Below are 54477 nucleotides of genomic sequence, written 5' to 3' on the forward strand. Positions count from 1 at the left end.
CCGATGCGCCCGAAGCCGTTCAGGCCGACGCGGACAGGCTCGTTGTTCATGACGAGTATAAATTGGGTTCAGAGCGAGTAAAGGGTTTTCGAAGTCGGGGACGAATCGCTCGTTCATCAACGTGGAACGGTCGCAACTGAACGATCGTGGGAAAGTCGTCGGGCTGGCTGCCTCTCTCGAACGAGTCAAATGTCCTATGGGTGCCGTGAAAGATCCCGTCAGTCCGCCCGCCATGTGGTGGTCGAACAGTTCGCCGAACTGTAGTGTCTCCAACAGGAGAGGGTCCAGCGCTGTGGACGGCCGAAGCTTTATTCCGTGGGTCGTCATAAGCGTTCACAGGATGAGACGCGACGACCGTGACGACCCCTTCGACGAGTTCTTCCGCGAGCTAGAGCGGATGATGAACGACGTGATGGGTGCCGGTGGGGACGTCCACATCGAACAGAGTGGTGCCGACTACGGGGCGGACCTCCACCTCGACGTTCACGAGACAGACGAGGCTGTCCGGGTCGTGGCCGACGTGCCCGGCGTCGACAAGGACGCCATCGACCTCAAGTGCGACGGCGAGGTCCTCACGATCAAGGCCGCGGCCGACCAGCGCGACTACGGCGAACGGGTGCGACTCCCGGCCCACGTCGACGAGCACTCCGCCAACGCGACGTACAACAACGGTATTCTCGAAGTAAGCTTCACGCGGAGCGAAGACGCCAGCGACATCAGCCTCGACTAGCGGTCCCGTCGTCGCGCTGGCTCTCCGCCGGTTTTCGTCTCTCGTCGAGAGTTCTCAGTTCCACCGCCAGCCTGCCAGCCCCTCGTGGCTCGCGTATGCACCTGAACACGACGAATACGCTCTCGTGGCGCTGCTCGGTCTGTACGTTCGCCCCGACGGAGCCGAACGGCTTCGTGGCGTCCGTCGGCTCCTCGTCTGGCGATTCAGTCGATACGGCGGGCCAATCCGCCAGACACCATGGTTTAATGATGCGCTGCCGTACGGACTGGCATGGTAGATGTCGCACTCTCGCTCGGCCGGCTGCTGGCCGCGTTCTTCCTCGTCTTCCTGAACGGCTTCTTCGTCGCGGCGGAGTTCGCGTACGTGCGCATCCGCTCGACGGCGGTGGACCAGATGGTCGAGGAAGGGAAACCCGGAGCGGAGACCCTGCAGGGGACGCTCCAGCACCTCGACGACTATCTCGCAGTCACGCAACTGGGGATCACCATCGCCTCCCTCGGCCTGGGGTGGATCGGCGAACCGGCCGTCGCCGAGCTCATTCATCCCGTACTGGAGTCAGTTCTCCCCGAAAGCGCCGTTTCCCTCGTCGCCTTCGCCATCGGTTTCGGCTTCATCACGTTCCTCCACGTCGTCTTCGGGGAACTCGCCCCCAAGACCATCGCCATCGCGCAGGCCGAACGGATCGCGCTGTTCGTCGCGCCGCCGATGAAGTTCTTCTACTACGTCTTCTACCCCGGCCTCGTCGTCTTCAACGGGACGGCGAACGCCTTCACGAGCCTGATCGGCATCCCGCCGGCCTCCGAGACCGAGGAGACCCTCTCCGAGGAGGAGATCCTGATGATACTGACCCGCTCGGGCACCGAGGGTCACGTCGACAAGCGGGAGGTCGAGATGATCGAGCAGGTGTTCGACCTCGACGACGTCAGCGTCCGGGAGGTCATGGTCCCCCGCCCCGACGTCGTGAGCGCGTCCGCCGACGCCACCGTCGCCGACCTCCGTGCACTCGTCGTCGAGGAGGGCCACACGCGCTACCCGGTCCTCGACGCAGACGACGGCGACCAGGTCGTCGGGTTCGTCGACGTCAAGGACCTCATCCGCGTCACCGAGTCAAGCGACGGCGAGCCCACCGCCACCGCGGGAGACCTGGTGCGTGACCTGCCCGTCATCCCCGAGACTGGCCAGGTCGACCAGCTCCTCCGCCAGTTCCAGGACGAGCAGAGCCAGATGGCCGCCGTCATCGACGAGTGGGGCTCCTTCGAGGGGATCGTCACCGTCGAGGACCTCGTCGAGGTCGTCGTCGGCGACATCAGGGACCAGTTCGACGTGGACGCGCGCGAACCGTCGATCGAGGGGAACGGCGATGGCACGTACACCGTCGACGGTGCCGTCCCCATCGGGAAGGTCAACAACGAACTGGAGACGGCCTTCGAGACCGACGAGTTCGGCACCATCGGCGGCCTCGTCCTCGACCGCCTCGGCCGCGCCCCCGAGGTCGGCGACCGCGTCACCGCCGACGGCCACCACCTCGACGTCGATGCGGTCGACGGCGCACGGGTCGCCCGCGTGCGGATTTTACCGGACGAGTCGACGGCCGACGAGAGCGAGGATCGACCGGAAGACGGCTCCGGGACTCTGGACGACTCCGAGGAGTGATGAGGAGCGTGGGGCCACGTGAGTAACTCTCCACTCCCTCCTGGGTGTAGCGCGTCCGCGCCACGACACGCTTCCCGACTGTACCCCCGCCAGAACGAAGTTCTGACGAGCATCGCCTCGCAGTGCTTGGCTCAACGCAACCGGTCGGGAGTGCGTTTCATCGCGCGACCCACCGAAAGACTTGGCACACCTCGTCTTTCGAGCCCACACTCGCTTCGCTCGCGTGGAAGGGGAAGGGCAGGGCTGCGGTGCTGTGCGGTCCTCGGAGGACTGAAAGGGCGAGGCGGGGTCCGGGAACCTCGGCCCCGTAAGCGACCGCGAGAGCGTAGCTCTCGCGTAGTCCTCAGCTTTCGCTGAGGGCACCGGAACGAAGTGAGGAGCGAAGCGGGGCCGCGGGACTGGAGCGCGCCGAGGGCTTTCTGGGTGTTGGCGGTCTCAGTTCCGATTCTTGAGAGCGCGCCGATGGCTTTCTGGGCGTTCGCTGTCACCGTTTCACCAATAACTAATCCCCCAAAACCATCCACGCAGAACTCAATCAGTTCAACGAGAAAACGGCAGAAAGCGGCGGCAGATCAGCCTTCCATCCCGGAGAAGGAGAGCCCACCCTCGATGTAGCGCTGGGCGAACAGATACACCAGCATGATGGGCGTCGCGAAGGTGAGCGCGAACGCGGAGAAGCGCGCCCACGGGATGGAGTACTCCGAGACGAGTCCGAACAGCCCGACCGGCAGCGTGTAGTTCTCGGTGCCCAGCAGCGTCTGGGCGACGACGAACTCCGTCCAGCCGGTGAGGAAGGTGAAGATGAACACCGTCGCCAGCCCGGCGGCCGACAGCGGCAGGATGACCTCGGTGACGACCCGCCACGGCGGCGCGCCGTCGACGACGGCGGCCTCCTCGTAGGAGACGGGGATGCCGTCCATGTACGTCTTGAGCAGCCACGTGTTGAACGGCACTGCAGTCGCGGCGTAGTACACCGCCAGCGCCAGCTTGTTGTCGTTGAAGCCGAACTGGACGTAGACGGCGTAGAGGCCGATCAGCAGGGCGATGCCGAGGCCGCCGCCGACCTGCGTCATCAGCACGTAGACGAACAGGATCTTCCGGCGGAAGATGAACTCCCGGCGCGAGAGTGCGTAGGATGCCGGGACGATCAGGCACATCGAGATGATCACCGTCGGGATGGCGACGGTGAGGCTGTTCCACAGGAACTGCTTGAAGTCCGAGGGATTGTCGACGCCGTGTGCGGAGGCGTCGAGCACGGTAAGCTGGGGCGTGTCGAACACCACGGCCAGATCCGTCAGCGGCACGTTGACCGTGACGCTGTAGGCCGGCAGTATCAGGTCGCCGACGACCCAGACGAACGGCTGGAGCGTCGGGTCTTCGGGGAACAGTGAGATGCCGCCGGAGGTGTACAGCGACGCGCCAGACCCGGAGAGCGCGGCCTGGAGGATCCAGTAGATGGGGAACATGAGCGCCATAACGAGCAGGAGCGCGCCCAGTGTGGCCCCGACGGTCTTCAGTGGTTCGGTGGCCGGGACATCCCCGTCACGGACCTGCCGTGCGGTGTAGACGGCGGCCCGGCCGCTCTCGACGGGCGCGTACGCGACGCGTTTCGCGTCCTCGGCGACCTTGCGGGCGATAGCACCGACGAAGCTCATGCGTCGTCCACCCCGTCGGCGAGCCTGCCGCGTTTGACGTTCAGCCACATGAACGCGCCGATGAACGCAACCGCGACGATGCTGATGGCGGCGCCGCGGCCGTACTCGGAGAACTGGAACGCCTCGCGGTAGCCGTAGACGATCAGCAGTTCGTTGGCCCGCGCCGGGCCGCCCTGGTTGAACACGAAGGGGATCAGGAACTGCTGGAACGAGGCGGCCGAGGTGAGGATGGTGGCGAACAGCACGGGCCGCTTGATCGACGGCAGCGTCACGTGGATAAGCCGGGCGAACCACCCGGCACCGTCGACGACGGCGGCCTCGTGGAGTTCCTCAGGGACGTCCTGGAGCGCGCTCACGGTGATGATGACCATGAACGGGTACGCGAGCCACATCTCGGTGACGTTGTACGCCACGAAGGCGGTCCAGCGACCCGAGAGCCAGGCGACGGAACTGGCGCCGACCGTCGACAGCAACTGGTTCACCAGGCCGAAGTCGGCCGAACTGAAGATACCGCGCCACACCGTGATGGTGAAGATGGCGGGCAGGCCCATCGGGAGGATGATGAACGAGCGCATCAGGCGCTTGCCCCTGACGCGGTCGTTGGTGACGACGAGCGCGACGCCGATGCTCAGGAACAGCTTCAGCGTCACGCTCGTGGCGACGAACAGCCAGGTGACGCCGAAGGAGTTCCAGAACTGCGGGTCGGTGACGACGTCGACGTAGTTCGCCAGGCCGACGAACGTCGCCTCACCGAACGTCAGCACCGAGAACGCGCCCTCGCCGGCGTAGAGGTTCGCCGGTGCCGCGTCGGTAAACGAGATTCCGAGCAGGTACAGCACCGGGAACAGCATGAACGCCGAGAAGATGAACAGTCCCGGCAGGACGAACAGGAGTCCCAGGTCACGCTTGTCGAGGAACGGCACTGCCTCGACGCGGCGGGCGACGCGTGATGCCGTGCTCATTGGTGTGTCCTTACTCCCAGTTCTCGCGGATATCGGTTGCGGCCGTGGTCAGCGCCTCCTCGGCCGTGGCGTCGCCGTTGAACGCGTCGATGAGCGCCGTCTCCATCGGGCCCCACACCTTGTTCATCTTGGGGTCGGTGGGCATCGGGATGCCCTGCCCGACCGTCTCGGAGTACGCCTGGACGTTCGCCGGCAGGTCGTCGCTGCCGACGAGGCTGTCGAGGACGGGGATGGCGCCGTGTTCTTCGGCGTTCTGGAGGTGTATCTCCTCGTTGGTGGCGTACCACTCGACGAACTCGCGGCCGGCGGTGGCGTCGGCGCCGCCCGATTCCATCGCCTTCGCGAAGTACCACATGGAGATGCCGGTGTACGGGCGGAGTTCGCCGCCGTCGACGGCCGGCAGCGACGTCACCTCGTAGTTGACGCCCTTGTCGTTGAGCGTCGCGAGGTACCAGGGGCCGTTGATCGCGAAGGCGGCGTTGCCCTCCGCGAACGCTGCGGCCTGGGGCTCGTAGGTCGGGTCGTTCGGCATGTACGGCGTGAGGTTCTCCAGGGCGAACTCCAGGCCCTGGATGGTCTCGTCGCGGTCGACGCCCAGCTGTGGGTCGGCCGCAGGGTCGAAGTAGTAGCCGCCGAAGCCCTGGAGGAACGCGCTCGTGAAGTACGGGTCGAACGGGTAGCTCAGGCCGTACTGGCCGGCGTCGGGGTCGTGGTACTCGTCCATGACCGCGACCATATCCGAGACCGACTCGGGGGCCTCGTCGACGACGTCCGTGTTGTAGACGAGCGTCACCGTCTCGGCCGAGTACGGGAGGCCGACGACGTTGCCCTCGTACTGGACGGCGTCGGCCGCCGCGTCGGTGAAGACGTCCAGGTCGACGGTCAGGTCGTCGCTCTGGTCGGTGAGGAAGCCGCGCTGGTAGTAGTCGCCGACCCAGTCGTGGGCCCAGTCGAACACCTGCGGCCCCTGGCCGGCCGGGACGGCACTGGTCGTCTTCTGTTCGAGGTCGGAGATGTCCGACCCCTCGACGGTGTGGCGGGTCTCGCTGGTGAACGTCTCGATGGCCTTCTCGCGGCCGGGGAGTTCCGGCTCCGGGAGCGAGTACCACGCCGTGGCCTCGCCCGCGGGACCGGCCGTCTCGGTGTCCTGGTCCGCGCTACCGTCGTCGCTGCCGTCACCGCCGTCGTCGTTCGTAGCGGTCTCCGTGTCCTGTTCCTGTACGCCGACGCAACCCGCGAGCGAGCCGAACGCCGTCGCGGCGCCGAGCTGCTTGAGGACGGTTCTGCGGTCCATGTGTGGATATTGGATGAAATAGTCGTTCACGACTTAAATCATTCGGAAAACTCACGAACGTTCATCACATTTCCCGCGCGCAGCGGCGCTCTCCGACCGAAAAGTGACGGGGTGGACCTGGCAGCGCATCCGGACCGCCACTCGGTACCACACGCCCCGGTGTAAAAAGTGCTACGAAATTGTACATCACAAATTACGAAATTTGAGAAAGACCTATGGTGGGCTAGACCGACACTCGACCACATGGCAACAGTCACGCTCGACCACCTCACGAAGGAGTTCGACAGCGGGCGGATCCTCGCCGTCGACGACGTCTCGCTGGACGTGGCCGACGGCGAGTTCGTCACCGTCGTCGGCCCCTCGGGCTGTGGGAAGTCGACGACGCTGCGGATGCTCGCCGGCCTCGAACAACCCACCTCCGGTCGCATCGTCATCGACGGCGAGGACGTGACGGACGTCCACGCGCGCAAGCGCGACGTCGCGATGGTGTTCCAGAACTACGCGCTGTACCCCCACAAGACCGTCCGCCAGAACATGGCCTTCGGCCTCCGGATGAGCACGGACCTCTCGAAGGACGAGCGCCAGGCGAAGGTCGAAGAGACGGCCGAGATGATGGGCATCGCGGACTTACTCGAGGACAAGCCCAGCGAACTCTCCGGCGGGCAGAAACAGCGCGTCGCCCTCGGGCGCGCCATCGTCCGCGAACCCGACGTCTTCCTCTTCGACGAACCACTCAGCAACCTCGACGCGAAGCTCCGGACGTCGATGCGGACCGAAATCCAGCGCCTGCAGGAGGAACTGGACATCACCGCCATCTACGTCACCCACGACCAGGAGGAGGCGATGACGATGGGCGACCGGCTGGCCATCCTCGACGGCGGTGAACTCCAGCAGACCGGCCGGCCGAAAGACGTCTACGAGAACCCCCGCAACGAGTTCGTCGGCGGCTTCGTCGGCTCCCCCTCGATGAACTTCATGGACCTCGACGTCTCCATCGCGAGTGACGGCGACGCGGTGACGCTCACCGGCGAGGACTTCTCCTACACGCTCCGCGGCGAGCGCGCCCGACGGATCGCCGACAGCGGCGCCCAGTCGGTCCGCCTCGGCGTCCGCCCCGAGAACGTCACCGTCGGAACGGGCGAGGCCCGCGAGAACGGGAACGAGGCCGTCGTCGAGGTCGTCGAACCCATCGGCAGCGACAACTACCTCTACCTGGACCTGGGCAGCGAGGAGTTCGTCGCCCGCGTCGCGTCGGACGTCGAGCCCTCCTGGGGCGACACCGTGACGGTCGCGTTCGACGAGGCGGCAGTCCACGTCTTCGACGCCAGGACCGGCGATTCACTGCTGTTCGAGGAAGGGGAAGACGAGCGCGACGCCGTCGCCGCGGCCTGACAACCGCTGCGTTTCGGCTCGCGAGGGATGGAAAACTGTGCGGCGTTACTCCGAGACGATTCGGGTCTCGAGGGGCACTTCGTTCGTTATCGCGTCCACGAGCGGCGAGGTTTTCTCGACGCGCTCGCGCAAGGCCGCGAGGTCCTCTTCGGAGGCGTCCGACGCCACGTGCGCCGTACAGGTCATCGACTCGTAACCCGGACGGACGTCCTCGGAGATGCCGAGGAACCCCCGCAGGTCGAGGTCGCCCTCCATCTCGAAGCTGAGGTCGTCGAGTTCGATGCCCATCGCCGCGGCGTTGGCCGCGTACCCGACGCTCAGACAGGATCCGAGCGCGCCGAGTAAGAGTTCGACGGCGTTGGGGCCCGCTCGTTCGCCCAGGATCTGTTCGGGTTCGTCGCCCTGGAGCGTGAACTCGCGGGTGTGGACGGTCTCCCCTGCGTGATCGAACTCGTCGATCGTCGTCACGGACTTGAGCGCGTCCTCCCACTCGGTTTCGGCCCGGAAGGTGAACGCACCGCCCGCGGGGTCCTCAGTGATCGATTCTATCGCGCCTTCCAGAGCGGAGACGTCGACGCCGTTTACGACCGTTCGTTCTGCTGTTGCCATGGTGAGCCCTCGTCGTCTAGTAGGGTCGCTGAGTCGATAAAATCGTGTTAGAATGTACCACTCGGTTGCGCACGGGACCGTGACAGATACGCGTCCCGTAGTCGGCAGATGCCTGTCGTCAGCTGCCGGTTCCCGCCGATTTCACCCGGTCGCGCCGCCTCGCGAGGTCGCGACGGGACGGACTAGTCGTCGGCCGCCACTGCCTGTGCTTCGAGCAGGTCGTACTCGTCCATCAGCGCCACCGTCGCCAGCCTGAGCGCGTGGGGCCACCCGAGCGGCGTCGCGCTGTCGGCCGTCCCGTCGTCGAACACCTGCTCGGGCAGGTAGCCCGTGGGCTCGCAGAGCGCTCCGCCGGGGAGCACGAGCGCCAGCAGGTCGCGGGCCGTCCCCGCCACGTCCTCGGCCCGCTCGTCGTCGCGGTCGACGAGCAACGCGGCGGTCGTCGCCGCGGCGTGGGCGCCCCACGCGGTCGAGACGGTCCAGATCTTCTCGCGACCCTGGTCCCGCTGGCGCCAGGCGTCGCCCTCGTACCGGACCAGGCCGGCGACGTCGTCGGTCTCGTGGAACAGGTCCTCGACCACGCCCTCGACGTGTGAGACGAGCCTGTCCATTCGCTCGTCGTCGACGTCACCCACCTCGGCGTAGGCGCGGTGGGCGTTGGCCAGCGCGAGCGTCCCGGAGTCGGCCCGCGCGTCCAGCCCGGTCTCCTCGTTCTCGGGGCCGTACTCTCTGAGCGCGTACGTCTCCCGCTCCGGGACCCAAAGGTCGTCCAGGGCCTCGTACACTTCGTCGGCGCGCTCGGCGGCCCGGTCGCTGACGCCGTCGACGTCCGTCCCCGCGAGCGTCGCGTAGGCCTCCAGGAACGTCGCGGCGGTGTGGGTGAACCGGCCGACCATGTCCTCCCAGGCGTTCTGGCAGGTGACCGGGCGGCCGTCGTCGGCCAGCGACGCGTCGAGGGCGTCGAGGGCGCGGGCGAGCAGTTCGCGGTCGTCGCCGCCGGCGCGGGCGAGGAACGCCGCGACGCTGCCGGTCTGGTCGGCCTGGTAGTTGACGTCGTCGCCGGCCTCCAGCCGGCCGTTGGCCCACCCCGGCGCCAGCGAGCCGTCGAAGGCCCAGACGCGGTGGGGCCAGGAGCCGTCCTCGAGCTGGGTGTCACGGTACGCCCTCGCGCTCCGGTCGTGCCAGTCGTCGATGCCCAGGTCGAAGCGGTCGTCGGCCTCCAGCAGGAACCGCGAAATCTCCGAGTCGTCGCGGAACCACGAGTAGCCGTAGCCGCCGGAGTAGGCGTACCAGGGGTCGAAGTCGGGCGCGGCGATGCGGAGCCCGCTCGCGCCGGTGAGCAGGGAGACGACGCGGAGATCGGCCGCGACGGCGTCGGCGTGGGGCAGGTCGTCGTCGACGGTCACCTCGACCTGGGCCTTCGCCACGCGTTCGAGGGCGTCCCGGTCGTACTCGGCCGCGGCCGCCCGGACGCGTTCGAGGGCGTCGCTGCGGGACGACTCGCCCCGGGTCGTGAGCAACGTCGCCACCGTCGCGGTGCCGTCCTCGGTGGGTGCGACCCCGATCACGTCGCCGCTGAGCAGGTCCTCGTCGTAGGGGTTCTCCGGCCCCTCGCGCGGGTAGTCGCTGGGGTCGGCGGCGAGCAGCGACTCGAATCCCTCGAAGGCGTCGCCGCGGACCGTCTCGAAGCCAGTCGCGCTGGCGAGATAGTCAGTCTCGTCGGCGTGGTACACCTCCACGGCGTCGCCGTGGTGGAGCTGGGCGATTCGATTCTCGCGGCCGTCCGGCGCGAAGCCGACGCAGGCGACGACGTCGAGCGGCTCCGACGCTCTACTGGCGTCGACGTGCGTGACGTGGCGGTCGTCGAGGGTGAGGTCGTACTCGGTGACGGCGCCGAAGGGCGTCTCGTGGTCGGTGACGACCAGCGCCGTGTCGGCGTGGTAGCGCTGCTCGCTCGCGGCGGCGTCGAACCACGCCGTCTCGGCGGCGGGTTCGCCGGCGGGCCTGACGCCGAAGCGAGACCGGGCGACACCGGTCAGGCCGACGAGCGGGTAGCTGAAGTCCCGGACGGCGCCGTCCGCGCCGACGTGGACGAGCCGCCCGTCGCGGCCGGAGAACCGTCCGGCCGTCGTGCGTCGTTCGCCAGGGAACCGGGAGTCGGCTCCACGATGGCGCTTGAAGTCGTTCAGCGCGTCCCGTAAGTTCATTGCCTCCCTATCGCAGTCGCCGGGTAATAACTTTGGTGTAATTCTATTTCACAGATTTTCCGAGACCGTAACACCCAAGCGACGCCCGGCGCTCCGTGCGGGTATGCACCACCCCGGCCCACCCCGGTTCGTCCACGTCGGCGAGTCGGTCGAACTCGCCCCGCGCACGCCGGATCCGGACGCATCCTTCGCCTGGCGACTCGTCGACGCGCCCGGAGACAGCGACATCACCGTCGGCGACGGCCCGGTTGTCCACCTGGCGCCCGACGTCCCGGGCACCTACCGCCTCGAACTCGACGCGCCGGACGGGACCCACCACCAGACGGTCCGCGCGTTCCCGGACCCCCGGAAACCCGCCCGGTTCCGCGTGGACCCGGCCGACGTCGACGGGGACGTCTCCGGGGCCGAGACGGCGAGCGTCATCGGCCAGTTCAACGACTTCACGATGGGCGTCGACCGAGCGCAGTTCGAAGACGGCGCCTGGGTCCTCGACGCCGACCTGCCGCCGGGCGACCACGAGGGCCTCTTCGCCTTCGACGACGCGTTCGATCCGTTCGCCAGTTCCGAGGTGACGGTCGAGGGTCCGGGCCGACCGAGAGTCCGACTCGACGGGCGACAGGAGGGCGACGAGGTCGTCGTAACCGTCACCGCGGACGCCGCCCCCGACGGGAGCGACCCCGACGTCGAATTCCACCTCGACGATCGGGACGAACTGGACGAGGACGACGTCGCCATCGAGGACGCAGAACTGCGAGTCCCCGCCGACGCGCTGCCCGAACTGGCCCGGGTGCACGCCGTCGCGGTCGCCGAACGTCATAGCATCGCCGACACGCTCGAACTCTCGCTCGGCGGAGAGTCCCTCACCGTCGACCGGCCCGCCGACCCGCCGGCCTGGCTCCGGGAGACGTCGATGTACGAGATATTCGTTCGCGAGTTCGCGGGCGAGACGGTCGACACGACCTTCGAGGAGATCGAGCGCCGGGTGCCGTACCTCGAACACCTCGGCATCGACGTCGTGTGGCTGACGCCGGTCCTGGAGAGCCCCACCCGCCACGGCTACCACATCACGGACATGTTCGACACCGCCGACGACCTCGGGTCCCGCGCCGCGTTCGAGTCCCTCGTCGACCGCCTGCACGAGGCCGACATCCGCGTCGTCTTCGACCTGGTGATCAACCACACCTCGCGGGACCACCCCGCCTTCCAGCTCCACCGCGCCGGCGTCCCCGAGTACGCCGACCACTACGAGCGCATCCCCACGGAACAGGACACCAGCGACGTGGACTGGGCGGGCGACGACGCGCCGGGCCACTACTTCACCTGGACCAGGATTCCCAACGTGAACTTCGACTCGCTGGCGGTCCGCGAGTGGATGCTCGACGTGGTCGCCGAGTGGGCACCCGTCGTCGACGGCTTCCGCTGTGACGTCGCCTGGGGCGTCCCCCACGGCTTCTGGAAGGAGGTCCGCGAGCGCGTGAAGGATGAGGACGACGAGTTCCTCCTGCTGGACGAGACGGTCCCCAAGCGGGACGCCGCCTTCCACGAGAACGAGTTCGACTTCCACTACGACGCCGACCTCTACTTCGCCCTGCGCGATATCGGCCAGGGAGACGCCGCCGCCGACGTCATCTTCGACGCGCTGACCGACACCCAGCGCCACGGCTACCCCGACGAAGCGGTGCACATGCGCTACGTCGAGAACCACGACGAGGACCGCTACCTCGAGGAGTGCGGCAGGGCGGCGCTCCCGGCGGCCGCCGCCGCGACGTTCACCCTCCCCGGCGTCCCGATGATCTACTACGGCCAGGAGCGCGGCGTCGAGGACTCCCGCGGGACGATGCGCTGGCACGACGGCGACCAGGAACTGACCGACTTCCACCGCCGCCTCGTCTCGCTCCGGGACGACCACCCCGCGCTCCGCGCCGACGGGGTGGACCCGGTCGACGTCGACGTGACGGACGGCGACCCCGACCGCGTCGTCGCCTACGAGCGCGCCAGCGACGACGAGCGACTCGTGGTCGTCCTGAACTTCGGCGACGAGCCCGCGACGGTCACGCCCGGCGTCGACGTCACGGACACGGACCTGCTCTCCGAAACCGACGTCGGAGCCGGCGACTCGCTCCGCGTTTCGGACGCCGTCGTCGTTCGGCGCACGGAGTGACGAACGAGTAGAGTCGGCGAGGAACCGGCCGCCACGGGTCTGCCCATTGTGCCTCCACGGGGTGGGACTGAAAGGGGCCGGGCGGTCGACGACGGCGGACCCGATAAGCACTGGAGGCCGCAGGCCGAAGCGCGCAGTCCGGGTCCCCCGAGTCGAGCGCCCGGGGGCTTTCTGGTTGTTCTCGGCTGTGTTGTCCGTTTCGATGGTACCAACCGATGCTCCTGGCGAATCCACCGGGGCATGTAAGTAGCCGCCTCGTACAACTACTCGCCATGGACGACGCGTCGCTCGAGGACCTGCTCCAGCGGTTCGGGTTCTCGGACAAGGAAGTGGACACGTATCTCACGATACTGGCGCTGGGGGAGGCGAAGGCGAGCACCATCGCCGACGACGCGGGGGTGTCGAAGCGGTACGTCTACAGCATCGCCGAGACGCTCGAAGACCGTGGATTCGTCGAGGTCAACGACCACGTCGTGCCGACGACCATCCGGGCCAACGAGCCGGAGGACGTCGTCGAGGCGCTGACGGGCGACCTCCAGGAGATGCGCCCAGCGCTGGAGTCGCGCTTCTCGCGGACGGCGCCGCGCTCGGAGAGCTTCGAGGTGGTCAAGTCCCGGGTCACCGTCCTCAAGCGCGTCGCGGAACTGGTCGACCGCGCCGAGGTGGAGGTGACGCTGGCCATCCCGTACCGGCTGCTCGACGAGGTGGCCGAGGAGTTGCGCGCGGCCGTCGACCGGGGCGTGCTGGTCGTCCTGATCGTCACCGACGTCGACCCGGCTGCGGACCTCGAACTCGACGGGCTGGCGTCGGTCGCCCGCGCCTGGGAACAGCCGATGCCGACGATGCTCACCGTCGACCAGCAGGCGGGTATCGTCGCCCCCGGCGAGATGCTCTCCCGCTCGGACAGCACCGCCCAGGCCATCGTCTTCGCCCAGGAGCAACTCGGCCCGGTCATCGTCGGCTCGTTCCTGGGGAACTACCTCCCGATGGCGGCGGAGGTGTACACCGCCGACCCGACCGGCCTCCCCGCCACGTTCCAGGACTTCCGCCACGCGGTGCTGGAGGCGACGCTGCACCTCCGGGCCAACGACGCGGTCCGCGCCCGCGTCACGGGCCGGTCGGTCAGCGACGACCTCGACGTCGCGGAACTGGAGGGCCAGGTCGTCGAGATTCGACAGGGGCTGCTCGAACCCGCGACCAACGACTTCCCCGTCGAGAACACGCTCTTCGTCGAGACCGACGAGGGCACCTTCAGCGTCGGCGGCCAGGGCGCCTTCGTCGAGGATTTCGAGGCCGACGCGGTCGAACTGCTGCCCAGCGAATAGGGCCTGGTCCCCACGGTGTCGGCGACCGCATCGCATAATTTCTTGGCAGTTGCTTTCGAAGCGTCGATGATGGAACCAATCGAGTGGGACCGCTCGTTCGAGGACAGCCGCGGCGCGCGGCTGTTCGCCTACGTCTTCCTCGGGTCGTTCTTCGGACTGGGTCTCCTCATCGCCATCTCGCTTGTCGTCGCACTCCCGCTCCTTGTCGGATCGCTGCTCGACGAGCCGGCGATGCTTGCGGTGGTCGCCCTGTTCGCGCTCGTCGGCGGACCGATGTCGCTGCTGTACCTCTGGCCGTTGTTGACCGACCCGGAGCAGCGTCAGGGGATTTGGGTATCCTCGTGGCCCGCTGCGCTCTCCAGGACTGGTGCGATAGCGGCCGCCATCCTCGGCGCGGCCGCTCACGTAATCACGGCCTGGGTGACCGGAATGGGCCCGGCACTCCTGCTCGCCGTCGGCGGACTGGTCGGAAGCCTGGGGATGAGCCTCTTCCTCAGCTCGGGCCGGATCGATCCCAACGCTCGGACGCTCACTATCCGACCGAACCACTGGGCCGAGCGGAGCGCGACGCGGACCGTCGACCTCGACGGGTGGACGAACCTTCGCCAGTATCGTATCGGCCCGGTCGTCGTCCTGTGGCCCTCCTACGCCAGCGGAAGCAGCGGACCGCGACCGCGCCTCCTGACGGTGCCGCCCCGGGTCGCCGACGCCGCAGCGCCGGTGTTCGAGGCGGCCATCGACGTTCCAGCCCCGGAGCGCGAGCGCGCCACCAACCCGACGGTGGGGGCCGTGCTCGTCGTCTTCGGGCTGGGAACCTTCGCGGTCGGCGCAGCGCTCTGGACGCTCGACGCCGTTCCCGCGGCGTTCCGGGCGTGGTTCGCTGCTTTCGCCGGCGTGTTCGGCTTCCTCTTCCTGGCCGCGGCGTGGCGTGAGCGGTGACGATCAGCGCCGCGATTCGTCGGCTGCCTCCCGGATCAACTCCGCCAACGTATCCCAGAACCCGTCCTCGTACTTCGTCGCCGCGTCGATGGTCGGCCGGGCATTGGTTTCGTTAACCACGGCGCGGTCGTCGGTGACGAGCAGGTCGACGCCGAGGTAGTCGATATCGAGGACGTCGGCGGTCCGTTCGGCCAGCCTCCGCAACTCGCCGTCGAGTGAGATGCCCTCGGCCGCGGCGCCGCGGTGGACGTTGTGCTTCCACTGGCCGTCGGCGACGGATTCCTCGGGCAGGCGACGCTCCACCGCCCCGACCACCTCGCCGTCGACGACCATCGCCCGGACGTCGCGGGCGTCGGGGAGGAACTCCTGGACGAGGAACGACCGATCCGCCGTCGCGCGGTAGTCGTGCACCAGGTCGAGGTAGTCGACGACGCCGAGAAAGGAGTCGAGGTCGTGGGCCTTGGCGATGCCCGTCCCCCGCGTCGTCGAGTTGGGCTTGACGACGACGGGCTCGTCGAAGCACCGGTAGGCCTCGGCTAACTTCCCCTCGCCGACGGGGTTCGACGCCATCACCGTCTCGGGAACCGGCACCTCTGCCGCGGAGAGTCGGGCGAGCACGTCGGCCTTGTTCCGCGACCGCAACACCGCCTCGCGGTCGTTGACCCACGGGACGTCGAGGTGAGCGTCGAGCACGCCGCCCTCCATAATCCGCGGCGGGAAGACGAACCCGACGTCGACGTCGGGGTAGGGCGAGTCGGTGAGATCGACCGTCCGCTCCGACGGCTGGACCGGGACCACCTCGATGCCCCGGTCGGCGAGTGGCTCGCCCATCCGCTCGTACGTCTCCTCCTGCGTCGCCACGGCGAGCCTGCGCATAACAGGTGGTTCGGCGCTTTCGACCTTAAACTGGCGCTCGGAGATGCGATTGTTCTCTGTCTGGGAGTCGACTTCGACACGGCCAACAACTCGAAAGCCCTCGGCGGGTTCTCTGGAGTCGGAATCGAGACCGCCAACAACCAGAAAGCCCTCGGCGGGCTCCGGTCCCGGGGCTTGCTGCGCGCCTCACTCCGTTCGGTGCTTGCTGCGCCCGGGTTCCCGGAGCCCGCCTCGCCCTTTCAGTCCGCCAGGAGAGCAAGCTCTCCTGAGCCTTGCGCTCACTCCGTTCGCGCAAGACACCAGGGACCGCACCGCAGCCCTGCCCTTCCCCTTCCACGCGAGCGAAGCGAGTGTGGGCTCGAAAGACGAGGTGTGCCGAGTCTTTCGGTGGGTCGCGCGATGAAACGCGCTCCCGGCCGTTCGGTGCGGTCAGGAAGCGTGTCGCGCCGCGAGGGTGGCGCGTCAGCGCCACCTCACCGCGAACGGCGCCAGCCGTGAGCAAGGCGCGACCGGGGAGGGGTGGTGGAGGCATTCGCGAGCGCGTGCCGAAGGCTGCGCGAGCAAGGCTGTGCCTGGTGGACTGAAAGGGCGAGGCTCGGTGAACGAAGCACGGACCCGCAAGCACCGGAACGTAGTGAGGAGCGCAGTGCGGTCCGCGCGAGTTCAGCGCGCCGAGGGCTTTCTGGATGTTGTAGGCGCCGGTACCGATTCAAGAGAGCGCGCCGAGGGCTTTCGAAGTGTTGGCGGTCTCGATTCGGACTCCAGAGAGCGCGCCGAGAACTCTCTACGCGGTTACAGTCTGTCTCACATCTCGTGGGCCCACCACTTACAGTTCTAACAATCCACATGACAACCATGGGCTACCACGTCGTCGACCCGGCCGAGTTAGACCCGGAACCGGACCGGCCCTCGGAGATGAAGTACGTCAGCGAGGCCGCCGACATGGACAACATCGGCCTGCGGACCTACCGCGTCGACCCCGGCGAGGAGATTCCCCTCTCCGGGCTGCACTACCACGACGAGCAGGAAGAGGTCTTCTACGTCGTCGAGGGGACCCTGTCCGTCGAGACGCCCGACGACCTGTACACGGTCGAGGCCGGGCAGTTCTTCGTCGCCGAGCCGGGGAGCGCCCACCGGGCGCACAACGCCGACGACGCGAGCGAGGCCGTTCGGGTCATCGGGATGGGCGCGCCGCCGGTCAGCGACGGGCACGCGTACGGGGAGTGACGTCGACGCCGCCACGACAGCGGCGCACCCGGCCACTTGTCACGCGCGAGCCCCAACGGCCGGCATGGGAAGCGACGGCCTCATCGAACTCGACCAGGAGTGCTGGCTGGCGTTCGCGAAGTACAACCTGTTGCTCACGACGGCCTTCGGCGTGCTCGCCGTCGTCGCGCGGGCGACGCAACCGGCCAACGGACTGCTGGTCGTCGAGAACGCCGCGTTCGCGCTCCTGTTCGGCGCCGTCCAGACCTATGCGTGGCTCTCGGCTTGAGTAGACGAACGGATCGGCATCGGCGGCGAACCGCCGCCTCAGTTTCGCTTCTGCCGAACTTCGGCCTGCTCGCGGATCTTGTCTTCACAGTTCGGGCACACGCGCGGGTGGTCCATTCCCTCGGGTGCGAACACTCGCACGTACGCCGACGTCACGGACGCCTCGCAGTTCTTGCAATTCGGCACACTGGATCAAGCAGGTAGAGGGGGATAATACTTCGTCCCGAATCGGGGCGCTCGACGGTAACCTATCGGACTCGAAGTACCGGAGTCCACACCACGGCTGGTGTGGAGAGAAGTTGACTCGGTTCGCCTACGCGATCAGCAGTTCCTCACCGCGTTCTGCGAACGCGGAGACGAATTTGCTGATTGACTTACGCAATCAGCAGTTCTTCTCCCCGTTCGACCTTGATCCGGCACGGGGGCGTGATCTTGTTGTAGGCGCGGCGGAAGGCCTCCTTGACCTCGTCGGCCTGGTCGACCTCGCAGTAGGCCGTGAAGAGGCGCTCGCCCTTGTCGATTCGGGCGGCGGTGCCGACGATCTTCCCGAAGGCCTGGCGCATGCCGTCGGAGACACGGTCCGCACCCGCACCGGTCGCCTGCTTGTTCTCGCGCAGGACCTGGTGGGGGAACTTCCGCAGCGTCATCTTGTAGTTGCCCTCGCCGAAGCTCTTGATGAGGTGGCGGTTGGCCGAGAGGCGCGAGGCCTCCAGCGAACCGTGGCGGAGCTGACACTCCTCCTCGACGACGAGGCTGATCTGGACCGGGTAGTCCTCGGCGTCGGCCTCCTTGTCTCCCATCTTGTGCTGTGCGATCTTGGAACCGGGGATCCCCGTGATGTACTCCCGTCGGGTGTACGCGGGCTTGTCGATCTCCCGGTACATCGAGGCTGGCTTGTCCGACATAGATACTCTTGGGAAGTACGAAGCCGAGCGAGCCTATTAACCCTTCGAACCCACCCAGCCGATGCGACGCTGTGACGCACCCCGGTCGCGCGTGACGCCGTGCCCCCTCACGGTCGTGGACGCGAATGCTAATGCGTCTGCGTGCGTACGTGTCACATGGATCTCTCGATCGACGACACCGGTGGGTCTGGCGGTACCGAAAACGACGGGACCTCCGTCGAGGCGGCGATCGGCGACGTCGCGTTCCTCACGCGGGCGGGACACCGCGTCAGCGCGCTCGTGGCACTGGCCGACCGCCCGCGAAGCAGGGCGGCCCTCCAGGAGTTGACCGGCGTCTCGGCGTCGACGATCGGACGAACGCTGGGCGAGTTCGAGCGACGACACTGGATCCAGCGGGACGGACACGAGTACGAGGCGACACAGCTGGGCGCGTTCGTCGCGGCGGCGATGCGGGAGGTGACGCGACAGCTAGCGACCGAGCGGAAGCTCCGGGACGCCTGGCAGTGGCTTCCGACGGCGGCCGACGGGTTCTCCGTCGAGATGTGTGCCGACGCGGTGGTGTCGGTCGCGGAAACAGCCGACCCGTATCGACCGGTGCGGCGGTTCGTTTCGTTGCTCGCCGAGACCGACCGCTTTCGGTTCGTCGGGTCCGACCTGGCTCTGATCGAGCCCTGCAAGGACGAGTTCCGACAGCGGGTCCTCGACGGCGTCCGGACGGAGATTATCGACCCACCGAGCGTCGCTCGACGGGTGCTCTCCGCCTACCCGGAGCACTGCGAAGCCCCCCTGAAGAGCGGTAATCTCACGGTTCGCGTGCACGACGACGTGCCGCCCTACGGACTCGCTCTCTTCGACGACCGGGTCGGAATCGTCGGATACAGTACCGACTCCGGGACGGTACAGGTACTGCTCGACACCGACGCGGCGCCGGCGCGAGAGTGGGCAGAAGCGACGTACGCGAGCTACCGGAGCGAGGCACGGCCGCTCCCGGTCACGCTGTCCGCGTAGCGGCAGTGGAGCCGTTTCGGCCGGGTCGCGGCCGTGAATCGCTTCCGGCACCGTCGGGCTGGTGTCGTCGTCTCGCCGTCGTCGCAGACGGCCCCTCCGCTCGCAATTCCTGCTCCCCTTTCACCGGCTGCAAGGCGACCAGCGACTGACAGAGTATCACTAGCTGCCTACATATCTGGGCCGAGTCGTACTCTCTCTTGCGGAGGGACGAACCCATGTCTGAGAATCCACAATCGGAAGCCGGCAGAACTGCCCTGCAAGTAGCGTGCGACACGGAGGTCTCCGGCTGTGTCTTCCGCATGCGGACCGAGGAAGACGACAGGGACCGGCTGCTCCAGATCACCCGCGATCACGTCGCCGAACAGCACGGGAAGGAGTACAGCCTCGAGGAGATCGACGAGCGACACGTGACCGAAGTCCCGGTGGAGACCGGCGGCGGGAGCTGAGCGTGAGCCTCGACCGGGCGACGGCTGACGGTCACGTCGTCGACCACGAGTATGGACGCGGGACGCGACTCGGCTCGCTCCTGATGGCGCTCGCCGGCGTCGCGTTCGTCGGCTACGGCGTCGTCTTCCTCGCCAGGACCTTCGTCGGCTCGGGCTTCGAACTCGGCGTCGCGACACTGAACGGAGTCACGCGGGCGGATCTGAACGCGATCGATCCGGCGATCGTCCACTACATCGACCACCTCCACGTCGCCACCGCGGCGTTCATCATCGCCACCGGCATCGCCGTCACGGGACTGGCGTGGTACGGCGTGCGGCGCGGGATGCTGTGGGCGTGGGCGACCGCCCTCCTCGCGGCAGTCGCGGGACTCGTCATCGCGCTCCCGATGCACTACATGGACCTGTTTGCCCACGACTGGGTATCACATCTCGGGCCCATCTACCTCGCGACCGTCGTGTTCGTCGTCGGGGCCGTCGCCGCCTATCGAGGTGTCCGAACCGACTCCCGTACCGCGGCGATCGACGGGGACGGCGAAGTGGAGTGACCACCGCGGTAAACTCCACGTTACTACCCTCCTTTTCCGTCCCGGGCCCGTACTGAGTTACATGAACATGCTCGTTGACGGCGAGTGGCGCACGGACGCCGGAGCGTACACCAACGAGGACGGCGAGTTCGAGCGCCAGGAGACGTCGTTCCGCGATTTCGTCGAGGACGACCCCGACGCACGGTTCCAGCCGGAGGCCGGCCGATACCACCTCTACGTCTCCTACGCGTGCCCGTGGGCCCACCGGACGCTCGTGACGCGCGCGCTGAAGGGGCTGGAGGAGGCTATCTCCGTCGACGTCGTCGACCCCTATCGGGACGAGGACGGCTGGCAGTTCACGCCCGAAAAGGAGGGATGCACCGAGGACACCATCCACGGGAGTGACTACCTCCGCGAGGTGTACCAGCAGGCCGATCCCGAGATGACCGGGCGCGTCACCGTCCCGGTCCTCTGGGACAAAGCGGAGGAGACCATCGTCAACAACGAGTCCGCGGAGATCATGCGGATGCTCGATACTGCGTTCGGCGACATCGCGACGCAGGACGTCGACCTGTATCCCGAAGGTTACCAGGACGACGTCGACCACATCATCGACGATATCTACGGGCCGATCAACAACGGCGTCTACCGCACCGGCTTCGCGAACTCCCAGGAAGCCTACGACGAGGCGGTCCACGAGCTGTTCGACGCGCTCGACCACTGGGACGACGTGCTCGACGACCAGCGCTACCTCGCCGGCGACCGCCTGACGGAGGCCGACGTCGCGATGTTCACCACGCTGGTGCGCTTCGACGAGGTGTACCACACCCACTTCATGTGCAATCACCAGCTGATCCGCGAGTACGACAACCTCTGGCCGTACCTGCGTGACCTCTACCAGACCCAGGGCGTCGCCGACACCGTCGACATGGACCACATCAAAGAACACTACTACACCACGCACCCGGACGTCAGCCCCAAGCGCATCGTCCCGATGGGGCCCGACCCGGATTTCACCCAACCCCACGAACGCAACGAACTCCCCGGCGGTCCGCCGGAGGACCTGCTGCCGCTTGCCTGATCGGCAGGAGGCCCCCTGCGGTTGGTTCGATAGCACACCGCACACGGTCACGGATCGATTCTCGCTCAGTCTTTATGCCGGGCCCTGACAAGTAGTGGCCAATCAGATGGTGCGAGGACGCCTTCGTCGGGAAAACCGGGGAGTCAGCCCCGTCATCAGTGTCGTGTTGCTCGTCGCGATAACCGTGATACTCGCGGCGACGGCGGGCTACGTGGTGTTCGGGCTGGCCGACGAGACGAAGGCAGTGGCGCCCCAGCCCGCTATCACTGCCACGTACGACCGAACCACGGACGGCGACGGGCAGGCCCTGGAACTCGTGTTCGAGGGAGGCGACACACTCGAAGAGAAGAACGTCTACTTCGTGCTGCAAGATGCGGTGGCAGTCAATCCTTCGGGGTCGGACTCGGCAGCCGAGATCGATGGTAATCAGATCGACGCTCAGATCGGGTCGGAGATCGCTGCGGGAGCCACGATGACGATCGATGCGGACGCGACGACGGTGGATACAACTTCGTCCCCGAGCGAGAAACTCGACCTGAGCGACGCCACGCTCCGCCTCGTCTGGGACCCCGCGTCCGCCGACATCCAGGAGACCGAAACGATCTGGCGCTGGTCGGATAGCTGATCCACGGAGCGCCCCTGCCGTGGGCGGTCCGCCAGGCTGACGTGACCCGGCATCGACGGGAGGACAACGAAGCGATGTCTCCCGACCAGAATCGCCGACCCGTCCGGGCCGCACTCGCCGCGGGCGTCTGCTTCGGGCTGGCCTACCTCGTCGCCGTCCCACTGTTGCGTCCCGAGCAGGTCGGCCTGGCGACGGACGTCTACTTCCTCGCCGCCGAGCGGGCCCTCGCTGGCGACAGTCCGTACCTCGTCGCGCCGCCGGGCCGCCCGGGCTACGAGTTCGTCTACCAGCCCGTCGTGGTGCTGGCGTTCGTCCCACACGCGCTCACCGGCAGTCCACTCGGCGCATACCTCTTCCAGACCGCGCTGAACCTCCTGTCGGCCGGCGCCATCGCGGTCCTGCTGGTACGATACGTCGAGCGCTCGGGGGCCGATTTCGACCGCCTCGACCGCGCCCTCGTCGCGGGCTTCGTTCTCGCCTCGGTCCACTCGATTTCGGTCTTCGTCATGGGCCAGGTGAACCTCCAGCTGGCGCTCGCCGTCGCCGCTGGTGGGATCTTGCTCGACCGCGACAGCCAGGCGTGGGCCGGCGCCGCCTTCGCCGCCGCGGCGACGGTGAAGCTGTTCCCCGCCGCCGTCGGGCTGTGGCTCCTCCGGCGTCGGGCCTGGCGCGCGGTCGCGGCCGCCGTCGTCACCGGTACGGCGCTCCTCCTCGCCGGCGTCCTCGTCTTCGGCCCGTCGCTGTTCCAGACCTACCTCACCGAGGTGCTCGCCGGCGAATCGCACACTGCGGAGTTCGCCGGGGGGCTGGACCCGTCGACGATGTACGTCACGGTCCGCCGCCCGCTCGCCGCGCTGTTCCCCGCGACAGACCCGGCGCTCCTCACCCTGGCCGCACTTGCCCTGCTCGTTCCAGTGGTCGTCGCCGCGTCGTGGGACGTCTCCACCCGCCGCGGGCGCCTGGTCGCTCTCCTGGCGACGCTACTGGGTGCCATGCTCCTCCTCCCGCTGGAGCCCTTTTACTTCTCGCTGCTGTACTATCCACTCGTCCCGCTGCTGTACCTCCTGGACCCTGGCCGCGTTCGCGGCGTGTTCGCCGCCGGGACGGTCCTGCTGTCGGCGGTGATAAGCTACCCGGCCGTCGAGGGACTGCTCGCTCTCGCGCCGGTGTCTCGAGGGCTTTCGACGACGCTCGCGGCTATCACCCGGGAGATCTTCCGATTCGCGCAACCGCCACTGGTCGGTTCGCTGCTGTTACTCGCCGGCTGCGTGCTCTTGCAGTACCAGTGGGCGACGGAGGACGTCTCGATGGAGCAGGCCGACCCCCGCGTCGAGTAGGCCACCTGTATCGTCTCTCCACTAGCGAGTCTGCGGAATGGAACTACTGTGTCGCTCAGTCAGAGCTACGACTGCCACTAGAGCGCTCAACAACAGCCCGAAAGCCCCCTCCTGCTCGGGTCGGGGGCCCACGACTGCGCTCCTCGCCTCCGGCTGCGGTGCCCTCAGCGGAGCTGAGGACTACGCGAGAGCGAAGCTCTCGCGGTCGCTTGTCGGGGCCGCCTTCCCCGAGCAGTCGGCCCCTTTCATTCCCACCCACTTCGGCTGGCTCGCGAGGAGAAACGGGTGGGAATGAAAGGGGCGGCTGGCTCCGGGAACCCCGGCGAAGCGAGCACGCGAACGAAGTGAGCGCGCAGCGAGCCGCGGGACCGGAGCCAGCCGGGGCTTTCCTTTCTCGGTGGCTGTATCGATAGCTGTCCAGTATCCAGTGAGGAACACAGTCGTTCTATCCGTCACGAAGGGACAACGCAGCAACAATATCCAGGACGACGTCGCCACTGCTCGGGCGGGTCAGAAAAATCCGAAAATCAGTCTATGCCGATACGCCTGCGGAAATCACCGACTTACAGTCGAGTCAGGTTCGTGGCACGCGGACCCTTGTCCGCCTGCTCGATGTCGAACTCGACTTCCGTCCCTTCCTCGAGATCCGGGCCGCCCACGTCTTCCATGTGGAAGAAAACGTCGTCGTCCGCGTCCTCAGTATCGATGAAACCGTAACCGCCTGTGTCGTTGAAGAAGTCAACCTTGCCTTCTGCCATTGCGAATCAACTGAGGAGGGCATCACGGATAACCCTTCCGAGAGAGGCGGTACCACGGCGGTAGGTGGTCACTACGGCCCTGTCTCACCAGTGTACGGCCCCGTCTCCCACCGATTCGCCCCCGCGTCGGCCGGTCCCGTCCGGCGATCAGTCGGGGCCGTAGGTTTTTGGTCGCTGGCTGCCACGTCGAGACGATGACCGACGACGCGGCGTGGGTAGGCGCTCACTACTGCGGCGACGAGTGGCTGGCGGTGGCCTTCGACGCCGACGGCTACGACCACGCCGACGTCTTCGACGGCGTCGGCGACTGCTGGCTCCGGTACCAGGAGGTGGCCGACTTGCTGCTCGTCGACGTCCCCGTGGGCCTCCCCGAGGAGGGGGGCCGGGAGTGCGACCGACTCGCTCGACGCGCGCTGGGCCCGCTGGCGTCGGCCGTCGTCTCGCCGCCGGTCCCCGACGCGGTCCGCAAGCGCCGCCACGGCGTCGCCAGTAGCGTCCACGAGCGCCAGACGGGCGAGCCCCTCTCCGAGCGGGCCTTCGCGATGAGCGACGAGATTGCGGTGCTCCGGGACGTGCTGCGGGAGTTTCCGAGCGCCCCCGACGTGATCGCCGAGTCGAACCCGGAGCTGTGCTACCGCGCCATCGCCGGCGCGCCGCTGGAACGCGACCCGCCCACTGCGGGGGGCTACGCGGAACGGATGCGGACGCTCGCGTCGCTCGACCGGGACGCCCCGCCGGCCATCCAGGCCGCCGCCGAGGCGGTCGCCGGCCACGACGTCGCCGTGAGAGACGTCCTCGACGCGATGGCGCTCGCGTACTCGGCCTGGCCGGGCAGCGGCGATAGCTACTCGCTCCCCCCGGACCCGCCCAGCGACGCCGAGGGATATCCCGTGCGCCTGGTCTACCGCACCGACGGGCCGCTCGACGTCGCCTGAGCGAGACGGACGCGGCTATCTGCCCCTCCTTGGTCCGTTCCCGTTGCCACCGGGTCGGTTCCCGTTGCCACCGGGCCCGTTTCCGTTCGCGTGGTCGGGAGGGCCCCGTTGCTCGCCCCGGCCGGCACCGTTGCCGTTACCGCGGCCGAGGCCCCGGCCTGGGCGGTCGTCGCGCTCGAAGAAACTTCCGCGGTCGTCCTCGAGTTCCTCGCGTATCTCCTCGATCCGTTCGCGGAGTTCCTCGATCTCCTCCCGGAGTTCCGCCGGTCCATCGCCGGCCGCGTCGGCGATCGCCGCCTGACGCTCCTGTATCTCTTCGCGTAACGCCTGGATCTGCTCGCGTTTCTCCTCGAGAAGCTCTTGGGCTTCCTCGTCGTCTACGTCGTCGTCATCATCGTCGTCTTCGTCGTCGCGCTCGTCGTCTACGTCGTCGTCGCGCTCGTCGTTGTCGCCGTCGCGTTCCTCGGTTTCCTCCGGTTCTTCCGTCTCCTCTGTCTCTTCCGTCTGTTCGGTCTCCTCGGTCTCGTCTGGCTCCTCGGTCTCGTCCGTGTCTCGCTCGGGGGATTCAGTCTCCGTGTCGGTCCTCGTGGACTCCGTCTCTGTCGCCCCGTCGCCGTCGTCCTGCTGTGCGTCGTCGACGCTGACGCCGGAGAGGTCGCCGTCCGGGCCGGCGACCCCGAGGGGTTCGTCGAGGGCGAGCGCGAACCGGTCCAGGTCGTCGTCGTCGCCGCTGAGGAACTGCCAGTCGGCGACGTCGCCCGCATAGTGTTCCTCGTAGAGCGTCGCCTGCTCGTTGTACGAGGGATCGATCACGAGCGCGCTCGCGTCGTCGAGGTAACCCAGGACCCCGCCGTCGGTCGCCTCGCCGGACCAAGTCCAGTCGATCCGGTGGTGGTCGCCGTCGACGTCCCAGTTGTCGAAGTTGGAGGCCGCGCGCTCGCCGGTCTCGCGGTCCCAGTACTGGTCGTCCCGGACCAGCCAGTCGGCGTCCGCCGCGTCGACGGCGACGTCCCAGGTCACCGATCCGCCGCCGCCCGACTCACCGTCGGCCGATCCGCCGTTGCCCGACTCGCTGCCGTCCGACGTCGTCGTGGCCTTGCCGTGGACGGTCACGAGGCTCAGGCCCTCGGAGCCGTCGTAGAGAAACGTGATGGTCGTCGACTCCTGCTGGATCCCCCGGGTGCCGGCGGACTCGTAGTACGGACCGCCCGCGACGTCGTGGACGCCCACGCCCTCGTACTGGTCCGGCAGCCGGTAGCTGTACAGTTCCTCGACCGGCCGGTCGCCGGTCAGCGGCTCGACGGCGACCGTCTGGTCGGCCTGGCTGATCCGGTACGATCCGTCGTCCTCCTGGGCGGCGACGGCGCCCGTCACGCCGCCGGCCGCGAGGAGCGTGCCGAGCGCCTGGAGCGTCGAGCGGCGCGACGGCGACTGCGAGTCGTCTGACCGCTGGTCTGCTGGCATAGCTGCCCGGACAATGCCGTCACGTCTGTTTTGTTATGGTGAGGAAATTCGGGGTAAGTCGCCGTTTCGACGGGAACGGTACTCGGTCGAGTCGTGGGCCCGCCATCGAGTCGATGCCTTCGGGCGGTTCGTCCCGCTGCAGACACTTGCCAGTGGTCGGGGATGGACGACGGTGGGAGTGCGTCGGTGAGAAGCGCTGGAGGGGTAGCGATGTGACGTGCCAGCGTCGACAGAACAGCGTCGTTACGCTCGGGTTCGCAACTCGATGACGCCGTCGTCCGTGACGACGACGTCGTAACAGAGGTACTCGAAGGACAGCGCCTTCGCGGACTCACCGCCTGCCTGGAAGAAGCTGTTCAGGACGTCGGGGTCGATACTGTCTCGTAGCGGCGGCAGCGAGGCTGGGTCGGTCCCGAGCTCGTCCGCGATGGTGGTCAGGACCAGCGTCCCGAACTCGTCGTCGTCAGACGCGGAGGCGTCGATGACGACGTCGATACCACGGTCGGTGTGTGAGTTGTCCATGGGCGTGCTCATCTGTCGGGGTGTTCGCGTCGACGCCGGCACGCGAGACGCCGCCCGGGGTCGCGTCGCCACTCTCGCTGGGCAACGCTTATTGACTCCGGGGGAGAAGGACAGCATGTCCTACCAGGCGTCCTTCTCCGCGCACTTGTCTCTCTAGCACTGCGCCTATCCCGTCACTCGGTTATTAGTCTTATTCTGTAAACATGACACCAGTTCTGACTGTAAACGGATAGATCCGACTCCCTCGCTCGATTTCGGCGACTCGTATAACGTCTCCAGAATGTGTAATACGGGATGAACGATTTGCAGTCGCCGGGGCAACGCTCCGACGGTTGAAACCGGTATACAGGGTCGGAAAGCGGGCAGATTGCCGGAATCGGTGTTCCCCAGCCGACGAGCGCTCGCGCCGACCTTCGACGGCGAAACGCTCGCGCGCGCTCAGGAGAGGTGCGGGATAATCTCCCGCTGGAGGTACGCGAGGTACTCCTCGGCGCTCAGGTCGCGGGGTCGGTACAGTTCGACGTAGCCGCTCCGGGCGGCCGTGACCTTGACCTCGTCGCCGTCGTCGGTGTAGGTCAGCCCGAGCTGGTTCAGGCTGGATCCCGCCAGCAGGTCCTCGAGGTCGTGGCTCTCCCGGAGGTCGGTGCCGTGGAGGACGCCGCTGACGCCGTCTGCCTCGGTCCCCGAGAACCCTGCCTTCCAGGGCGCGGCGTCCCCGTGGCGCTCGAAGAAGGCGTCGAGGTCGAGTTCGCCCCGACCGATGGACGTGTTCGTGTCCTGGCCGATGAGGTCGAAAGCGAACGTCCCCTTGCTCGACCCGGCGACGACGAACTCGCCAGGGACGCCCACGAACTGCGTGTGACGAGTAGCTGTCTGGGGTTCGGCGACGACGCTGACGCCGTCGTCGGCGATGCGGGCCGACTCGCGTTCGCGGCGGTACTCGCGGGCCGCCCGTCCCGCGAAGGCCGTGTCGCCGGAGGGGAGCGAGAAGACGCGCTCGACGTCGAGCGCCCGGCGCAGTTCCTGACCGCCCTCCTCGACCGTCTCCGAGAACGAATCGACTACGTTGAACGAACCGTCGACGACCCCGATGACGCCTGCTTGCATGTAGCCGCCCATATCACCAGGCCCCGTTTGAGGGTTTCGCGTTCCGGCGGCGGGTCCGACGCCAACCGGACGCTAACCGGACTAGCGACGACGCCGTCGCTCTCGACGAAGCTCTCGTTCCTGAGTGGTCCTGGCTCAGCCGGGCCGCGACCCGCTCGCTACAGGTCACGCGGCACGCGTATCTCCTCGTCGGTGACGGTACTGACGGCCTCGAAGGGAACGCGGATGTCGTCCTCGCCGGCGTCGCCGTACCCGAACCCCTCGAGCCACGCCTCGCCGATGTCGGGCTCGGGGTCGACGTAGGCGACGTTCGCGTCCGCGTCGACTTCGGTGACGATGCCGATCTGTTCGTCATCGGCGTCGACGAGGAACTTCCCTTCGTCGTCGCTCGACAGTGTTGCCATTGCACCACCGACTAGTCGTTCGAGCGACAAAACCCCTCGTCCGAACCGGGGGCGGGAGCGTCTCCTTCGAGGGTCCGCGAGTTGATTCCCTCGACTGCGGGCGTCACGTCGACGAGTTCCCTCGTGGAAACCCGTCTGGGAGCGCTGACCGATGGGGAGAGTGAACCGGTTTCGTCGGTACGCCGGGCTTACGTTCGGCGCCAGTCAGTTGCCGGGTCGTCGCCGTTCCGGTCTATCGGCCTGGGTGCGTGCGCGGAGGACGAACGATCGCCAGGAAATCGGGGTTTCAGCGGTGTGAACGCCGTCCCTGGACGGCGCTGCGTCGGCGAGCGGAGGGGCCAGCCGTTCACAGTTGCCTACCGTGAAATAGCGACTCGTTAGCTCTGCGTCCCGGCCTCGCTGCCAAAGTTATACGAAATAGTACATTTACTGGTGCCGACCCTGAATAGTCAAACACCGGACTCAAAAGCCGGACGGCAGGTACTTCCGGCTTTCCCGAGGGAGGATGCTACTAACAAAAGCAATCGAGTTCCTGTCAGTATCTGCGATGGTAGAATCCAACGTGACACGACGGCGAGTGCTACAGGGAGCCGGCGCGATCGGCGTCGCGAGCCTCGGGAGTACGGTCATCTCGGCACAGGAAGGCGGCGGAGGCGGCGACCAGGGCGCCGCCATCCGGGTCGCGCACCTCTCTCCCGACGCACCGAACGTCGACGTCCGGCTGACCAGCCAGGACGGCGGCGCCGCGGCGGGCGTCGGGAACGAGACGGCGGGCAACGACACCGGCATGGGCGGCGAGAACGAGACCAACGAGACCGGTGGCGGGGCCGGCGACGGCGAGACCGAAATCAGCGGCCTCGGGTTCCGGGACGTGAGCAGTTACACCGAGGTCGATCCGGGGACCTACCAGGTCGAGATCGTCCCCGCCTCCGGTGGTATCCAGGGGTTCATCGAGGACATCTTCGGCGGCGGCGACGGCGAGGAGACGGTGCTGTTCGAGGGCGAAGTCGACGTCGAGGAGGGGACGACCTACACCGTCGTCGCCTTCGGGGAAGTCGCCCGCGGCCCCATCCCGGCGGAAGCCGGTGGTATGGAGGGCGCCGCGGCCGGGAACGAGACCGGCGGGGTCGGTGGCACCGAGACAGACGGCGTGGGGACGAACGAGACCGACGCCACCGGCCTGAACGAGACCGGCGGCAACGAAACGGGCGGCGCCGGCACGAACGAGACGGACGGTACCGGGGCCGGCGGTGCGACAGCCGGTGGCGAGGCGCTGGTCGAGGAACTCGCCTTCGGCCAGTCGCAGACGCTCGAACTGGATGCAGGCGAATACACGCTCGCGTTCGAGGCGGTGAGCGCTGGCGGGGCCGAGGACGTTCTCGGCGGGACCGAAGACGACACCGGCGGCGTCAACGAGACGGACGGCGTGGGTCTGAACGAGACGGACGGGACCGAAACCGACGGCGTCGCCGGCGACACCGAAACCGGTCAGGAGTCGAACCGCGGCTTCCAGGTCCAGGTCCTCGAAGACGACGTCAGCGACCCGGGCGAGGGGACCGCCCGCGTGCGCGTCTTCCACGCCGTTCCCGACGTCGACGCGGTGAGCATCTCCCAGGTGTCCGACGGCGGGACTCCCACCGGTGGCGGTGCCGGCGGGAACGAGACCGACGGCGGCGTCGCCGGCACCGAAACAGGCGCTGGCAACGAGTCCGACGGCATGGGTGGCGCCGGCGCGGGCCAGAACGAGACCGGCGGTGCTGGCGCGAACGAGACCGACGTCGGTGCCGGTGGCGGCGCGGCCCAGCAACCGGGCGTTCGTCGTGCTACCGTCTCGCTCGATGGCAACACGGTCTACAGTGGCTTCGCGACGGGGTACTTCGACACGCAGGCCGCCGCCACCGCCGGCGGCCAGGGCGCGGGCAACGAGACGGTCGGCGACAACGAGACCGTCGGGGACAACGCCACCGGCGTCGGAAACGAGACCGGCGTCGGGAACGAGACCGGCAACGCGACCGCCGGTGGCGACGGCGAACAGGTCGCCGAAGACGCCTCCGACGCGGAGTTCGAACTCGTCACCGTCGAGACGGCACAGGACGGCGAACGCGCCGACGGCGGCACGGACGGCATCTTCGACCTGGCGCCGCCGGCCGGCGACTAGACGGCCCGGCGAGCCCGAAGCGAGGCGGCGTCGCGCTCCCGTATTTTTGCGCGACGGATACCGCGCTGGACGGTGCTGCGTTCGACGGCGAGAGGCGACCGCGCTCTCCCGGCGGAAACTGCGCTCCCTCGCGGAAACCGCTATCCCTGTCCGACCATCCGGTCCTCGTCCTCCCACAGCTCGGCGCGGAGTTCGTACTTCTGGACCTTCCCCGTCGCCGTCGTCGGGAGCGCCTCGACGAACGTGACGCTCCTGACGGCCTTGTAGCTCGCGAGCGCCTCGCGCGTGTACTCTACCAGGTCCGACTCGAGGGCGTCCGGGTCGTCGACGTCGTCGTCGGGGACGACGAAGGCCTGCGGCGTCTCGCCCCACTCGTCGCTCGGGGCGGGGACGACTGCGACGTCGGAGACGGCCTCGTGGTCGAACAGCGCGTCCTCCAGTTCGATGGAGGAGATGTTCTCGCCGCCGGAGATGATGATGTCCTTCTTCCGGTCCTGGATGGCGATCATCCCGTGCTCGTCGACCGTAGCCAGGTCGCCCGTGTGGTAGTACCCCTCGATCCGTTCAGAGAACGCCGCCTCGGTCGCCTCGGGCTTGTTCCAGTACCCCTCCATCACCTGGTTGCCGCGGACGACCACCTCGCCGATGGTCGCGTCGTCCCGCGGGACGTCCTCGCCGTCCTCGTCGACGACGCGGACGTCCGTGCCGAGGTAGCCCAGCCCCTGTCGTTTCTTGATCGCGAACCGGTCGGCGCTGTCGTCGTCGAAGTGTCGCCGGGCGTCGGAGGTGGTGATGAGCGGCCCCGTCTCCGTGGCGCCGTAGACGTGCGTGAGGTACCAGCCGAACTCCTCCTCGACCGTCCGGATGGTCGCCTCGGGGGGCGCGCTACCGGCCGTCGCGATGCGCACGTCGTTGGCGCCGGTCGTCGCGGGGTCCTCCGTATCGTAGTGGTCGACCAGCCTGTTCAGCACCGTCGGCGCGCCACAGAGGTACGAGACGTCCTCTTCGACGACGGTGTCGAAGATCCACCCCGCGTCGACGCCGCGGCTACAGACGTGGGTCGCGCCCATCCCGGTGACGGCGTAGATGTGGCCCCACCCGTTGACGTGGAACATCGGCAGCGTCCACAGGTAGACGTCGTCGTCGGCGATCTCCTGGTGGATCGAGACCAGGTAGGCGTGGAGCGTCTCGGTCCGGTGGGTCCGCATCACTCCCTTCGGGTCGCCGGTCGTCCCCGAGGTGTAGTTGATCGTGATGACGTCGTCCTCGGACATCTCCGGCCGTTCGACGTCGGGGTCGACGCCCTCGATGATCTCGTCGAACGCCTCCCACTCACCGTCGACCGCGTCGGCGTCGTTCGTTACGAACGTCGACGTCGGGACGTCCTCGCGGATCGCCTCGATCTTCTCGGCGTACGCGTGGTCGGCGTAGATGGCGTCCACGCCGGCGTCCTCGAGGATGTACGCGAAGTCCTCCGACGTCAGTCGGTAGTTGAGCGGCGTGTGGACCGCGCCGAGCTGCATCGACCCGTAGGCGGCCTCCAGGTGGTAGTGGGTGTTGGGGTCGAGCACGGCCACCCGATCCCCCTTCTCGACGCCGCGGTCGCGTAGCACCGCCGAGAACCGGTCGACCCGGTCGCCGAACTCGTCGTAGGTGAACCGTTCCCCCGTCGTCGCGACGACGGCCTCCTCCTCGCCGTAGTGGCGCCGGGCCCGGTCCAGGAAGTCCGTTACGAGCAGTGGTTTGTGCATAGGTAGCTCGTCACGTGAAAACTAACTCGCCCGGATCACATAAATCGGATGTTCGATGATGAACGTTTTCGCGACGGTCGGCGCCGGCCGGCCGGGGTGGGATACAAGGCCCTGTAGCCCGACGATCAGGTATGGAACTCGAAGAGGACGCGACTGGCCGAGACCGCCTCGCTCGCATGCTCGCCGCCGCCGGCCTGACTGTCGCCGCCGCCGCGCTGTTCCGCCGCGGCAAGCGGATCACGGGCGCCCTCGCGGGCATCGGCGCGCTCGCGCTGGGGTACCAGGCGACGACCGACACGCTGGAGACGGAGCCGACGGCGAGTCCGTCGAGGCCCGCCACGAGCAGTGCCCTGGTGTGTGCGATCTGTGGCGAACCGATCGTCCCCGGTCAGGCCCGCGGCCCCGACGAGAACGACGACATCGTCCACGTCGAGTGTCGCGAAGCGACCGCGGAGACCGCCGACTGACGCTCGACTTTCGGTTCACGATTGTTCTGGACGCCCGGGTGGGCGCGTACTCCCGATGTGCACGGCTGTCCGACCTGGCCCGGCCCGAGTCACCTCGGTCGCTCGGACCATTCCGTCGCCGAGACCACGAAACGGGACGCGAGCCGTCCGATACGCGTCAGGTGGGTGAACACGATGCGGCGCGGGCTTCCGGGACGACACGGACTGGTATCCGGTGAACTGTGGCGCTCCCGCCGAATGCGAGCCACATCCGCTCCGGCGCAGTGATCAGGAGACCTGTTTCTGCTCCCTGTACGTCGCTTCCCCTCCGTCCCAGTGGACCACGGTCTCGATGGTCACGGTGCCGCCGTTCCGCTCGATCTTCGCACCGCCCACGTACCCGACGTCTATCTGCTCGGTCCGCCTCGTCGACTCGTCCGACGCGAGCGTCCCGATCGCCGCCTCACCCTGCCAGACGCTGTCCTGACCCGCGTACACGGTCGTCGTGACCGAGATGTTCTCCCGTGGATTCCCGCCGTTGTTCGTGAGCGAGACAGTCACGTCACGACAGGTCTTCCCGCAGTTCTCGATCTTCTGTACGTCGATCGTGAACGGTCGCTCGCCCCCGCCTGACGAGTCATCGTCGCTTGCTGCCGCCTCGCCGTGTTCCGTCGTCTGCGCCGGCGTCGTCTGAGCGTCACCTGCCCCCCCGAGCGGTCCCTGGCCGAGCGCGAGCATTCCCCCGATGACCAGGACGGTGACGACGAGGCCCAGCGCCACGAGCGTCGTACTCGCTCTGCGTGACGTCTCCCGACCCGGTTTCGATCCTGTCATGACCGCCCGTTCTCGGCTGTGAAGGATGCCTATTGGCCACCTAAAGGCAGGGACTGGACGCCCGGCAGAACAGTTTATCCTCTCACATCGACAACTAGTCGTATGGTTCGAACAGCAGCCGTCGCGCTGGGTGTCGCCGGCGGAGTCGTCGCTGCCGCCGCCACCTGGACGCTCTACCAGCGGTTCACGACCGAAACGGTTCCGTACACGGTCGTCGGCCGCGTCGACGACGTCGAACTCCGGCGCTACCCGCCCGCTGTCGTCGCCGAAACGGTGGCTGACACCAGGAACGACGCGTTCCGCCGCCTGTTCCGGTACATCACCGGTGCCAACGAGGGCAGTTCGACCGTCGCGATGACGGCACCGGTCGCCGTTTCGGACCGGGGCACGCAGGTCGAGATGACCAGTCCCGTTCAGGTGGCAGAACGGGGGCGGGAGGTCCCGACGACGACGCCCGTCGAAACCGATGCGAACCGGGACCGGGACGAGGTCCGAATGGCGTTCTACCTTCCCCCCGAGTACGACCTCGACACCGCACCGAGGCCGACCGACGACGACGTCGATCTTCGTCCCGTTCCGGAGCGAACGCTCGCTGTCCGTCGATTCTCCTGGCGGCCAACCGACCGCCGCGTCGCTGCCCAGCGCCGACGCCTCCTCGAAACACTCGACCACGCACGGATCCCCACCACGGGCGACCCGTTTTCGATGGGATACGACGCTCCCTGGACGCTTCCGTTCCTCCGGCGCAACGAGGTCGCCGTCGCGATCGAAGCGAACGGGGGGTGACGATCCCTTTCAGAGATGACCTGCCGGTCGGAGTCAGAAGAATGCCGCCTCCCCGATTTGAACGCCGGAAGACATTCCTGCTCGCTTCGCTGCGCGGGCTGTGACTTCCGAGCTCAAATCGGGTCGGTTAGATTTCTCCGACGACGGGCTCCTCGCTGTCGCTCGTCGCGTTGTCGTCGGAGAAATGCCGCCTCCCCGATTTGAACAGATGCCAGACGTTCCGGGCGTGCGGCTCACTTCGTTCGCCGTTCCGGGGCTGCGACTGGCGTGTTCAAATCGGCTCGGGAGCATTTTCACTGCTCACGGACTCGGTCGCTCCGCTCCCTCGTTAGTTCGCAGGAAAATGCCGCCTCCCCGATTTGAACGGGGGACAGCTCGATCTTCAGTCGAGTGCTCTCCCAGTCTGAGCTAAGGCGGCTCGCATACGGGACGAGGCCGAGGGTATCAAAAAGGATTTCGAAAGCCGGCAGGCGGTCCACGATCAGAGCGTTCCCGCGTAGACGACCTCTGCGACGGGCTCGCCGGCGATGGTGCCGGTGTCCTCTTCGACCGGGGGGAAGCCCTGGGCCTCGTAGAATGCGCGGCCGACGTCGTTGGCTTCGAGGACGCAGATGCGGACGGCGTCGAACTCGCGCTGTCGGAGGCGGCCGAGGACCGTGTCGAACAGTCGGCTCCCGATCCCGTCGCGCCAGTAGTCGGGCGCGACGTAGATGGTGTACAGCTGTGCGACGTCCTCCTCGGCGTCGTCGGATACCTGTTCGCTCGGGCCGGCTGAGGTGAACCCGACCACGTCTCCGTCCTCGCTCGCGACCAGGTAGACCACGTCGTCGCTCTGGACGGCGTCGGCGACGACGCCGTCGCGGTACCACTCGTCGACCTGCTCGTCGATGGCCGGGGCGCTGAGCACGTCGCCGTAGGCCGCGTGCCACGTGGCGCGGGCGACGTGCTGGATGGCGGTCACGTCGTTCGCCGACGCCTCGCGGACTGTGACGTTCCGGGGCATACACGGGATTCTCGTGCCAGTGAAAAATCACTTTCTCCCCTGCTGTCGGCGGCCCGCTACGGCAAAAACAGGTCGGCGCTATCGAACTCGGTGCCGCAGTCGTCGCACTCGTAGTCGGTGCCGTTGGCCGTCGAGACGTGCCCCCCGCAGTCGGGGCACTTCGATCCGTCGATCATCGTCCGTGGTATCCCGTAACAGCCTATAGCTGTTTCGGGCGATGCGGCAGGTCACTCGTCGCCGTCGGCCGGCACCACGTCGGTTACGACGCCTCGGTCGTCCGACGCAGGGTTAGCTGCGTCGAACACTGCCCGGAACGACATCATCGCTCACAATTTTGCCCGCCGAACTAAACAGGGGTAACTAGGCGGGCGATACAGTCAGCCTTTGGTAGTTCATAACCAATGCTACCCGGGCCGACGTGTCGACCGATGTGGCTCCACTACGCGCTCGCGCTCTGGGCTGTCGGCGCGAGCGTCGTGTTGCTCGTCCTGTACGCTTACGGCGAACAGGACGCCGAGACGTCGGTCGACGGGTGATGCGGACGCCGAACGTCGACTCGTGGTTCGCGACCACCTACGGGCCGTTTCACAGTCGGTCTGGCCGCCCACGGCCGACGTCTCGCTATTCCGGGAGACCGGCCGCCTCTTTTGGTTCGGCGGGGAAATAATTTATTTAACTCGCACGGATGGAATGTTACCTGTATGACGCGACTTACCAGGCGAACGGCACTGAAGGGGGTCGGAGCGGGACTCGCGCTCTCGGTCACGGCCGGCACGGCGACGGCGACGTTCGATCGCGACGACGCGGGTTCGAGCGCCGTCGAGACGGTCGTCGAGATTCCCGGCGACCCGGTTCCGGAGAACCTCGCTATCGCCCGGGACGGGACGCTGTACTTCGGTCTCACCCGCGGCGAGGTCCGGAAAATCACCCCGGAACAGACCCAGGCGACCGGCCTCGGGCTCGACGACACCGAACGGGTCGCGAGGCTCCCCGGGAGCGCCGTCGGCGTCGAACTCGTCGCCGGCGACGCGCTCTACGTGGCCTCGCAGGCCGACGCGGGTGACGGCGTCTGGCGGGTACCGGTCGACGGCGGCGATCCGGAGCTGTTCGCCGCCGTCGGCGGGTTCCCCAACGACGTCCTCCACGACCCGTTCCACGACCGACTTCTCGTCACCGACTCGTTCGGCGGCGCGGTGTACGAGATTCCGCTGGACGCTGACGACCCCGAGACGGCGGCCTCGCTGTGGAGCGACGACGACCGGCTGGCCACCGACAGTTTCGGCGCGAACGGCCTCACCTTCGGGAGGGGAGCCGTCTACGTCGCCGTGACGCGCGGGACGAACGACGCCGGGGACGACGTTGGCCGCGTCGTTCGCCTCCCACTCACCCGCGGCGGCGATGCCGGGGAGGCGTCCACCTACCTGGAGAGCGAGACCATCTACGGCGCCGACGGCGTCACCAGCTTCGGCCCACACCTGTACCTCGCCGCAAACGGTCGCAACGAGGTCGTTCGAATCGACCCGGGCAGGAACGTCACCGTCCTCGCCGACGGGGACGACGGCCTCGTCTTCCCGTCCGACGTCGTCCTCGGCCGGACGCGCCGGCAGCGGGGCGACCTGTTCATCTGTAACTTCGCCAACGAGACGCCCGAAGAGGGCGCCATCCTCCGGACGCGACTCCAGCCGGGGAACCGTTAGCCGGCAACAGATCCATCTGCGAAGCGGACGGCCGACACCGACGACACGATATTTCCACCGATAGGAGTTACCGAAAAATTATTGCCGACGTTCGATACATTTGGGGCATGGGTTTTGGGGGCAAAGCAGCGGTCGCCGTCCTGATCGTGGTCGTACTGGGCGGGGCCGTCTGGGCGATGGGGCCACAGGCTGGGACACCATCCGACGCGCCGGATCAGCACACCGACCTAACGCCGTCACCGGCGACCGACGATGCTGGGGAGTCGTCCACCGACGCCACGGAACGACAGGATACTGACGCGGACAGCGGTTCTGGCGCGGCACCACCCACGGAGGACGACGGTACTGACGACGAGGGGTCCTCCGGCAGTGGCGGTGACGCCGACGCAGGTGGTGGCGACAGTAGCGACTCTGGTGGCGACGGCGGGTCGGGCGACGAGTCCGCCAGCAGCGGCGGCGCCAGCGGGAGCGGTGACGGTTCCGACGACGGCACGAGCGGCAGTGGCGCGGCGGACGAGACCAGCCTCGCCGTCGGCTCGACGTCGGTCGCCGCGGACGGGACGGCCCAGGTTCGGCTCACGCTCGAAGTGGCGCCAGAGGGGATGGCCGGCTTCCGGGCGCGTATCGCGCTCGACACCGACGTCGCGACGGTCGAGGACGCCGCGCCAGCCGACGCGTTCGACCAGATTTCGAGCGTCGACGTGGCCGCTGACGGGTCAGCGGTGACGGTCGAAGCGGTCGACGACGAGCGACTGGCCGAGCCGGGGGCCACGGACGTCCACCTCGCGACGATCACCGTCGGCGGCGTCGACGCGGGCACCACGCCGCTCGACCTGACTGCGGAGCGGCTGGACGACGACGACGGAACCACGATCGCCGTCGCGACGACCAGCGGCGAGGTCGACGTGGAAGCGAACGAGTCGAGTGGCCAATGACGACTCGGCACACCGCCGACCGGAGGGCTCACCGGTCGTCGGGGACGCCCACGGTGCCCTGTCCCGGACCGTCTTCGCCGCCTTCCCGACCGACTCGCCCCCGCTCGCCCCCGCTCGCCTGCGTGACGCGGGCGGCGAGTGGCACGGGCCGAAGCCGATCACCCTGACCGAGCGCCGGTGACTGCCACGAGGAGTCGGCGAACGCCGGTCTGGGTTCGGTACCGTCCCGCCGATGGCTGTGGAGTTCGTGTCTCCGACGGCGTTCAGCGTCACCGCTCACGACCACTGGTGGACCCTGGCTGTGGTCGCCTCTCCGGCTTTCGACGCGGGTTCGTTCCAGTCGCCCACCGACAGACATAATGCCGGTTGCGGCAAATCGGGCGGCTAATGCCCTCCAGCAGACGTCGCTTCCTCGAACGCTCCGGGCTCGTCCTCTCCGGACTCGCCCTTGCCGGGGCGTCAGCGGAATCTATCGTCGCCGACACCGGCAGGTTCGACGCCGACACCGATGAGTCCGGTGCCGGTTCCACACACGACTGGCCCATGGCCAGATACGACCCGGCGGGCACCGGCCACCAGCCGGCGGCGACCGGGCCGAAAGACGGCGTCGAGATCGCCTGGGCCCACGACCCACCGGAGTGGTTCCGCGGGACGACGTCACCGGTCCTGCTGGACGGGACCATCTACGCCGTCGGCGACGGGTTGCTCGCCCTCGACGCCGAGACGGGCGCGAAGCGATTCGGGGTTCCAGGCCCCTATCGCTCCACCCCGGCGCGAGCGCGCGCGTCCGTCTACACGACGGAGACGCTGGCGACGACGGCCCCGACCGGTGTCTTCGGGCTCAACGCCGGCGGCGGCGTCGACGTGCCCCTCCGGGAACGCAACGTCGGTATCGAACGCTGGGGCGGGCCACGGGGTCCCGGCGGTGGGCTCCTCGGTCCCGGCGAACCGACCACGCCCGTGGCGGCCGGCGGGACGGTGTACGTCCCGATCCCGGGGACGAACTCCGTGGCGGCGGTCGATCCGAACGACGGGTCGGTCCGCTGGCGCCAGACCCACCACGCGGACAGCCCGATAAGCGGCCCGTACAACAGGCCCGCCGTCGCCGACGGGGCAGTGTTCGTCACCGCCTGGCCCCACCAGGCCACCGCCTACGACGCCGAGACCGGCAGCCAGCGCTGGCACCGCGAGATCGACGACCAGATGGTCCTGCCACCGGTCGCGACGGACGAAGGGATCGTCGTCCCGACCCGCGAATCGGTCCACCTGCTCGACGCCGGTGATGGCCACACGATCTGGAAGCGAAATCTGGACGCGAACGTCACCGAGAGCGCGCCGGCGGTCGCCGACGGGACCGTCTTCGTCGTCGACGAACTGGCTTCGATCTACGCGCTCGACCTGGCGACCGGCGAGACGCTGTGGACGGCGCCGTTCGACGGGAAGACGTCGCCGGTCGTCGCCGACGGGGTCGTGTACGCGGTCCGGTCGCAGTTCGAACTGGTCGCCGTCGACGCCGCGACCGGTGAGAAGCGCTTCGCGTACGAACCCGATCAGATACCGCTCTCGACCCTGGTTGTCGGGGACGGCGTTCTCTACGCCGCCAACCGTGAGCGAGTAATTGCGCTGCGGGAGGAAGGATGACGACCGACGACGGCGACGCGGTGGCGGATAGCCGCCGTCCGACCACCTCCCCCCGCGAGACGCCGACAGACTCCCGGACTGTCCTGGGTGCCGTGTGGGCCCGCGTCCGTCGCGACCCGCCACTCCTGATCCCGTTCGCGGTCACTGGAGTACTCCTCGCACTGGCCGACGGTATCCGAACGCGCGATCCGATTCCGACCGAGCCCACCGCGGCCCTGGACCAGACGGTTTCCGTCCAGTTCTCGCTCTACCCCAGTGGCACGGCGCGAACAGCCAGGGGGGTCGGCGCACTGGTCGACCTCGAGACTCCGTATCTCCTCTGGGGCGTCGGGATCGAACTGGCCGTGCCGCTCGCGGTCGGCGTCGCGGGCTGGCTGACGATCACGCGGGTGCTGGACGGCCAGCGGCGTCCCGACGCCCTCGCCAGGTATCTCTGCCTCCTGGTCGCGCTGAGTCTCGTCCCCCGACTGCTGGGTTCTCCGACGGCCGACGTCGGCTTGTCTGTCGGTCTCGTGGCCCTGCTGGCCGTCTCGTTCGTCTCCGTTCGGCTGTTTCTCGTCCCCGCCTTCCTCGCGACCGGCCAGGGCTTCGGTGCGGCCATCCGGAACAGCGCCAGTCGGTCTCGCGGCCAGGGCTGGACTCTGTTGGGGCTCGTCCTGGTGCTCGGCATCGGGTCGTGGGGACTGGCCACCGTTCCGATTGCCGGGGCCTTCCTGAGCACCGCTATCGTCGCGCCGGGACACGCCGTCGCGATGGCCGTCGTGCTGGACAGACGCTTCCCGTCGATGAACGGCGCGACCGGTCGCGATCGCCGCTGAGGCGCCGACCGGCACTTCTCACTCTCTCACTCTCTCACCCGCTCATGCCGCCCTCCCGGAGCGAAATCGTGTGCTCGTTCCCGTAGGGAGAGCAGCTATCGACGTGCGTCCACTCGTGGCTCTCGTTGCCATCGAGCGCTTCGAAGATCATGATGGTGACGGCACCTGACCCGCAACCGTTCATCGTCACCGTCTCGTTCTCGCCGGGGGCGACCTGGAGCCGAGTCGTCGGGACGCCGTCGTCGGCGAGCGTCACGTTCCGGAACTCGCCGGCCCAGTACAGCTGTTCGCCCGTCGCGAGCCGACGGTCACCGTCCCTCGTCGTCACCTCGAAGTTCATCAGCATCGCCGACTGCCTGTCCTCTGCGGCGTAGGCCGTCACGTCGTAGGGAACCGCGTCCCCGTTTTCGACCGTCAGCGTCGGCGGCGAGTCGTTCCCGGGACCGAAGTACCACGCGGGCCCGGCGACGAGAGCGACGACTGCGAGGAGGGCGAGGACCTGTCGGGAGACCATAGCCGTGCTTCCAGGAGCCAGCGACAAATAGTTCGCGGGTATCCGCCCGGAAGGAACCGGCCACCGCACCCGGGCAGCGCGACGACCCGGACGCCGAACGGCCATCGAGACGGAGCCACTGTCCTCATTCGTGACCATCGCGAATCAAGCATGAACTTTTATTATGGTTGCTGTCTTCGGTCGACGTAGAACTCCGATGTCCCGGACGACGCCCCTCGTAGTAGCCGTACGCTGATTCTCTCCCCAGACCGCGTCGTCCCGTTCGCCGACCGTCCACCACACATCGGAAATGAGCACCCACACTGACACAGCGCCCCGACACGCATCGCCCACTGAACCGACTCTCGAGTCCGACGCCGAAGCCACACCGACCAGCGACGACGAACCGTCGCCGAACCCGTCCTACGATGCCCACGACGCGGCGGCGACGTTCGACACCGGGAGCACCGTCCGACTGCCCAACACCGTCGACTGCGAGAACAAGCGCGTCGGGTAATCCCGCGTACCGAGTTCCGACTGATCGAGGCTCGTCCCGTCTCGCGTCGTTCACTCCAGTACGTCAGTCCGAGAAAGGTGACTGGTGGGCGCGAGTGGCATCGAACGCCCCATTCGATGGGGTTCCATACCACCGAGTAACGGGCGGATTCTAATTGACCTCGCCGAACGTCGGTCTGCTACCATGCGGAGTGCGGCGAAAACGACCGTCTCGGTGTTCGGGGTGATCGTGTCGATCGCGGGCTTCGAGCACGGTGTCGGCGCCGTGCTTCAGGGGAACTCTGCGCCCGGTGGCGTCGTGTTCGAATCCTGGCCGGACGCGCCGGCCTACGAGATACTGAGCGGCGAGCCGGCGATGACGGTCGTTCCGAACTTGCTTGTCTCCGGCGTTCTGACCGTTCTCGTCTCGGTCGCGTTCGCGGTCTGGTCGGTCCGGTTCGTCGGGATCCGTCGCGGTGGAGTCGGACTGATCGTCCTCTCGGTAATTCTGTTACTCGTCGGCGGCGGGTTCGGTCCGCCCATACTCGGGTTCGTCATCGGCCTCGCCGCCACGCGCCTCGAATCCGGATGGTCGTGGCTGGAACACAACGCCTCCGAGACGACGAGACGGCGTCTCGGCGCGCTCTGGATACCATCTCTGGCCGTCGGTGTCGCAGGCTACGTGGGTCTCTGGCCCGGCGTGCCGCTTCTCGCGTACTCGTTCGGTATCGCTGAGGCCGGCCTGGTGATCGCGTTGACGATACTCGGCTTCGTCGGCCTCTTCTCGTCACTTCTCACCGCCTTCGCCCGCGACAGCGCACATCGGTCCAAACACCGTTCGTGAGCCCGGGACCGATCGATGGACCGTGTCATACCCACGCGGACGTTCACGTGTCGACCGGCCCCCCGCCGGAGCCCTCACTTTCGTCGTCGACGGAGGCCTGTATACCGAGCCGGTAGAGTCGGATGCCGACCACGGTCACGCCGTCACGTCACCGCGGAGAAGGTCAGGATGGCGGAGCCGAGGTGGGTGTACCGGACGACGGTGCTCGAACTCGCGTCCGGCGCCGACGCTTCGTCGACGGCGATGGTCACTCGGCCGGCGGCCAGGTGCAGGTTCGCTCGGCCACGGTCGCCACCGTCGCGTACTGCGAGCGATTCCGGACGGCGCGGACCCGGGACTGGTCACTGGTTGGAATACCAGATTATCTGGCCGGGGGCAACCCTCGAAAAACGCTGATTTCACGGCGCTCGATGCGTCTACGCGGTGATTGGTTTCGGACAGGAAACAGGCGCTTCCTGCATGGGCCCTGCCGGATTTGAACCGCCTGAACTTCGCTCACGTCGTTCGCTCGTTCCGTGCTTCAAATCCTCTGGCAACACCGTTCGCTCGTCGCGTCCGCTCCTCGCAGAACGATGGGCCCTGCCGGATTTGAACCAGCGCTCAACCGGTCACCCATTCCACCTCGGAACCGAGCGTGGAAATATGAGCCGGTCGCTTTAACCAGGCTAAGCTAAGGGCCCGTCTACCCGTGGTTTCTCGATACCTCTTCTTTAGCCTGTCGGCATCAGAGCAGGTGACGTGACTCGTCCAGTAGACCCCTGTCTGGGTACGTATTCGCCGCCAGGGCTCGAACACTGTGAGACGTTCCGGGCGTGCGGCCTCACTTCGTTCGGCCGTTCCGGGGCTGCGACTCACAAGCTCGAGCCCTGTCTGGGTACGTATTCGCCGGCGACGATGCTCGGAGCAGCAGCTCCTCGCGTTGTGGTCCCCAAGTACTCGCGGCTCACTTCGTTCGCCGCTCGTGAAAACGCTGGTTCCTCACTTCGTTCGGAACCAGCCAACACGCCGCCGCCAGGGCTCGAACACTGTGAGACGTTCCGGGCATGCGGCCTCACTCCGTTCGGCCGTTCCGGGGCTGCGACTCACAAGCTCGAGCCCTGTCGGATCGCGCTTCCACCGCTCACGGAGACGAGCACACGCTACGCGGTGCTCGTCGGTGAAGTTCGCGGAAGGAAGCGCCGCCGCCAGGGCTCGAACACCGAAAGACGGTCCTGCTCGTTCACTCCGTTCACTGCGCAGGCGTGCGACTTTCGAGCCCGACCCCTGCCGGGTAGCGTCTTTCGGAGTGCTGACCGCTCGCTCCGCTCGCGGTTTTGCACTCCGAAAATGACGCCGCCGCCAGGGCTCGAACCTGGGACAACCTGGGTAACAACCAGGTGCTCTACCAACTGAGCTACGGCGGCTCGCATTCACGGATAGCCCGAGTTGTTGTATAGGACTTTCGCTTTCCGTCCTGCATCGACACGCTTTCACGCACGCCGGGGAAATTCCGGGCCATGAGCGAGGAGTTCGACGCCGTCGTCGAGCGGGTCCGCGAGCGGGTGACGCCCGACGCCGGAGAGCGGGCCAAGCTCGAAGCCGTCGCCGACGAGGTCGTCCGGCGGGCCGAGGCCGCCATCGCGGATCTCGACGTCGACGCAGCTGTCGTCAGGGTCGGATCCACGGCACGGGGGACCTGGACGGCCGGCGACCGGGACGTCGACGTGTTCGTCTGTTTTTCACCGGATCTCGACCGCGAGCGGCTGGAGCGCTGCGGGCTCGACGTCGGTCACACTGTCCTCCCCGAGGGCCACGAGGAGTACGCCGAGCATCCGTACGTCAAGGGCCCCGTCGACGGGTACGACGTCGACCTGGTGCCCTGCTACGCCGTCGACGACGCCACCGAGGCCCAGTCGGCCGTCGACCGGACGCCGTTCCACACCCGCTACGTCGAGGAGCGGATCGACGACGACCTGGCCGCGGACGTCCGGGTCGCAAAGCAGTTCGGCAAGGCCATCGGCGTGTACGGCAGTAACCTGAAGACGCGGGGGTTCTCGGGCTACTTGACCGAGTTGCTGGTTCTCGAGTACGGCGGCTTCCGGCCGCTCGTCGAGGCCGCCGCAGACGACTGGCATCCCCCAGTCCACTTCGACCCGGAAGACCACGGCCAGCAGTCCTTCGACGACCCGCTGGTCTTCGTCGACCCGACGGACCCCGAACGCAACGTCGCGGCCGTCGTCGCTTCCGACGCCGTCGCCCGGTTCCAGCACTACGCCCGCGAGCTGCTGGCAGATCCGCGGGAGTCGCTGTTCGAGCCGTCCGATCCCGACCCCATCGACGCGGCAGCAGTCCGCGCGGCCATCGATCGACGGGGGACGACGCCCGTCGCGATTTGCTTCGACGCGCCGGACCTGGTCGACGACCAGCTCTGGCCCCAGCTCTACCGCTCGGTCGACGGTGTAACGAGTGAACTCGACCGTCGTGGGTTCGACGTGCTCCGGGCCGCGGCGTTCGCCGACGAGTCGGCCACACTGTTCGTCGAACTGGAAGTCGCCGAGCGACCGGCCGTCGAGCGCCACGACGGCCCGCCGGTCCACGTCGGCGAGCACGCCCGCGGCTTCTACGAGAAGTACGCCGACACCGACGCCGCCGGCCCCTTCATCGACGGCGACCGGTACGTGGTCGAACGGGAGCGGGCGCACCCGAGCGCTCCCGACCTCCTCAGGAGCGACGCCCTCCTGGACGTCGCACTGGGCGCTCACGTCGAGTCGGCCCTGGAGGAAGGCTACGAGGTACTCGTCGGTGAAAACGTCGCCACACTCGCAGAATCGTTCGGCGTCGAACTGGCGCGTTACTTCGACCCGAAGCCCTGATCGAGGAGGTCGTCGATGACCTCGCGGGCACCCTCGCTCACGTCGCCCTCCGGCGGCTGCGGGTCGTAGCTCGCGATCGTCTTGTTGACCGTCGCGATGCTGTCGGCGAGCGTGTCGAGGCTGTACCCGCCTTCGAGGACGAACCCGAGGCCCGCGTCGCACTCCGCGACCAGCTCGGTCAGTCGCTCGGTCATGAGCCCGTACCCTTCGGTAGAGACCCGCATCCTGGATATCGGGTCGTGCTGGTGGGCGTCGAACCCGGCGCTCACGAGGACGAGGTCGGGGTCGTACTCCCGCAGCGTGGGGAGGATGACCTCGTCGAAGGCGGCGAGATAGCCGACGGTGTTCGTCCCCGGCGGGAACGGGACGTTGAGGTTCCGCATGTCGCCGTCCCCCTCGCCGGTCTCGTCGATTTCGCCGGTCCCCGGGTAGAGGCCAGACTCGTGCAGGGAGACGTTGAAGATGTCACCACGGTCGTAGCAGATGTCCTGGCCGCCGTTGCCGTGGTGGACGTCCCAGTCGACGATGGCGACGCGGTTGGCGCCAGCCTCCAGGGCCGCCTGCGCGCCGACGACGACGTTGTTGACGAAACAAAAGCCCATGGCGTCGTCCTCGACGGCGTGGTGGCCCGGCGGCCGTCCGAGGGCGAACGGCGTCTCGCGCCCGTCGGCACCGTCGAGGGCCTCGGTGGCCGCCCAGGCGGCGATGCCGGCGCTCGCGATGGCGGCGTCCCAGGTTGCCTCGACGGCGACGGTGTCGGCGTCCCAGTCACCGCCGCCGTCGGCGCAGAAGCGCTCGAACTCGTCGACGTAGTCGGCGTCGTGGACGCGCTTGACGAGGTCGGCGTCGGCGTCGGGCGGCGCGACGTAGTCGACGTCGTGACACTCCGCGAGGCGACGCCTGATCGCCCGGAGCCGGTCGGCACTCTCCGGATGGCGTGGGCCGGTGTCGTGGTCCAGGCAGACTTCGCGGTAGCCGAAGTTCATTCAGTAGTACTGCTGCAGTTCGTAGTAGGTCTCGACGTCCTCGGCCTTGACGGTCCGCCGGTCGGCGTGACGGGCCAGGGTGGCCGCCGCGGCCGCCACGTCGTCGGCGTACGCTTCGAGGATGTCGGCCAGCGCCACGCGTGCGTCCATCGCGACCCGGTAGCGGTCGTCGATGTCGATGCGGGCGATGCGGTCGACCGGCGCGATGGGGAGTTCGATGTCGTCCTTGTCGCGCCCGCCTGCCACGCCGAAGTCCTGTGGCATCAGCGTCTTTCGCCCGTCCGCGGTCGCCTCGTCGGCCGCCGCCTCGGCGAGGGTCGCCCCGTGCTCCTGGATGCGACGGGACAGTTCCTCGACCGCTTCGGCGCTCACCCGCAAGCCCTCGGCGTTCCGGCGGATGACAGCGTCCACCGGGGCAGACGGTAACTCGACGCTCATACCACAACGCGGGGCTGTTGCCGCCTTAAGGGTTTCCGTAGCGCCGCTTGGCCGATTAGAACACGTCTTCGGCGTCGACCCGGCCGTCCCGCAGCTCGCCCCGGACCGTCACTTCCTGCCCGAGCGTCACTGTCTCGCCGGTTTCCACCGTCATCGTCTCCGTTCCGTCGTCGAGGACGACGGGGTCACCGGTCTGGACGACCGTGCCCGTGAACTCGACGTGTTCGCCGTCGGCCGGGCCGTCGTCGCCGGTGGCACCACCGGATCCGTTGTCGGCAACGGCACCGTCGTCGGCACCAGTGCCACCACTGCCGTCATCACCACCGGCGTCGCCAGCCACTGCTGCGGCCTCCGCCGCGGCGTGGTCGCCGCTCTCGTCACTATCGCTCCCGTTCGATCCGCCGCTCCCGCCCGAGCCGCCGCCGCCGGCGAAGTCGTCGAGTCCGGTCGAACTGCCGCCCGACCCGCCGGCGCTTCCCCCGGAGCCACCGGAACTCTCGGCGTTCCCACCGGACGGCGCCGTCGCACCGCTCTCGAGAACGGTGACGGTCGAGGCCCAGTTCGCGGAGGCCTCCACGTCGTCCTGCCAGCCGTCCTGGATCTCGACGTCGGCGACGAGCACCTCGTCGCCCGGGCCGATGTCCTTGTCCGCCTTGTCGCCCCAGAGCGCGACCCGGATGTCGCCCGTGTCGTCCTGGACGCGGATGTTGCGGACCTGGCCCTCGCTGCCGTCGTCGCGGTCGAAGGTCCGCTTGGGGTCGGCCGACCGGACGACGCCGGCGATGTCGACGGTGTCGTCGATTTCCACGTCGCCGATGGAATCGGCCTCGGGTTCGAAGGCGACCTCCTCGTCGACCTCGTCGACGGCGCCCTGGTCGCCGACGTGGAGTTCGATGCTGCCGTCGCGCTCGCGGACGTAGCCGTCGACGACCTCGACGGCGTCGCCGGGTTCCAGTTCGTCGGCGCGGTCGGCCCGCTCGTCCCACAGGGTCACCCGGATGCGGCCCGTCTCGTCGCCGAGCGTCAGGTTGGCCACGCGCCCTTCGCTGCCGTCGTCGCGGTCGAACGTCCGGATGGAATCGGTGTCGAGCACGAGCCCGCGGACGTCGACGTCCGACTGCCCCATTGTCAGCGCGTCGATGGAGGAGCCGTCGCCCGGTTCGACGTCGATTTCCACGTCCGGGTCGGGTTCCGCTTTGTCGACCGACACTTCCAGCCCGTTGTACCCCTCTTTCGGGCGGCCCTTGACCCGGAGGACCTCCCCGACCTCCAGCTGGCCGTCGTCGATGGAGGCCGCCTGTTCGTCCCAGAAGGTGAGCCGGATGGCGCCGCTCTCGTCGGCGGCCTCGACGTTGAGGACCCGGCCCTCCTCGTCCTCGCCGTCGCGCTCGAAGGTTCGCAGGTCGCCGATGGCCATCACCTTCGCGAGGAACTTCACCTCCTCCATCCCCGGTTCGACGTCGGCCACCGCGTTCACCTCGTTCTCCGACAGTTCGTGGGCGAGCAACATCGCCGCCGTCTCCTCGTCGGCGAGCCCGCCCATCTGCTCGACCTTCTCCTCGACGGCCTCCCGGAACGTCTCCTCGTCCACGTCAGTATCGAGATCCGCGTAGATGTCCTCTATCGCACCCATTTATCGTGTACTAGGCAGTGTAGGGCCGCGCTTAAGCGTTGTCGTTGCGCGAACGGCCGCTCGCTGTCCGGTGGTTTCCCGATCCGTCGCCGAGTGTCTCATAGGCGGACCTGTGCCGTCCTGCGGGATAAACCGTCGGACCGCCGGACGGAGAGAACGGAGACGTGACTGGCGCCGTCAGTCCCGGGTCGCCGTCGACACCGTCGTCGGGTCGTCACCGTGGCTGTGCCTGACCGTCACCTTGCCGGGCAGTCCGCCGTCGAAGGCGGCCGTCACCTCGTAGTCGAGTTCGGTGATGCACTCGGCACACATCTCCTCCTCGTCGCTCCGGTCCTCCGTGGCCACGAGCACCACCAGTTCGTCGGCGTCGGCGTGGTAGCTCGCGTCCGCGAGGCGCGCGGTCTTGCACGCGTCCGACCCCCAGATGGTGCCGGTGACGACCACCTCGCCCGCGTCGGCTTCGAACGCGACGGCGGCCTCGTCGGTCTGCTGGCCACAGCCGGCGTGGACGAGGGAGAGCGACGCGTCGGCGAGCGACACGGCTGTCCCGTTTCCATCGCCATCGTCTGTCTCGTTTCCGTCGCCACCGTCTGTCTCGTTTCCGTCGCCACCGTCTGTCTCGCTCTCGCTGGGCGTCCCCTCGTCGCCGTTCTCGTCCGCGACGCACCCGGCCAGCGCGACGGCGCCGAGGCCGGCACTGACCCGCGCGAGCATCGTCCGTCTGTGCATATCCGCCTCTTTCCGTGAGCGGGGCAAGTCCCTTCTGGTCAGTCAAATCGGATTTTGAGCGTTCGCAGTGCCAACGCCTCGCAGTCGGCCGGTCGAACCGTAACCCCTTTACAGAGGTCCGCGCTACGGATAGATGAGTCCGGGTAGGGTAGTGGACTATCCTCTTGGCTTGCGGAGCCAGGGACCGGAGTTCGAATCTCCGCTCGGACGTTTTCCTTCCACCAATCGACGAGCGACAGCGAGGAGTCCGTGTTGCTGGAGAACTCCATGGAGATTCGAACACGACAGTCGCAGCCCCGGAACGACGAGCGAAGCGAGTCGCACGCCCGGAACGTCTGTCACCTGTTCGAATCTCCGCTCGGACGTTTCTGCCGACGCCACCCCGCGAGCGGCGGCGTCGGCGAAACTCCGTCCAGGCGTGTCCAGGTTCTGGCCCGGAGTCCCTACACACACCCTGGGAACTCCTCGCCCTGGATGTGGACCGAGTCCACCCAGTCGGGGCGCTCGTCGCCCGACTTCGTGAAGCGCGACCGCGAGTCCATGTAGGACATGATGAGCGCGCGTCGCCACTGGTCGGTCGTGTTCGGCGCGGTGAAGTGGGGCAGCAGGCAGTGCTGGAAGAGGGCGTCGCCGGGTTCCATCGGGAGGGGAACGGCGTCCTCGTGGGTGAAGTCGCGGTCAGCGATGACGATATCGGTGTCGTACTCGACGGCCTCGTGGCCCATGACGCCGTCTCTGTGCGCCCCGGGGACGACGTTCATGCAGCCGTTCTCCGGGGTCGCCTCGTCCAGCGCGATCCAGACGGTAACGTGGTCCATCGGCTGGATGGGGTAGTAGGCGGCGTCCTGGTGGAACCCCTTCTCGCTGCCGACCTCCGGGGGTTTGAACATCGCGGCGCTGCGGAGCAGTTTGAGGTTCGGGCCGAGCAACTGGGCGGCGACGTCGGTGACGGCGTCGTTCTCGGCGACGTCGCGGAGGACGTCGTCGGACTCGACCATGTCGAGGCCCTCGAACTTGCGGACGGCGTCGCCTGGGTCGTCGACGTCGACTTCGCCGCGCTCGACGGCGGGTTCGATCTGGCGCTGGAACCCCGCCACGTCGCGGTCGCCGTGGGTGTACTCGCGCAGGCGGGTCTTCACGCGGTCGACCGTCGCCGGCGAGAGCGCGTCCTCGACGACGACGTACCCCTCGGACTGGTACTGGCGAAACTGCGCGTCGGTCAGTCGCATAGTTACCACAGGCGGGTACCACAGCGTAATGGTTGCGATCAGTGGCGAGAGTCCCGGTAACCGTTGCCCTGGCGCCTGGTACGTAGCGCATAACTACTGGGTATTCAGCTGACCATCTCCCATGGCGACGCCAGAACGCACGGGTAGTTCGGCGTCACGCGACGTCGCGACGGTCTGGCTCCGGTTGCTCCTCGTCGCAGCCGTCGCCCTCGTCGAGACGCTCGTCCTGGGGGTCTGGCTCGTCCTCGTGTGGACCTCGCCGACCCTCTCGCTGGCGACGGGGTTCGCGTTCGCCGTACTGGCCGGTGGGCTGGTCGTCGCGTTCTTCGGGACCGACCTCGCCGTCAACGGGTCGGCGGCGTCGTTTCCCGGGCTGCGAGCGATCGCGGTCGTGCTGTTCGAGGTCGCGGCGTGGGCGCTGTGGCTCCTGGTCGCCAGTCGCGTCGACGGGCTCGCCGGTATCGCCGCCGCTGGCGCCGCGTTCGCGCTGGTGCTCGTGCCCCAGCACACCGTCGCGGACAACGTCCTCCGGGGGGAGTCGCTCGTCGCGACGCTGGTCGACTTCGACGCGCTGGGGGCCAGCCTCGTCCAGGCCGGCGGCGCGACGCTGTGGCTGCTGTTCACTCTGCACGAGGCGTTCGTCGCCGAGTTACTGACCGACGCGGAGGCGGCGTTCGGGGAGCAGGTGCCCGTCGACCTCACGACCATCGACCCGGGACTCGTGGGGCTGGCGGCGCTCGCCGCGGCGCTGTTCGTCGAGCACCTCGTCGGCGTGTCGTTCTCGCGCCACGGCTGACCGGGCCGCGGAGGTATCCCTGGCTCGCAGCAGTTTTCCCGGCGCCCGCCGAACTGGATGGTATGCGCGCCCACCTGCGTGCCGGTGTGGCCATCTACGACGAGGGCCGGTACCACGTCGCCCACGACGCGTGGGAGGACTACTGGCTCGACCTGGAGTCCGGGACAGACGACGAGCGCCTGCTCCACGGCCTCATCCAGTTTACCGCCGTCGTCCACCACGCCCGGGATCGCAACTGGTCGGGCGCCGTCGGCCTTGCCGAGAGCGCCGGCGAGTACCTCGCCGACCTGCCCGCGGAGTATCGGGGTATCGACCTCGATTCGGTCCGAGAGTTCCTCGCGCGGACGGCCGCCGATCCCGAACACCTCGAACGCGTCGGCCCGCCGCTGCTGACCTACGACGGGGAGTCGTTGGGCTACGACGACCTGGACTTCGAGTCGACCGCCGTCGCCGCGGCGGTCCTCGCCGAGGCGGACGGTTACGACGAGACGGCGATGGAGCGGGCCATCGAGTACGCCCGCGAGGAGGTCGACGCCGGGACCAGCGGAACGTACACCGGCCTGGTGTTCTCGTTCGTCCGCGACCCGGACAAACGGGGGGTCGTCTTCCAGCGACTCGCCGAGCACGTCCAGCGCGAGCGCAGCAGGGAGGCCGACGTCGAGGGGCTGTTCGACTAGCGCTGCGGGCCTGCCGCGCTCACCGGGAGCTGACCGATCGTCCAGCGAACTACACCGAGGACAGCACTTTATCCACCGGGCGAGTACACCCGGTGTCTATGTCTCAGGAGTACGAAGCCGAACGGGCGGTTTCACGCGAGGACGCGGCGACGGCGCTCAGACAGCTGGCCGACGGCGTGGCCGCCGGGTCGGTCTCGATCGTTGCCGACGCGGGCCCCGTGGCCGTCGACATCCCCGACGACCTGACGTTCATCGCCGAACTCGAACAGTTCCAGGGCACTGTGGAACTGGAGGCCGAACTGGAGTGGCAGACCGACGACGGGGCCATCAGGGAACCGGCCGACGAGGCAGACTCAGCTGCCGACGCGGCCGAAGCCGCCTCCGACGCCGCGGAAGCGACCGCCGACAGCGCGGCGTCCGCTCCCGACGGGACCGAACCGGTCGAATCCGCCGCCGACCTCGTCGGCCCGGCGACAGATTCGGGTGCGCCGGCCGACGACCCTGCGAGCAAGGCCACGTTCGAACTGTTCCGCGACGCCGCCGACGAGTGGCGCTGGCGACTCCGCCACCGCAACGGGAACGTCATCGCCGACAGCGGCGAGGGGTACGACCGCAAGGCCGGCGCTATCAACGGACTCGAGAGCGTGAAGAGCAACGCGCCGCTCGCAGTGGTCGAAGAACAGTCGGGGGACTAGCGCCGCTCGTAGCGGTGGGTGCTCAGGCGTCGGGTTCGACGACCCGTTCCTCGCCCTCGAAGTGCGCGGAGTTGTCCTGTGGGTTGTAGCCCAGCGCCTCCTTCGCGCGTTCGAGTGAGTAGTACTTGCGGTCGTTGTCGGAGATGCCGTAGACGATCTCGAACTCGTAGTCGGCCTCCAGCGCGCACTCGTGGATGTGGGCGCAGTCGCGGTAGGAGAGCCACATCGCCTGGCCGCGCTCGTAGTCGATCGGTGGGTGGTTGCGCGTGAGGTTACCGATGCGGATATTGCAGACCTCGATGCCGTGCTCGTCGTGGTAGTACCGGCCGAGAATCTCGCCGGTGGCCTTGGAGACGCCGTAGAGGTTCCCGGGCCGGGGTAGCTCCGTCCCGTCGAGGAGGAAGTCGTCGTCGCTGCGGTACATCTCGGGCGTGCGCTGCTCGGTCTCGAAGGCGCCGACGGCGTGGTTCGAGGAGGCGTAGACGAACTTCTCGACGCCTTCCTCGACGGCGGCCTCGTACATCTTCTGGGTCCCGTCGATGTTGTTCGACAGCACGGAGTTCCACGGGGCCGTCTTCCGCGGATCCCCCGCGAGGTGGATGACTGCGCCGACCCCGGCGACCGCCGTCGCGACGTCTTCCTCGTCCGTCACGTCGCCGACCAGGTACTCGTGGTCGGGCTCCTCGACGGGCGGGCTGTGGAACATGAGCTTCCACTCGTAGGCGTCGCCGATCCCCTCCAGGATGGCCTCCCCCACGCCGCCGCCAGCCCCCGTGAGCAAGACTGGGTCGTCCATTCGAGTGGATACTGGGGAACCCACGATACGTAGCTTGCGATTTCGATTATGTGGAACGGGGATCGACGTGACGACGACTGGCGGTCTGTTTCCGTTGGACGGTCGAATCTAGGCGACGACGTACGCCACGGCGGCGAGCAGGAACATCGACGCGTGGGCGAGCAGGAACACAGCGCTCGCCTCGGTGAGCACTGGCCGGGTGACAGTTCCCTCCCCGGTTCCGCCGAGCCACGCAGCAAGGTACCGTCGATACAGGGCGATGCCGGCGCCGAGCGGGACGGCGTACACGCCGAGCAGGAAAGCAAAGCTACCCAGGAACCCCAGTCCGCCCGGGATGCCACGGACGCTCGAGAGTATCGCGCCACCGGCCGCAGCCATGGCCACGTACAGCGCGAACACGACGGCGACGTGTGCTATCGGATCTCCGACGACGCTGCTTCGACCGCGAACGCGTCTGCGAACGAGCACCGTCGCGGCGAACGAGGCCACGACGGGAGCGAGTGCGACGCCACTCCAGAACACCCACGGTCGTTCGAAGAACGGTCGTATTGACATGTTCACCGAATCCGATGCTTCGCCAATAGTTGTTACCCTCGGGACAAACGCGGCTCTCGCAGCGGAAGTTTCACCGCCGTCGAAGCTGGCCCGACACCCTTTCCTCCCCACCGACCGACCCCCCTTCGCATGGACCCGACGGACGACCAGGTCGCCTGTTTCGAGGCGGGGATCAAGTTCGGCTCGCTGTACCACCAGTTTGCGGGGACGCCGGTGAGCCCCGAGAGCGCCGACTCGCTCGCGCGTGCGATAGAGGAGGCCATCGAGAACCAGCCCCACTGCGAGGAGGTTCAGGTGAGCATCCGCGAGGAGGCGTTGCGGGCTGCCATCGACGCGGGTGACGCCGACTACGTGGAGTTTACCGGCGAGTTCGCCGACGTCGACGTCGTCGTCGAGTACGAGGGCGTCACCGTCGAGACGGCGATGCGGATGGACGGCGACTACCCACTGATGGCCATCGAGGACGTCCGGGAGTAGGCCAGCCACCGTGCAGCGTGACCGATCCCTCACGGAACCCACGGCCTCGCTTTCGAAAAACTCGCAGAGAGAACTCTCACGTCCGGCGATTACACTTTCACTTTCAGGCGGGCTTTTAATCCCTCACCGTGCGAACCGCTAGTCATGAGTCAGTCCACACTGGACGACGACGAACTGTTCGGCGAAGCGGCCAGCGAGATCCGCGAGGACGTGGAGTCGTCGCTGGAATCGGCCCGGGAGTCCCTCCCGGCGGCAGACGACGTCTGGGACGTCGAGGCGGACAACACCCTCGGCGTGCTC

Annotated in this window: 56 protein-coding genes and 4 tRNA genes (2 of these 60 cut by a window edge); 32 read left to right on the forward strand and 28 right to left on the reverse strand. The window is 67.7% G+C overall.

The window, feature by feature from the left end:
- Positions 1-50, reverse strand: the start of a protein-coding gene (gene gap, locus BM337_RS07800; protein ID WP_089815722.1) for a type I glyceraldehyde-3-phosphate dehydrogenase. The gene continues 961 nt to the left of window position 1, outside the view; only the first 50 of its 1011 coding nucleotides appear in the window; the start codon lies at positions 48-50; its stop codon lies off the left edge, out of view.
- 290 nt (positions 51-340) lie between these two features.
- Between gap and BM337_RS07805 the strand changes: the two genes are divergently transcribed.
- Positions 341-730 carry an Hsp20/alpha crystallin family protein gene (locus BM337_RS07805; RefSeq protein ID WP_089815724.1) on the forward strand — a complete coding sequence of 130 codons (390 nt, stop codon included), beginning with the start codon at positions 341-343 and terminating at the stop codon, positions 728-730.
- A 270-nt stretch (positions 731-1000) separates the two neighbouring features.
- The gene (locus tag BM337_RS07810; RefSeq protein ID WP_089815727.1) at positions 1001-2383 is read left to right on the forward strand and encodes a hemolysin family protein; all 1383 of its coding nucleotides are present in this window, start codon (positions 1001-1003) and stop codon (positions 2381-2383) included.
- Between the two features lie 572 nt (positions 2384-2955).
- On the opposite strand, the gene BM337_RS07815 is transcribed toward BM337_RS07810, so the two are convergent.
- From BM337_RS07815 to BM337_RS07825, 3 genes are read right to left on the reverse strand one after another with little or no spacing between them, the layout of a single operon-like run.
- Positions 2956-4038, reverse strand: coding sequence for a sugar ABC transporter permease (locus tag BM337_RS07815; RefSeq protein ID WP_089815729.1), 1083 nt, complete (start codon positions 4036-4038; stop codon positions 2956-2958).
- Positions 4035-5000, reverse strand: a complete 966-nt coding sequence (locus BM337_RS07820) for a carbohydrate ABC transporter permease (protein ID WP_089815731.1) — start codon at positions 4998-5000, stop codon at positions 4035-4037. The genes BM337_RS07815 and BM337_RS07820 overlap by 4 nt, the downstream gene beginning before the upstream one ends.
- 10 nt (positions 5001-5010) lie before the next feature.
- Positions 5011-6294 (reverse strand): extracellular solute-binding protein, encoded by a 1284-nt coding sequence (locus BM337_RS07825; protein WP_089815733.1) that lies wholly within the window; start codon positions 6292-6294, stop codon positions 5011-5013.
- A gap of 243 nt (positions 6295-6537) precedes the next feature.
- On the opposite strand from BM337_RS07825, the gene BM337_RS07830 reads away from it, so the two are divergent.
- Positions 6538-7686: an ABC transporter ATP-binding protein gene (locus BM337_RS07830; protein WP_089815735.1), complete on the forward strand. Its 1149-nt coding sequence runs from the start codon at positions 6538-6540 to the stop codon at positions 7684-7686.
- A 45-nt stretch (positions 7687-7731) separates the two neighbouring features.
- On the opposite strand, the gene BM337_RS07835 is transcribed toward BM337_RS07830, so the two are convergent.
- A complete protein-coding gene (locus tag BM337_RS07835; protein WP_089815738.1) occupies positions 7732-8295 on the reverse strand; it encodes an OsmC family protein in 564 nt (187 codons plus the stop codon).
- 182 nt (positions 8296-8477) lie between these two features.
- Entirely contained in the window at positions 8478-10502 is a 2025-nt protein-coding gene (locus BM337_RS07840) for a DUF7997 domain-containing protein (RefSeq protein WP_089815740.1), read from the reverse strand.
- Positions 10503-10605: 103 nt separating this feature from the next.
- Here BM337_RS07840 and BM337_RS07845 point away from each other — a divergent pair, with 103 nt between their 5' ends.
- The 3 genes from BM337_RS07845 (at position 10606) to BM337_RS07855 (ending at position 14927) form a co-directional block, all read left to right on the forward strand.
- On the forward strand, positions 10606-12663 hold the full coding sequence (locus tag BM337_RS07845; protein ID WP_089815742.1) for an alpha-amylase family glycosyl hydrolase: 2058 nt from the start codon (positions 10606-10608) through the stop codon (positions 12661-12663).
- Between the two features lie 272 nt (positions 12664-12935).
- Positions 12936-13988, forward strand: coding sequence for a TrmB family transcriptional regulator (locus tag BM337_RS07850; RefSeq protein ID WP_089815744.1), 1053 nt, complete (start codon positions 12936-12938; stop codon positions 13986-13988).
- A 66-nt stretch (positions 13989-14054) separates the two neighbouring features.
- On the forward strand, positions 14055-14927 hold the full coding sequence (locus tag BM337_RS07855) for a hypothetical protein (protein WP_143117658.1): 873 nt from the start codon (positions 14055-14057) through the stop codon (positions 14925-14927).
- A gap of 3 nt (positions 14928-14930) precedes the next feature.
- Here BM337_RS07855 and BM337_RS07860 read toward each other — a convergent pair whose 3' ends face one another.
- Positions 14931-15803 carry an ATP-grasp domain-containing protein gene (locus BM337_RS07860; RefSeq protein ID WP_089815748.1) on the reverse strand — a complete coding sequence of 291 codons (873 nt, stop codon included), beginning with the start codon at positions 15801-15803 and terminating at the stop codon, positions 14931-14933.
- An 855-nt stretch (positions 15804-16658) separates the two neighbouring features.
- On the opposite strand from BM337_RS07860, the gene BM337_RS07865 reads away from it, so the two are divergent.
- Both BM337_RS07865 and BM337_RS07870 read left to right on the forward strand, forming a co-directional pair.
- Positions 16659-17030 (forward strand): cupin domain-containing protein, encoded by a 372-nt coding sequence (locus BM337_RS07865; protein ID WP_089815750.1) that lies wholly within the window; start codon positions 16659-16661, stop codon positions 17028-17030.
- 64 nt (positions 17031-17094) lie between these two features.
- On the forward strand, positions 17095-17298 hold the full coding sequence (locus BM337_RS07870; protein ID WP_089815751.1) for a hypothetical protein: 204 nt from the start codon (positions 17095-17097) through the stop codon (positions 17296-17298).
- A 38-nt stretch (positions 17299-17336) separates the two neighbouring features.
- Here BM337_RS07870 and BM337_RS21960 read toward each other — a convergent pair whose 3' ends face one another.
- Both BM337_RS21960 and BM337_RS07875 read right to left on the reverse strand, forming a co-directional pair.
- Positions 17337-17483, reverse strand: a complete 147-nt coding sequence (locus BM337_RS21960; protein WP_449271694.1) for a DUF7563 family protein — start codon at positions 17481-17483, stop codon at positions 17337-17339.
- A gap of 188 nt (positions 17484-17671) precedes the next feature.
- Positions 17672-18202: a 50S ribosomal protein L16 gene (locus BM337_RS07875; RefSeq protein WP_089815754.1), complete on the reverse strand. Its 531-nt coding sequence runs from the start codon at positions 18200-18202 to the stop codon at positions 17672-17674.
- Between the two features lie 156 nt (positions 18203-18358).
- On the opposite strand from BM337_RS07875, the gene BM337_RS07880 reads away from it, so the two are divergent.
- The 6 genes from BM337_RS07880 to BM337_RS07905 all read left to right on the forward strand — a co-directional run bounded on the left by BM337_RS07880 (position 18359) and on the right by BM337_RS07905 (position 23223).
- On the forward strand, positions 18359-19210 hold the full coding sequence (locus BM337_RS07880; RefSeq protein ID WP_218155533.1) for a helix-turn-helix transcriptional regulator: 852 nt from the start codon (positions 18359-18361) through the stop codon (positions 19208-19210).
- Between the two features lie 215 nt (positions 19211-19425).
- A complete protein-coding gene (locus tag BM337_RS07885) occupies positions 19426-19656 on the forward strand; it encodes a hypothetical protein (protein ID WP_089815756.1) in 231 nt (76 codons plus the stop codon).
- A gap of 2 nt (positions 19657-19658) precedes the next feature.
- On the forward strand, positions 19659-20201 hold the full coding sequence (locus tag BM337_RS07890) for a hypothetical protein (RefSeq protein WP_089815758.1): 543 nt from the start codon (positions 19659-19661) through the stop codon (positions 20199-20201).
- A gap of 61 nt (positions 20202-20262) precedes the next feature.
- Entirely contained in the window at positions 20263-21261 is a 999-nt protein-coding gene (locus BM337_RS07895; RefSeq protein ID WP_089815760.1) for a glutathione S-transferase family protein, read from the forward strand.
- 106 nt (positions 21262-21367) lie between these two features.
- Positions 21368-21886, forward strand: coding sequence for a type IV pilin domain-containing protein (locus BM337_RS07900; protein ID WP_089815761.1), 519 nt, complete (start codon positions 21368-21370; stop codon positions 21884-21886).
- 74 nt (positions 21887-21960) lie between these two features.
- Positions 21961-23223, forward strand: a complete 1263-nt coding sequence (locus BM337_RS07905) for a glycosyltransferase family 87 protein (protein WP_089815763.1) — start codon at positions 21961-21963, stop codon at positions 23221-23223.
- A gap of 563 nt (positions 23224-23786) precedes the next feature.
- Here the strand turns inward: BM337_RS07905 and BM337_RS07910 are convergent.
- A complete protein-coding gene (locus tag BM337_RS07910; protein ID WP_089815765.1) occupies positions 23787-23981 on the reverse strand; it encodes a cold-shock protein in 195 nt (64 codons plus the stop codon).
- A gap of 194 nt (positions 23982-24175) precedes the next feature.
- On the opposite strand from BM337_RS07910, the gene BM337_RS07915 reads away from it, so the two are divergent.
- On the forward strand, positions 24176-24916 hold the full coding sequence (locus tag BM337_RS07915) for a DUF429 domain-containing protein (protein ID WP_089815767.1): 741 nt from the start codon (positions 24176-24178) through the stop codon (positions 24914-24916).
- 15 nt (positions 24917-24931) lie between these two features.
- On the opposite strand, the gene BM337_RS21050 is transcribed toward BM337_RS07915, so the two are convergent.
- The 4 genes from BM337_RS21050 to BM337_RS07935 form a co-directional block, all read right to left on the reverse strand.
- Positions 24932-26380, reverse strand: a complete 1449-nt coding sequence (locus BM337_RS21050; protein WP_089815769.1) for a hypothetical protein — start codon at positions 26378-26380, stop codon at positions 24932-24934.
- Between the two features lie 243 nt (positions 26381-26623).
- A complete protein-coding gene (locus BM337_RS07925) occupies positions 26624-26914 on the reverse strand; it encodes a HalOD1 output domain-containing protein (RefSeq protein ID WP_177227340.1) in 291 nt (96 codons plus the stop codon).
- A 426-nt stretch (positions 26915-27340) separates the two neighbouring features.
- A complete protein-coding gene (locus BM337_RS07930; protein WP_143117659.1) occupies positions 27341-28009 on the reverse strand; it encodes a hypothetical protein in 669 nt (222 codons plus the stop codon).
- 158 nt (positions 28010-28167) lie between these two features.
- Positions 28168-28413 carry a hypothetical protein gene (locus tag BM337_RS07935; RefSeq protein ID WP_089815773.1) on the reverse strand — a complete coding sequence of 82 codons (246 nt, stop codon included), beginning with the start codon at positions 28411-28413 and terminating at the stop codon, positions 28168-28170.
- Positions 28414-28960: 547 nt separating this feature from the next.
- Here BM337_RS07935 and BM337_RS07940 point away from each other — a divergent pair.
- Positions 28961-30571, forward strand: coding sequence for a DUF4397 domain-containing protein (locus BM337_RS07940; protein WP_143117660.1), 1611 nt, complete (start codon positions 28961-28963; stop codon positions 30569-30571).
- Between the two features lie 140 nt (positions 30572-30711).
- On the opposite strand, the gene BM337_RS07945 is transcribed toward BM337_RS07940, so the two are convergent.
- Positions 30712-32322 carry a long-chain-fatty-acid--CoA ligase gene (locus BM337_RS07945; protein ID WP_089815777.1) on the reverse strand — a complete coding sequence of 537 codons (1611 nt, stop codon included), beginning with the start codon at positions 32320-32322 and terminating at the stop codon, positions 30712-30714.
- Between the two features lie 131 nt (positions 32323-32453).
- Between BM337_RS07945 and BM337_RS07950 the strand changes: the two genes are divergently transcribed.
- A complete protein-coding gene (locus BM337_RS07950; protein ID WP_089815779.1) occupies positions 32454-32789 on the forward strand; it encodes an LIM domain-containing protein in 336 nt (111 codons plus the stop codon).
- Between the two features lie 267 nt (positions 32790-33056).
- Here BM337_RS07950 and BM337_RS07955 read toward each other — a convergent pair whose 3' ends face one another.
- Positions 33057-33602, reverse strand: a complete 546-nt coding sequence (locus tag BM337_RS07955; RefSeq protein ID WP_143117661.1) for a COG1361 family protein — start codon at positions 33600-33602, stop codon at positions 33057-33059.
- 102 nt (positions 33603-33704) lie between these two features.
- Here BM337_RS07955 and BM337_RS07960 point away from each other — a divergent pair, with 102 nt between their 5' ends.
- Complete coding sequence (locus tag BM337_RS07960) at positions 33705-34388, forward strand: SOUL family heme-binding protein (RefSeq protein ID WP_089815783.1); 684 nt, start codon at positions 33705-33707, stop codon at positions 34386-34388.
- Between the two features lie 344 nt (positions 34389-34732).
- Here BM337_RS07960 and BM337_RS07965 read toward each other — a convergent pair.
- Both BM337_RS07965 and BM337_RS07970 read right to left on the reverse strand, forming a co-directional pair.
- Positions 34733-34806 (reverse strand) — tRNA-Phe (locus BM337_RS07965).
- A 63-nt stretch (positions 34807-34869) separates the two neighbouring features.
- Positions 34870-35391 (reverse strand): GNAT family N-acetyltransferase, encoded by a 522-nt coding sequence (locus tag BM337_RS07970; protein WP_089815785.1) that lies wholly within the window; start codon positions 35389-35391, stop codon positions 34870-34872.
- A 701-nt stretch (positions 35392-36092) separates the two neighbouring features.
- Here BM337_RS07970 and BM337_RS07975 point away from each other — a divergent pair.
- The 5 genes from BM337_RS07975 (at position 36093) to BM337_RS07995 (ending at position 40482) form a co-directional block, all read left to right on the forward strand.
- The gene (locus BM337_RS07975) at positions 36093-37088 is read left to right on the forward strand and encodes an SMP-30/gluconolactonase/LRE family protein (RefSeq protein WP_089815786.1); all 996 of its coding nucleotides are present in this window, start codon (positions 36093-36095) and stop codon (positions 37086-37088) included.
- A gap of 107 nt (positions 37089-37195) precedes the next feature.
- Positions 37196-38023: a hypothetical protein gene (locus BM337_RS07980; protein WP_089815788.1), complete on the forward strand. Its 828-nt coding sequence runs from the start codon at positions 37196-37198 to the stop codon at positions 38021-38023.
- A complete protein-coding gene (locus BM337_RS07985; RefSeq protein ID WP_089815790.1) occupies positions 38013-38204 on the forward strand; it encodes a hypothetical protein in 192 nt (63 codons plus the stop codon). The genes BM337_RS07980 and BM337_RS07985 overlap by 11 nt, the downstream gene beginning before the upstream one ends.
- Positions 38205-38410: 206 nt before the next feature.
- A complete protein-coding gene (locus BM337_RS07990) occupies positions 38411-39664 on the forward strand; it encodes a PQQ-binding-like beta-propeller repeat protein (RefSeq protein ID WP_089815792.1) in 1254 nt (417 codons plus the stop codon).
- Positions 39661-40482 carry a hypothetical protein gene (locus BM337_RS07995; RefSeq protein ID WP_089815794.1) on the forward strand — a complete coding sequence of 274 codons (822 nt, stop codon included), beginning with the start codon at positions 39661-39663 and terminating at the stop codon, positions 40480-40482. The genes BM337_RS07990 and BM337_RS07995 overlap by 4 nt, the downstream gene beginning before the upstream one ends.
- 34 nt (positions 40483-40516) lie before the next feature.
- On the opposite strand, the gene BM337_RS08000 is transcribed toward BM337_RS07995, so the two are convergent.
- A complete protein-coding gene (locus BM337_RS08000; protein WP_089815796.1) occupies positions 40517-40996 on the reverse strand; it encodes a hypothetical protein in 480 nt (159 codons plus the stop codon).
- A gap of 289 nt (positions 40997-41285) precedes the next feature.
- Here BM337_RS08000 and BM337_RS08005 point away from each other — a divergent pair, with 289 nt between their 5' ends.
- Together BM337_RS08005 and BM337_RS08010 are read left to right on the forward strand one after the other, a co-directional pair.
- Positions 41286-41492: a hypothetical protein gene (locus tag BM337_RS08005; RefSeq protein ID WP_089815798.1), complete on the forward strand. Its 207-nt coding sequence runs from the start codon at positions 41286-41288 to the stop codon at positions 41490-41492.
- Between the two features lie 183 nt (positions 41493-41675).
- Positions 41676-42314: a hypothetical protein gene (locus BM337_RS08010; protein ID WP_089815800.1), complete on the forward strand. Its 639-nt coding sequence runs from the start codon at positions 41676-41678 to the stop codon at positions 42312-42314.
- A gap of 573 nt (positions 42315-42887) precedes the next feature.
- Here the strand turns inward: BM337_RS08010 and BM337_RS08015 are convergent.
- Together BM337_RS08015 and BM337_RS08020 are read right to left on the reverse strand one after the other, a co-directional pair.
- Positions 42888-42994, reverse strand: a tRNA-Ile gene (locus tag BM337_RS08015).
- A 650-nt stretch (positions 42995-43644) separates the two neighbouring features.
- Positions 43645-43717 (reverse strand) — tRNA-Asn (locus BM337_RS08020).
- 93 nt (positions 43718-43810) lie between these two features.
- Here BM337_RS08020 and cca point away from each other — a divergent pair.
- Positions 43811-45166 (forward strand): CCA tRNA nucleotidyltransferase, encoded by a 1356-nt coding sequence (cca, locus tag BM337_RS08025; protein ID WP_089815802.1) that lies wholly within the window; start codon positions 43811-43813, stop codon positions 45164-45166.
- Here the strand turns inward: cca and BM337_RS08030 are convergent.
- The 4 genes from BM337_RS08030 to BM337_RS08045 all read right to left on the reverse strand — a co-directional run bounded on the left by BM337_RS08030 (position 45145) and on the right by BM337_RS08045 (position 48952).
- Positions 45145-46152, reverse strand: a complete 1008-nt coding sequence (locus BM337_RS08030) for a histone deacetylase family protein (RefSeq protein WP_089815805.1) — start codon at positions 46150-46152, stop codon at positions 45145-45147. The two genes, cca and BM337_RS08030, sit on opposite strands and share 22 nt — an antisense overlap.
- Entirely contained in the window at positions 46153-46590 is a 438-nt protein-coding gene (locus BM337_RS21725; RefSeq protein WP_089815807.1) for a histone, read from the reverse strand. It abuts the gene before it with no gap.
- Positions 46591-46645: 55 nt separating this feature from the next.
- Complete coding sequence (locus BM337_RS08040) at positions 46646-48223, reverse strand: single-stranded DNA binding protein (RefSeq protein WP_089815809.1); 1578 nt, start codon at positions 48221-48223, stop codon at positions 46646-46648.
- A gap of 177 nt (positions 48224-48400) precedes the next feature.
- Complete coding sequence (locus BM337_RS08045) at positions 48401-48952, reverse strand: hypothetical protein (protein ID WP_245778626.1); 552 nt, start codon at positions 48950-48952, stop codon at positions 48401-48403.
- Between the two features lie 137 nt (positions 48953-49089).
- Between BM337_RS08045 and BM337_RS08050 the strand changes: the two genes are divergently transcribed.
- Positions 49090-49162: transfer RNA gene (locus tag BM337_RS08050), tRNA-Arg, on the forward strand.
- 233 nt (positions 49163-49395) lie between these two features.
- Here BM337_RS08050 and BM337_RS08055 read toward each other — a convergent pair.
- A complete protein-coding gene (locus tag BM337_RS08055) occupies positions 49396-50181 on the reverse strand; it encodes a phytanoyl-CoA dioxygenase family protein (RefSeq protein WP_089815811.1) in 786 nt (261 codons plus the stop codon).
- 121 nt (positions 50182-50302) lie between these two features.
- Here BM337_RS08055 and BM337_RS08060 point away from each other — a divergent pair, with 121 nt between their 5' ends.
- The 3 genes from BM337_RS08060 (at position 50303) to BM337_RS08070 (ending at position 52349) form a co-directional block, all read left to right on the forward strand.
- Entirely contained in the window at positions 50303-50977 is a 675-nt protein-coding gene (locus BM337_RS08060) for a hypothetical protein (protein ID WP_089815812.1), read from the forward strand.
- Positions 50978-51039: 62 nt separating this feature from the next.
- Complete coding sequence (locus BM337_RS08065) at positions 51040-51654, forward strand: DUF309 domain-containing protein (protein WP_089815814.1); 615 nt, start codon at positions 51040-51042, stop codon at positions 51652-51654.
- Between the two features lie 98 nt (positions 51655-51752).
- Positions 51753-52349 carry an HVO_2922 family protein gene (locus BM337_RS08070; RefSeq protein WP_089815815.1) on the forward strand — a complete coding sequence of 199 codons (597 nt, stop codon included), beginning with the start codon at positions 51753-51755 and terminating at the stop codon, positions 52347-52349.
- 22 nt (positions 52350-52371) lie between these two features.
- Here BM337_RS08070 and azf read toward each other — a convergent pair whose 3' ends face one another.
- Together azf and BM337_RS08080 are read right to left on the reverse strand one after the other, a co-directional pair.
- Complete coding sequence (azf, locus tag BM337_RS08075) at positions 52372-53145, reverse strand: NAD-dependent glucose-6-phosphate dehydrogenase Azf (RefSeq protein ID WP_089815817.1); 774 nt, start codon at positions 53143-53145, stop codon at positions 52372-52374.
- Between the two features lie 108 nt (positions 53146-53253).
- Entirely contained in the window at positions 53254-53700 is a 447-nt protein-coding gene (locus tag BM337_RS08080; RefSeq protein ID WP_089815818.1) for a hypothetical protein, read from the reverse strand.
- A gap of 129 nt (positions 53701-53829) precedes the next feature.
- Between BM337_RS08080 and BM337_RS08085 the strand changes: the two genes are divergently transcribed.
- Both BM337_RS08085 and BM337_RS08090 read left to right on the forward strand, forming a co-directional pair.
- Positions 53830-54177 (forward strand): dihydroneopterin aldolase family protein, encoded by a 348-nt coding sequence (locus BM337_RS08085; RefSeq protein WP_089815820.1) that lies wholly within the window; start codon positions 53830-53832, stop codon positions 54175-54177.
- Between the two features lie 144 nt (positions 54178-54321).
- Positions 54322-54477, forward strand: partial view of a DUF5790 family protein gene (locus BM337_RS08090; RefSeq protein ID WP_089815822.1) — the beginning only. The gene runs 312 nt beyond the window's last position; 156 of the gene's 468 nt are visible here — the first part of the coding sequence; the start codon lies at positions 54322-54324; the stop codon falls past the right edge of the window.

Source organism: Halomicrobium zhouii (assembly GCF_900114435.1).
Classification (GTDB): domain Archaea; phylum Halobacteriota; class Halobacteria; order Halobacteriales; family Haloarculaceae; genus Halomicrobium; species Halomicrobium zhouii.

What these genes read in the sequence shown, in the direction of transcription:
- BM337_RS07805 (WP_089815724.1), top strand. Translation starts at nt 341, where the DNA reads ATGAGACGCGACGACCGTGACGACCCCTTCGACGAGTTCTTCCGCGAG.
- BM337_RS07810 (WP_089815727.1), top strand. Translation starts at nt 1,001, where the DNA reads ATGGTAGATGTCGCACTCTCGCTCGGCCGGCTGCTGGCCGCGTTCTTC.
- BM337_RS07815 (WP_089815729.1), bottom strand. Translation starts at nt 4,038, where the DNA reads ATGAGCTTCGTCGGTGCTATCGCCCGCAAGGTCGCCGAGGACGCGAAA.
- BM337_RS07820 (WP_089815731.1), bottom strand. Translation starts at nt 5,000, where the DNA reads ATGAGCACGGCATCACGCGTCGCCCGCCGCGTCGAGGCAGTGCCGTTC.
- BM337_RS07825 (WP_089815733.1), bottom strand. Translation starts at nt 6,294, where the DNA reads ATGGACCGCAGAACCGTCCTCAAGCAGCTCGGCGCCGCGACGGCGTTC.
- BM337_RS07830 (WP_089815735.1), top strand. Translation starts at nt 6,538, where the DNA reads ATGGCAACAGTCACGCTCGACCACCTCACGAAGGAGTTCGACAGCGGG.
- BM337_RS07835 (WP_089815738.1), bottom strand. Translation starts at nt 8,295, where the DNA reads ATGGCAACAGCAGAACGAACGGTCGTAAACGGCGTCGACGTCTCCGCT.
- BM337_RS07840 (WP_089815740.1), bottom strand. Translation starts at nt 10,502, where the DNA reads ATGAACTTACGGGACGCGCTGAACGACTTCAAGCGCCATCGTGGAGCC.
- BM337_RS07845 (WP_089815742.1), top strand. Translation starts at nt 10,606, where the DNA reads ATGCACCACCCCGGCCCACCCCGGTTCGTCCACGTCGGCGAGTCGGTC.
- BM337_RS07850 (WP_089815744.1), top strand. Translation starts at nt 12,936, where the DNA reads ATGGACGACGCGTCGCTCGAGGACCTGCTCCAGCGGTTCGGGTTCTCG.
- BM337_RS07855 (WP_143117658.1), top strand. Translation starts at nt 14,055, where the DNA reads ATGATGGAACCAATCGAGTGGGACCGCTCGTTCGAGGACAGCCGCGGC.
- BM337_RS07860 (WP_089815748.1), bottom strand. Translation starts at nt 15,803, where the DNA reads ATGCGCAGGCTCGCCGTGGCGACGCAGGAGGAGACGTACGAGCGGATG.
- BM337_RS07865 (WP_089815750.1), top strand. Translation starts at nt 16,659, where the DNA reads ATGGGCTACCACGTCGTCGACCCGGCCGAGTTAGACCCGGAACCGGAC.
- BM337_RS07870 (WP_089815751.1), top strand. Translation starts at nt 17,095, where the DNA reads ATGGGAAGCGACGGCCTCATCGAACTCGACCAGGAGTGCTGGCTGGCG.
- BM337_RS07875 (WP_089815754.1), bottom strand. Translation starts at nt 18,202, where the DNA reads ATGTCGGACAAGCCAGCCTCGATGTACCGGGAGATCGACAAGCCCGCG.
- BM337_RS07880 (WP_218155533.1), top strand. Translation starts at nt 18,359, where the DNA reads ATGGATCTCTCGATCGACGACACCGGTGGGTCTGGCGGTACCGAAAAC.
- BM337_RS07885 (WP_089815756.1), top strand. Translation starts at nt 19,426, where the DNA reads ATGTCTGAGAATCCACAATCGGAAGCCGGCAGAACTGCCCTGCAAGTA.
- BM337_RS07895 (WP_089815760.1), top strand. Translation starts at nt 20,263, where the DNA reads ATGAACATGCTCGTTGACGGCGAGTGGCGCACGGACGCCGGAGCGTAC.
- BM337_RS07900 (WP_089815761.1), top strand. Translation starts at nt 21,368, where the DNA reads ATGGTGCGAGGACGCCTTCGTCGGGAAAACCGGGGAGTCAGCCCCGTC.
- BM337_RS07905 (WP_089815763.1), top strand. Translation starts at nt 21,961, where the DNA reads ATGTCTCCCGACCAGAATCGCCGACCCGTCCGGGCCGCACTCGCCGCG.
- BM337_RS07910 (WP_089815765.1), bottom strand. Translation starts at nt 23,981, where the DNA reads ATGGCAGAAGGCAAGGTTGACTTCTTCAACGACACAGGCGGTTACGGT.
- BM337_RS07915 (WP_089815767.1), top strand. Translation starts at nt 24,176, where the DNA reads ATGACCGACGACGCGGCGTGGGTAGGCGCTCACTACTGCGGCGACGAG.
- BM337_RS21050 (WP_089815769.1), bottom strand. Translation starts at nt 26,380, where the DNA reads ATGCCAGCAGACCAGCGGTCAGACGACTCGCAGTCGCCGTCGCGCCGC.
- BM337_RS07925 (WP_177227340.1), bottom strand. Translation starts at nt 26,914, where the DNA reads ATGAGCACGCCCATGGACAACTCACACACCGACCGTGGTATCGACGTC.
- BM337_RS07930 (WP_143117659.1), bottom strand. Translation starts at nt 28,009, where the DNA reads ATGCAAGCAGGCGTCATCGGGGTCGTCGACGGTTCGTTCAACGTAGTC.
- BM337_RS07935 (WP_089815773.1), bottom strand. Translation starts at nt 28,413, where the DNA reads ATGGCAACACTGTCGAGCGACGACGAAGGGAAGTTCCTCGTCGACGCC.
- BM337_RS07940 (WP_143117660.1), top strand. Translation starts at nt 28,961, where the DNA reads ATGGTAGAATCCAACGTGACACGACGGCGAGTGCTACAGGGAGCCGGC.
- BM337_RS07945 (WP_089815777.1), bottom strand. Translation starts at nt 32,322, where the DNA reads ATGCACAAACCACTGCTCGTAACGGACTTCCTGGACCGGGCCCGGCGC.
- BM337_RS07950 (WP_089815779.1), top strand. Translation starts at nt 32,454, where the DNA reads ATGGAACTCGAAGAGGACGCGACTGGCCGAGACCGCCTCGCTCGCATG.
- BM337_RS07955 (WP_143117661.1), bottom strand. Translation starts at nt 33,602, where the DNA reads ATGACAGGATCGAAACCGGGTCGGGAGACGTCACGCAGAGCGAGTACG.
- BM337_RS07960 (WP_089815783.1), top strand. Translation starts at nt 33,705, where the DNA reads ATGGTTCGAACAGCAGCCGTCGCGCTGGGTGTCGCCGGCGGAGTCGTC.
- BM337_RS07970 (WP_089815785.1), bottom strand. Translation starts at nt 35,391, where the DNA reads ATGCCCCGGAACGTCACAGTCCGCGAGGCGTCGGCGAACGACGTGACC.
- BM337_RS07975 (WP_089815786.1), top strand. Translation starts at nt 36,093, where the DNA reads ATGACGCGACTTACCAGGCGAACGGCACTGAAGGGGGTCGGAGCGGGA.
- BM337_RS07980 (WP_089815788.1), top strand. Translation starts at nt 37,196, where the DNA reads ATGGGTTTTGGGGGCAAAGCAGCGGTCGCCGTCCTGATCGTGGTCGTA.
- BM337_RS07990 (WP_089815792.1), top strand. Translation starts at nt 38,411, where the DNA reads ATGCCCTCCAGCAGACGTCGCTTCCTCGAACGCTCCGGGCTCGTCCTC.
- BM337_RS07995 (WP_089815794.1), top strand. Translation starts at nt 39,661, where the DNA reads ATGACGACCGACGACGGCGACGCGGTGGCGGATAGCCGCCGTCCGACC.
- BM337_RS08000 (WP_089815796.1), bottom strand. Translation starts at nt 40,996, where the DNA reads ATGGTCTCCCGACAGGTCCTCGCCCTCCTCGCAGTCGTCGCTCTCGTC.
- BM337_RS08005 (WP_089815798.1), top strand. Translation starts at nt 41,286, where the DNA reads ATGAGCACCCACACTGACACAGCGCCCCGACACGCATCGCCCACTGAA.
- BM337_RS08010 (WP_089815800.1), top strand. Translation starts at nt 41,676, where the DNA reads ATGCGGAGTGCGGCGAAAACGACCGTCTCGGTGTTCGGGGTGATCGTG.
- cca (WP_089815802.1), top strand. Translation starts at nt 43,811, where the DNA reads ATGAGCGAGGAGTTCGACGCCGTCGTCGAGCGGGTCCGCGAGCGGGTG.
- BM337_RS08030 (WP_089815805.1), bottom strand. Translation starts at nt 46,152, where the DNA reads ATGAACTTCGGCTACCGCGAAGTCTGCCTGGACCACGACACCGGCCCA.
- BM337_RS21725 (WP_089815807.1), bottom strand. Translation starts at nt 46,590, where the DNA reads ATGAGCGTCGAGTTACCGTCTGCCCCGGTGGACGCTGTCATCCGCCGG.
- BM337_RS08040 (WP_089815809.1), bottom strand. Translation starts at nt 48,223, where the DNA reads ATGGGTGCGATAGAGGACATCTACGCGGATCTCGATACTGACGTGGAC.
- BM337_RS08045 (WP_245778626.1), bottom strand. Translation starts at nt 48,952, where the DNA reads ATGCACAGACGGACGATGCTCGCGCGGGTCAGTGCCGGCCTCGGCGCC.
- BM337_RS08055 (WP_089815811.1), bottom strand. Translation starts at nt 50,181, where the DNA reads ATGCGACTGACCGACGCGCAGTTTCGCCAGTACCAGTCCGAGGGGTAC.
- BM337_RS08060 (WP_089815812.1), top strand. Translation starts at nt 50,303, where the DNA reads ATGGCGACGCCAGAACGCACGGGTAGTTCGGCGTCACGCGACGTCGCG.
- BM337_RS08065 (WP_089815814.1), top strand. Translation starts at nt 51,040, where the DNA reads ATGCGCGCCCACCTGCGTGCCGGTGTGGCCATCTACGACGAGGGCCGG.
- BM337_RS08070 (WP_089815815.1), top strand. Translation starts at nt 51,753, where the DNA reads ATGTCTCAGGAGTACGAAGCCGAACGGGCGGTTTCACGCGAGGACGCG.
- azf (WP_089815817.1), bottom strand. Translation starts at nt 53,145, where the DNA reads ATGGACGACCCAGTCTTGCTCACGGGGGCTGGCGGCGGCGTGGGGGAG.
- BM337_RS08080 (WP_089815818.1), bottom strand. Translation starts at nt 53,700, where the DNA reads ATGTCAATACGACCGTTCTTCGAACGACCGTGGGTGTTCTGGAGTGGC.
- BM337_RS08085 (WP_089815820.1), top strand. Translation starts at nt 53,830, where the DNA reads ATGGACCCGACGGACGACCAGGTCGCCTGTTTCGAGGCGGGGATCAAG.